We start from the raw sequence: 56,988 nt of genomic DNA on the forward strand, positions 1-56,988 counted from the left end.
AGCAAGGGCTGTGGGCCAAAAAGGCCACCTCGGCCGATGCCCTGGAAGATGCCCGTACCGCGCGTAATCAGGCGCAGGCTAATTTGCAGGCCTCGAAAGACAAACTGGCGCAATACCTGTCCGGTAATCGCCCGCAGGAAATCGAACAGGCCAACGCCAATCTGGCACAGGCCGAAGCGGCATTGGCGCAGGCCCAGTTGGATTTGCATGACACGACCTTAGTCTCCCCTTCTGTCGGCACGGTCATGACGCGGGCCGTGGAGCCGGGCACCATGCTGAGCGCTGGCAGCACGGTCTTTACCCTGTCGTTGACACGTCCGGTCTGGGTGCGCGCCTACATTAATGAAACCAGCCTGGGCAAGGCCGCGCCGGGTAGCGAAGTCTTGATCGAGACCGACAGCCGCCCTGGCAAACCGTATCACGGCAAGATTGGCTTTGTTTCGCCCACCGCAGAGTTCACCCCCAAAAGCGTAGAAACGCCGGACCTGCGTACCGATCTGGTCTATCGCTTGCGGATCATCGTCAACGATGCCGATGATGCCTTGCGCCAAGGGATGCCGGTTACCGTCCATTTCGCACAGCAGTAAGGAACAGTGATGGCACAGGCACATACCATCGAGCTGGTCGCGTTGGAAAAACGCTTTCCATCACTCGATAAACCGGCGGTGGCCAGCCTGACGACCACCTTGCGCAGTGGCGCAGTTACCGGGCTGGTTGGCCCCGATGGCGCGGGTAAAACCACCCTGCTGCGTATGCTGGCGGGCTTGATGCAGCCCAGCAGCGGCAAGCTGACCGTCGCCGGGCTGGATCCGATCGTACAGGATCGCCAATTGCACGCCATTCTCGGCTACATGCCGCAGAAGTTCGGGCTGTATGAAGATCTGACGGTGATGGAAAACCTCACGCTGTATGCCGATCTGCGCGGCGTAACGGGCGATCTGCGTAAGCAAACCTTTGAGCGGTTGCTGACGTTTACCGATCTGACCCGCTTTACCGAACGACTGGCAGGCAAGCTTTCCGGCGGTATGAAACAGAAGCTCGGGCTGGCCTGTACGCTGCTTGGTCAGCCCCAGGTGCTGCTGCTGGATGAACCCGGCGTCGGCGTCGATCCCATTTCACGCCGCGAATTGTGGCGGATGGTGCACGAGCTGGCCAACGACGGCATGTTGATCCTGTGGAGCACCTCCTATCTCGACGAAGCCGAACAGTGCCGCGAAGTGCTGCTGATGAACGAGGGCGAATTACTGTTCAGCGGCGCCCCACAGGATCTGACCCAGCGTATGGCCGGCCGTACCATTTTGATCGATACTCCAGCCGGTAGCCATCGGGCACTATTGCAGCGCGCGATCTGTTTGCCTGCGGTCAGCGACGGCGTGATCCAGGGGAAATATCTACGGCTGATCCTCAAACCGGGTGAAGATCATCAACAAGTATTGCGCGATCTGGATCTGCCTGATGCCGAATTGACCGAGGCCGATCCGCGTTTTGAAGATGCATTTATCGATCTGCTTGGCGGTGGCCCAAACAGCAAATCGGCCCTGGCCGAGATCATGCCGACGGTCACGGGCGACAGCTCGGAAACGGTGATCGAAGCGCAGGGATTGACCAAAAAATTCGGCGATTTTGCGGCCACCGATCACGTGGATTTCAAGGTACAGCGCGGCGAGATCTTTGGCCTGCTCGGCCCCAACGGCGCAGGTAAATCCACCACCTTCAAGATGATGTGCGGCCTGTTGGTTCCCAGCGATGGCAAAGCGCTGGTGCTGGGCATGGATTTGAAAACCAGTTCTGGCAAGGCACGCCAACATCTGGGCTATATGGCGCAGAAATTCTCGCTGTACGGCAACCTGACGGTGGCGCAGAACCTGAAGTTTTTCTCCGGCGTTTATGGGCTAAGCGGCAAGAGCCAACGCGATAAAATCGACGAGATGTCTCGCGCCTTCAACTTCGGCCCGATCCTCGACCAAACGCCGGATTCACTGCCGCTTGGTTTTAAACAGCGGCTGGCGCTGGCTTGTGCGCTGATGCACGAGCCGGATATTCTGTTTCTTGATGAACCCACCTCGGGAGTCGATCCCCTCACCCGGCGCGAATTCTGGTTGCACATCAATGGCATGGTGGATAAAGGGGTGACGGTGATGGTCACCACCCACTTTATGGATGAAGCGGAATATTGCGATCGCATCGGTCTGGTGTATCGCGGAAAAATCATCGCCGCCGGCACGCCAGACGATCTCAAACAGCAGATTGCCAATGAACAAAATCCTAATCCTTCAATGGAGCAGGCGTTTATCGAACTGGTGCAAGGCTACGATCGGGAGGAAACGGCATGAGCAGCGACAACGGCTTTTCCTGGCGGCGATTGCGGGCGCTATGCCTGAAAGAAACCCGACAGATCCTGCGCGATCCCAGCAGCGGGTTGATCGCCTTCGTGATCCCGCTGATGCTGCTGTTTATCTTCGGCTACGGCATCAACCTGGATTCCAGCAAGCTGCGGTTGGGGATCCTGATGGAGCAACAGAGCGCAGAGGCGCGCGATCTGGCCAATGCCTTTATCGGTTCTCCCTACATTGAGCCGACCGTCAGCGATAACCGTCAGCAACTGATCCAGAAGATGCAGGCTGGCAGCATTCGTGGCCTGGTGGTGATCCCTAGCGATTTTGCCGAGCATCTGGCACGGCCCAACGATCGCGCCCCCTTGCAGGTAATTACCGACGGCAGCGAGCCCAATACCGCCAACTTCGTGCAGGGCTATACCCAAGGGATCTGGCAAATCTGGCAGCAACAGCGCGCCACCGATCTGGGGCGTGAAGACAAGCCGCTGATTGAAGTTCAGATGCGCTACTGGTTTAACCCGGCGGCCATCAGCCAGCACTTTATTATTCCGGGGGCCATCACCATTATCATGACGGTGATCGGTGCCATTCTGACTTCGTTGGTGATCGCCCGTGAATGGGAACGCGGCACCATGGAGGCGCTGCTCTCCACGCAGGTAACGCGCAGCGAACTGCTGCTTTCCAAGCTGGTGCCCTATTATTTTCTGGGCATGATCGCCATGGTGCTCTGCATGGTGGTTTCAGTGTTTGTGCTCGGCGTGCCCTACCGAGGTTCCTTGCTGCTGCTGTTCGTGATCAGCAGCCTGTTCCTGGCCAGTACGCTCGGCATGGGGTTGCTGATCTCGACCATCACACGCAACCAGTTTAACGCTGCAATGGTGGCGCTGAACGCCGCCTTTTTGCCATCGATTATGCTATCCGGGTTTATCTTCCAGATCGACAGCATGCCCGCCGTGGTACGCGCGGTGACCTATATCATTCCGGCGCGCTATTTTGTCAGTACGCTGCAAACTTTATTCCTGGCGGGCAATATCGGCACCGTACTGGTGATTAACCTGCTGTTTTTGATCGCCTCGGCGGTGGTGTTTATCGGCCTGACGGCCTGGAAAACCCAGCGGCGGCTGGATTAAGGGGAAGCCATGTTTCACCGTCTCTGGACGTTGATCGTCAAAGAAATGCAGTCGTTGCTGCGCGATCCACAGACCCGCGCCATTCTGATTATGCCAGTGCTGTTGCAGGTGGTGCTGTTTCCGTTCGCGGCCACGCTGGAAGTCACCAACGCCACTATCGCGGTGTACAGCGAAGACAGCGGCCAGCACTCCATTGAGCTGACGCAACGCCTGGCCAAGGCCAAGGCCTTCTCCCACGTGCTGTTATTACGCAGCCCGCAGGAGATCAGAACCACCATTGATAACCAGAAAGCGCTGCTGCTGGTACGTTTCCCGGCCAACTTCTCACGGGATATTGCCAGCGGTAATACCGCGCCATTGCAATTGCTCCTCGATGGTCGTAACTCCAACAGCGCACAGATTGCTGCCAACTATGTGCAACAAATCGTGCAGGACTATCAAAATGAGCTGATTGGCCAGCGTACCAAACCCAACAACAGCGAATTGGTGGTGCGCAACTGGTATAACCCGAACCTGGATTACAAATGGTTCGTAGTGCCTTCGCTGATCGCCATGATCACCACCATCGGCGTATTGATCGTGACCTCGCTTTCCGTAGCGCGCGAACGCGAGCAAGGCACTCTAGAGCAGTTATTAGTTTCCCCGTTGACGACCTGGCAGATCTTTATCGGCAAAGCGGTCCCGGCCCTGATCATTGCCACGTTCCAGGCCTCGATCGTGCTGTTTATCGGTATCTTTGCCTATCAGATCCCGTTTGCCGGTTCGCTGCTGCTGTTCTACGGCACCATGCTGGTTTATGGGCTGTCATTGGTGGGCTTCGGGCTGCTGATTTCTTCGCTGTGCGCGACACAGCAGCAGGCGTTTATCGGGGTATTTGTGTTTATGATGCCGGCGATACTGCTTTCCGGCTATGTCTCACCGGTGGAGAATATGCCGGTTTGGTTACAGCATCTCACCTGGGCCAACCCTATCCGCCACTTCACCGATATCACCAAGCAGACCTACCTCAAGGATGCGGGTTTCAGCATTATCTGGCATAGCCTGTGGCCACTACTGGCGATCACCGCCACCACTGGCAGCGCCGCTTATGCCATGTTCCGGCGCAAGATTGCCTGAATTTCGGGCGTAAAAAAACCGACGGGTGTAGTCGGTTTTTTTACTTTCCGGCACTGAGTTGGTGGCTCTGACCAGAGTGGAACGATCCTCATCTGACGATTAAATAATAGGCCTCGAGCGTTTATTTTTCAACACATGGGTATTTTTTCTGTATAAATTATAGTCAAATTATATATAGTCAGCGAGTTAGCTCTGGTGATAGTTCTTCTTCGGCATCCCGCCCAGTGCGGTATGAACGATTTAAAGCCCTGGCTGAAAGACGGGTGGTGCCGATTTCAGTGCTCTGGCCGGAGAGGGGCGATCCTCACCTGACAATGAAGATAGCCGTTGTGACAGGCAGTGTAGGAGCGAACTTCGGCGTTCTCTCTCCACTTGTGGAGAAACGGATGGAAACTTTTATTGATAAAGTTCTCATCGTTCTGAAAGCGCTGGTTGCGCTGCTGGAACTGATCCGCCGGTTTATCGATAGATAACGGCTGAAACGTAGCTAAGGCCGGGGGATGACCACTCTCCGGCCTTTAATATTTATAGAACAACAGACCACATCTGCAATGGCATCAATGCAAATACAAAAGGCCCTGCAAGCAGAGCCTTTTGTCAGTATTTTCGGGTATTAACGGCGGTTGCCGAAGATACGCAACAGCATCAGGAACAGGTTGATAAAATCGAGATACAGCGTTAATGCACCGACGATGGCGTATTTACGGAAGCTGTCTTTATCATCAGCATTCAGTTGTTCGCCCATCGCTTTCAGCTTCTGGGTGTCATACGCCGTCAGGCCGACAAACACCAGCACACCGATATAAGTGATTGCCCACATCAGCGCCGGGCTTTTCAGCCAGATATTCACCAGCGAAGCCAGCACAATCCCGATCAGCCCCATAAACAGCATGCTGCCGAAACCGCTCAGATCGCGCTTGGTGGTGTAGCCGTACAGGCTCATGGCACCAAACATACCCGCAGTAACCACGAAGGTACTGGCGATTGAGCTATAGGTGTAAGCAATAAAGATGCTCGATAAAGTCAGCCCGGTCAGCGCCGAATACAGCATAAACAGCGCGGTTGCCATGGTGCCGCTCAGGCGGTTAACCATGCCGGAAATCACGAATACCAGGCCAAACTGCAGGATAATCAGCCCGAAGAAGGTGATCTGGCTAGAGAATATAAAATTGATGATTGCAGGCGTATGCGCTGCGTACCAGGAAACAAACGCCGTCAACAGCAAGCCACAGGTCATCCAGCCATACACCTGCGCCATATAAGCCTGAATGCCGCTGTTGGCACGTTCAACGATCGAACCATTACGTGGATATCGGTCCATGACGGTTACCTTTTACATGTGAACTAAGTTTCGGGGAAAATTATCCCCTGCCTACGATAAGCGTATCACATAAAACACCGCGCGAAACGGACAAAGGTATTGATTTATTTCCGCTGTTGAGGCGCGATTTACCAACGCTTGGCGGCTTGTTTATCGCTATCGCGAGCCTCTACCCAGCGTTCCCCCTGCCCTGTGGCCTCACGTTTCCAGAAGGGAGCCCGGGTTTTCAGGTAATCCATAATGAATTGTGCCGCCTCGAAGGCCATGCTGCGGTGGGCGCTGGTCACGCCGACAAACACAATTTCATCGCCAGGGAATAAGTCACCGATGCGATGGATCACCGTTGCCCGCTGCAATGGCCAGCGGCTACGCGCCTCTGCAACGATCTCTTCCAGGGCTTTTTCAGTCATGCCGGGATAATGCTCCAACGACAACGCACTGACGTCATCCCCCAGATTGTGATTGCGCACTTTGCCGGTAAAGGTCACCACCGCGCCATCATCATCGCACTCTGCCAGCCACTGGTATTCTTCACCAACGTTAAAGGTTGCCTGGCCAACGCGGATACGAGTATTTTCCACTGTTAACCTCCGGTTACCGGTGGAAAGAAAGCAACTTCATCGCCAGCGTGCAGTGGGTGCTCTGCGGCCACCAGCGATTGGTTTACCGCCGTCAGCAATTTACCGGATTCCAACGCCAGCGCCCAACGTTCGCCACGCTCACACAGCGATTTACGCAGCTCTTCCACCGTCAGGTACTGCGCAGGCAGGCTCAGCGCACTGGTGCCCACCAGTTCACGCACCTGGGCAAAAAACAGAATATTGATCATAATTCCACCTTAAAATCACCGGACTTACCGCCGCTTTTCGCCAGCAGCCGTACCGGGCCAATTACCATATCTTTCTGCACCGCTTTGCACATGTCGTAGATGGTTAACGCAGCGACCGAAGCCGCGGTCAGCGCTTCCATTTCCACCCCGGTTTTACCGGTCAAACGGCAGCAGGTTTCGATGCGCACGCGGTTAAACTCCGGTTGCGCTTCGAGCTGTACTTCCACTTTGCTCAGCATCAGCGGATGGCAAAGCGGGATCAGTTCCCAAGTGCGTTTCGCTGCCTGGATACCGGCAATACGTGCCGTGGCGAATACGTCACCTTTATGATGGCTGCCGTCGATAATCATCGCCAGCGTGGCCGCCTGCATTTCAACAAAGGCTTCGGCACGGGCTTCACGCACCGTCTCCGCTTTGGCCGAGACATCGACCATATGGGCTTCGCCGGCGGCATTGATGTGAGTAAGCTGCGTCATGAGTTATTTCTTTAAATGAGGTAAGAAGTTGCACGGGCGATGGCGCGCGTCCAACTGTTCTTCAATGATACGTTCCCAGGCGGTACGACAGGCGCGGGTAGAACCCGGCATGGCAAAGATCACCGTCTGATTGGCAATACCGGCCACGGCGCGTGACTGAATGGTCGCCGTACCGATCTCTTCGAACGACACCATGCGGAACAGTTCGCCGAACCCTTCCACCTCGCGGTCGAACAGCGGTAACAGCGCTTCTGGCGTATTGTCCCCGGAGGTAAAGCCGGTGCCGCCATTAATCAGCACCACTTGCACGTCGTCGCTGGCAATCCACGCGGAAACCTGTGCACGGATCTGATAGATATTGTCTTTGACCAGGGCGCGCGCCACCACCTGATGACCGGTTTCAAGCGCTGCCTCTTGCAGATATTGGCCGGAGGTATCTTCCGCTTCAGTGCGGCGATCCGAGACGGTCAGAATGGCAATCTTTGCCGCAATAAATTCACTGCTGATCTTGCTCATTGTGTGTTGTGCTCCTTTTGTCGTAACCCCCTCACCCTAACCCTCTCCCACAGGGAGAGGGAACCGATCGAGTTAAGGCTAGCCACCGATAAACGATAGGTTCTGGGTGAGGCCGCTATTGCCCTGATGCAGGAAGTGGGTCTGCTTTTTGGTTTGCAGCCCGCTTTGAATGCGCATTTTCAGCTGTTCCAATTGGTCGTCATCCGCCAGCAGATCGCGCAGGGTTATACCTTGCTCACCAAACAGGCACAGATGCAGATTGCCGATGGCGGAAACCCGCAGGCGGTTGCAGCTGGCACAGAAATCTTTTTCGTACGGCATGATCAGCCCAATCTCGCCCTGATAATCCGGGTGGCTGAATACCTGCGCCGGGCCATCGCTGCGGCCACGGATTTGGCGCTGCCAACCCTGCTGCTCTAATTGCAGACGGATCACTTCGCCAGAAACATGGTGCTTGCGGAACAGATCGCTGCCATCACCGGTTTCCATCAGTTCGATAAACCGCAGTTGGATTGGCCGATCCTTGATCCATTGCAGGAAGCTGCCCAGTTGCTGATGATTAACATCACGCATCAGTACGGCATTCACCTTCACCTTGCTGTATCCGGCGGTAAAGGCGGCATCGATCCCCTCCATCACCTGGCGGAACTTGTCCTGACCGGTAATGGCATGAAACTGGCGTGCATCAAGGCTGTCTACGCTGACGTTAATCGCCGTAAGGCCCGCATCGCGCCAACTGGCCACGTCACGTGCCAGGCGATAGCCGTTGGTGGTGACAGCCAGAGTACGGATTGCCGGGTTTTCACGCACGGCGGCAATGATATCGGTAAAATCGCGGCGTAAAGAAGGCTCACCGCCGGTCAGGCGTACCTTTTCGGTACCCAAATCGGCGAAGGCACGGCTGACGCGCCGGATCTCATCCAGAGAGAGGAAGGTCTTCGGGCTGCCGCTGGGTTTATAGCCATCCGGCAGACAGTAGGTGCAACGAAAGTTACACACGTCGGTGATCGACAGGCGCAAATAATAGAATTTGCGCTCAAAAGCATCAATGAGTTGCGGCACCTGTAACACCTTCCAAATACGGGAGATGCGAGCGTTTCCACTCTGCACCCTGGTGGCTGACATCGCCACGGCCAGGGTACCCTATCGCTCCAAAGAACAACGTAGGCACCAAGGCTAGGAGTTTTGATCCCCTCCCCACTACCTCAAGTAGCCGGGACGAAACCGTGGTTTTCCAGAGAATTCTAGCGCTAAACAACTGCGATAGCCAATGTGGATTTACGCTATATACCTGTGTATACAGCGATTTTTCATCCTCTCAGGTCTGGATAACCATAATAAACAACCGTTACGCCAACGAATTGACCAGAATCACGCAAATCGCACTCTTTATCGCGTTTTTGCGCCAAATCCGCTACTTTAAGCAGGCAGTCTACCTACCCTGAGTTAAGGAATTTTATGCGTAACCGTACCCTGGCCGATCTTGATCGGGTCGTGGCATTAGGCGGTGGTCACGGTCTTGGCCGTGTGATGTCTTCACTGTCGTCGTTGGGTTCTCGCCTGACCGGCATTGTCACCACTACCGATAACGGCGGTTCTACCGGCCGCATCCGTCGTTCCGAAGGCGGCATTGCCTGGGGTGACACCCGTAATTGCCTCAATCAGCTCATTACCGAGCCTAGCGTCGCCTCGGCGATGTTTGAATACCGTTTTAGCGGCAATGGGGAGCTGGCTGGGCATAACCTGGGAAATCTGATGCTGAAAGCCTTGGATCACCTGAGCGTACGCCCGTTGGAGGCAATCAATCTGGTACGTAGCCTGCTGAAGGTCGACGCAGCGCTGATCCCGATGTCTGAACAGCCGGTCGATCTGATGGCTCACGATCATGAAGGGCATCAGGTTTATGGCGAAGTGAATATCGATCAGTTAAAGATCATGCCGCAAGAACTGATGCTCTCGCCACCGGTACATGCTACCCGCGAAGCGGTTGAAGCGATCGCGCAGGCCGATCTGATCCTGATCGGGCCAGGCAGTTTTCTGACCAGCCTGATGCCACTGTTGCTACTGGAAGATCTGACTCAGGCCCTACGCCGCAGCAGCGCCAATATGGTGTACATCGGAAACCTGGGCCGTGAACTGAGCGTCGCCGCTGCTGCCCTGACGCTGCAAGATAAACTGGCGCTGATGGAAGAAAAGATCGGTCGCAAAATGATCGACGCGGTCATTGTCGGCCCAGCGGTGGATACCAGCGCCATACAGGATCGCATTGTGGTGCAACAGCCGCTGGAAGCCAGCGATATCCCGTACCGCCACGATCGCCAGCTATTACGCCAGGCGCTGGATACCGCGTTGGTGGAACTGGCTAGCCGCGATTAATCCTGGCCACGGAGCCAAGGGTTATCGCTAACGCTGTCGATGTAGAGATCTTCTACCTGCTTGCGCGCCCACGGCGTGCGGCGTAAAAACTTGAGGCTGGATTTGATGCTCGGATCGCTGCTGAAGCAGTTGATGCGAATACGCTCTGCCAGCCCGCTCCAGCCATATTGTGCCACTAGCTTGTTCAGCAGTTGCTCCAGCGTGATGCCGTGTAACGGGTCTTTGGATGGGGTCATGGCGGCTACTCATCTCAATACTTGGGGCGCACACCTTAATCAGCAAACGGGCGTACGGCAAGAAAATTTACCAGGATCATACCACTTAATGCTTGTCTGCTGCCCCTCACCCCAACCCTCTCCCGAATTACAATCCGAGCATGTCATAAGCGAGTGTTTAGGGAGAGGGAGCTAGCACTGAGCCGCAGTTAAGTGCGGGAGTGAAACTGTAGCACGCTCAGTCCCCTCTCCTTTTGGGAGAGGGCTAGGGTGAGGGGCATCACTGCACGTTATGAAAGCGCGATAAACTTCTCGCGCAACTGGTGGATCTCATCACGCACCGCCGCGGCCTGTTCAAACTCCAGATTCTGCGCATGTGAATACATCTGTGCCTCCAGCTCCTGGATTTTTTGCTCCAGCGCTTTGGGGGTAAGCAGCTTGTACTGCGCCGCATTCTCTGCCGCTTTGCCCTTCCCTTTGTTTTTACCGCGGCTGCTTGGCTGCCCAAGTTGCAGAATATCCGAAATCTTCTTGTTCAAGCCCTTCGGCACGATGCCGTTGGCTTCGTTATGCGCCTGCTGCTTGGCACGGCGACGTTCCGTTTCGCCGATCGCCTTGGCCATCGAATCGGTGATCCGATCGCCATACAGGATCGCCTTGCCGTTCAGGTTTCGTGCCGCTCGACCGATGGTCTGAATCAGCGAGCGTTCAGAACGCAGGAAGCCTTCTTTGTCTGCGTCCAGGATCGCCACCAGCGACACCTCAGGCATGTCCAGACCTTCCCTTAACAGGTTGATGCCCACCAGCACGTCAAACTCACCAAGGCGCAAATCGCGGATGATTTCGACACGTTCGACCGTATCGATATCCGAGTGCAGGTAACGCACCCGCTCGCCGTGTTCTTCCAGGTATTCCGTCAGGTCTTCTGCCATACGCTTGGTCAACGTGGTGACCAGCACGCGTTCGTTGATGGCAACGCGCTTGCGGATCTCGGAAAGCAGATCGTCCACCTGAGTAGTGACCGGGCGTACTTCAACGATCGGATCCAGCAAGCCGGTTGGGCGCACCACCTGATCGATAATATCGCCGCCGGATTTCTCCAGCTCATATTTGCCCGGCGTGGCAGAGACGTAGATGGTCTGCGGTGCCGCAGCGGCAAACTCTTCAAAGCGCATCGGCCGGTTATCCAGCGCCGAAGGCAGGCGGAAGCCGTACTCCACCAGCGTTTCTTTACGCGAGCGGTCACCTTTGAACATGCCGCCGATCTGCGGGATGGTAACGTGGGATTCATCCACCACCAGCAAGCCGTCTGCCGGCAGATAGTCGAAAAGGGTTGGCGGTGGTTCGCCCTCGCCGCGCCCGGAAAGATAGCGCGAGTAGTTTTCGATACCGGAGCAGTAACCCAGCTCGTTCATCATTTCCAGATCGAACTGGGTACGCTGGGTCAGCCGCTGTTCCTCCAGCAGCTTGTTGTTTTCCAGCAGCACCTTGCGCCGCTGAGCCAATTCCACCTTGATCTCTTCCATCGCCTGCACGATACGTTCACGCGGGGTGACGTAGTGGGATTTGGGGTAGATGGTAAAGCGCGGTACCACCTGCTCAATCTGGCCGGTGAGCGGATCGAACAGCGACAGGCGTTCGACCTCTTCATCGAACAGCTCAACGCGCAGCGCCAGCTCGTCCGATTCCGCCGGGAAAATGTCGATCACTTCGCCACGCACGCGGAAGGTGGCACGCTGGAAAGCCTGATCGTTGCGGGTATATTGCAGCTCGGCCAGACGGCGCAGGATCGAACGCTGATCGATGATCATGCCCTTGGTCAGGTGCAGCATCATTTTCAGGTACAGATCCGGATCGCCCAAGCCGTAGATCGCGGAAACCGAGGCAACTACCACCACGTCCCGCCGCTCTAGCAGTGCTTTGGTGGCAGACAGACGCATCTGCTCGATATGCTCGTTGATCGAGGCATCTTTCTCGATAAAGGTATCGGAGCTCGGCACATAGGCTTCTGGCTGGTAGTAATCGTAATAGGAGACAAAATATTCCACCGCATTCTCGGGAAAGAACTCTTTCATCTCGCCATACAGCTGCGCCGCCAACGTCTTGTTGGGTGCCAGCACCATGGTGGGCCGGTTGAGATCGGCGATCACATTGGCGATGGTAAAGGTTTTACCTGAGCCGGTTACCCCCAGCAGCGTTTGGTGCGCCAGGCCGTCTTCCAGACCCTCTTCCAGCTTTTGGATGGCTTGCGGCTGATCGCCGGCCGGTTTGAATTCGGAATGCAGTTTGAAATGTTTGCTCATATCCCCATCATCTTTCAGGTTTGCGGCCAGACGGTAGCGGCCTAATTATGGAAAGACCGGAAGATTTCCGCCAGTGCGTATGATACTGGATATAAAACCAGCTTCAAGCGGATTTATACTCTTCGCGTCCGTTAACGGGGCGCGAGCGCACCGGCAAGGTGACAATATCATGACATTTTTATTGTCAATCACCGTGTTATCCCCAGATTGCGTCACGAATTAACTTTTGGCTCTAAGCTGGCTGAAAAACCGCTGATCGGTGCGTTAGCGTTACCCGTTGGCTTGATTTTAATTAACTTACTGATATTAAACTAATTTAATAAAAAGACGAGAATGCGGACAACCTGCGCACAACCCGCGCCCGCTCTCTGTTCACACCGCTTTTCTAAGTATAATGCACAAGGTTATCCACAGGAATAGTGGATAACTCTCACTACCCCATGGGGGGCGGGAGTTGCGGAAAGAAGACTTTTCCCAATCAAACGTCAACGGAGCCGGTTTTTTAGTTATTTTTTTACAATAATATTGCTTTGGTTATGCCGATTAATGCTAAAAGCCGTGATAACGAAAATTCTCTTTTAGCTATTTTGCCCTTCAGGGGTTGCAAGTTGCGGCAACAAGCTTTAAGGCCTGCACCAACAGCTTGCCGTACCGCACGGTAACGGTGCAAAAAACGTCCATGTTAACTTCCATGCCTTGGCAAAGCCTGTGCACATTGGGCTCAAACCAGTTAACAAAACAATAACAAACCGTGTTATTCGTTGCGCAACGCCTGGTGGCCTGGGAATTGCATTCCTTATTCAGGGGCGTTGCTTTGGCTGGAGAACCGTCAAATTTTGGCCAAAATCGGCTGGAACCTGCTCGGCCATCATCAGCGAAAAAGCGTAACGCGTGCCGAAAAGTCCCCTTAGAGCCGTCAAATGAACAGTAACGGCCATTTTCAACGCTAAACGATTCTATTTGGCCTGGATCTCATTAAGTGTATTCAGAGCCCGCATTTGCCACACCCGGGAGAGACACCGCTTGCTGCGGTCAACGTTATCCATACGTGAATATCGGTCTTGAGGAGATGCCAAATGTTAAGCTTACAAGCGGTGAACCAATATTATGGGCAGCAGCATACGCTGTGGGATGTCAGCCTTGAATTACCCCGTGGGCAATGCACTCTGTTGCTTGGCCGTAATGGGGTGGGGAAAACCACGCTAATCAATTGCATCATGGGACACCTGCCGATCGTCAGCGGCAGTATGACCTGGCAGTTGGCGGATGAACCGCCGCAAAACCTGTTACCGCAGCCGGTAGAAAACCGGGCGCTACTGGGCATCTGCTATGTGCCACAAGGACGGCAAATATTTTCCCAACTGAGCGTAGAAGAGAACTTGCAGGTGGCGCTGTTGGCCGGGCGGGACAAGGCTCGCCGCATTCCCTCCATCATTTACAGCCTGTTCCCTCGGCTGCAAGCTATGCGCATGCACCGTGCCGGTGACCTGTGCCAAAGCGAGCAACAACAGTTGGCGATCGGTCGCGCGCTGGTGCTGGAACCGGAGTTGCTGATCCTGGATGAGCCAACCGCGGGTGTGTCACCTTCTCTGGCGACGGAGATTGGTCTGGTGCTGCGCAAACTGAATCAGGAGTTGGGCATGACTATTTTGCTGGTTGAACATCAGCTGCCCTTTGCTCGCCATCTGGCCGATCGCTTCTGTCTGATGGATAAGGGGCGTAACGTGGCCAATGGCACCCTGGGGCAGTTGGATGAGAGTCTGATTGATACCTATCTGACGGTGTGATTCTGGCCCCTCCGTGGGCCATCTGAACTACGGCTGCAACCTGGCCAGGTCAAGATACTGCCCCAAAGCCTGCTGCTCTGCCTGCGGCAAATGAGGGATCTCGCCCAGCAGGGGCGCAGGCAACAGGCGATTAAGGGTGGCCAAGTATTCTGGATGGCGTTTTCCTGGAGGAGTGACATCATTGGCGATCCAGCCTGCCAAGGTCAGACCCGCCTGTTGGATCGCCTGCGCCGTCAGCAAAGCATGATTGATGCAGCCCAGCTTAATGCCCACCACCAGGATCACCGGTAGTTGCTCCTGCTGTACCCAGTCGGCAAAGGTGTCATGCTCTGAAAGCGGAGTGAACCAACCGCCAGCGCCTTCGACCAACAGCCAGTCAGCACGTTGTTCAAGCTGACGTAAACCAGTGGAGAGCCGCTCCAACGAGATGGGTCGCCCTTCGGCCTGGCTGACGATATGCGGCGAGGTCGGCTCGGCAAAGGTGTAAGGGTTCACTTCGGCGTAATCCAGCGCCACACTGCTGTTGCTTTGCAGTGCCAGCGCATCGCTGTTGCGTAATCCCTCGGGGGTCATCTCACTGCCTGACGCCACCGGTTTATAACCTGCACAGCGCCATCCTGCCGCGCTGGCGGCCTGTAGCAAGGCGCTGCTGGCCACGGTTTTGCCCACTTCGGTGTCGGTTCCGGTCACAAACCAGCGCTTAATCACGATAAATCACTCCATAAGCCAGATGATAACTGAGAGGAAGCTGCCCGCCCCGGCAAGGATAGGCTGCCTGCAATGCGGCAAGCCTCTGACGGGAAAGCAAACCAGCCTCACGCCCGTGATGCAGATGGGTCGCGCCGATGCCCTTTAGCGATCGCATCAGCGTCATCACGTCGGGATAACTGAGCGTTTGCCACTCTGCCGTAAGTTGGTGCCGGTATGGATGACAAGCGGCGGCTATCTGAGTGAGCGGCAGAAAGTCATTCACATGACGCTCGCCATCCACTTGCTGCCAGGCATCACCTAGCTCACGTAAAGCACCTTCCGCCAGGGTTGAAAACAGGATCAGTCCGCCGGGCCGCGTCACCCGATACAGTTCAGCCAGCGCAGCAGGCAGATCGCCGCACCATTGCACCACCAGGCTGCTAAAGCAGATATCCACGGATGCGTTGGGTAACGGGATGTGCTCGATATCCCCCAGCAGATAGCGATCCGCTGCTTGCCGTTGGCGGGCAAAATCCAGCATGCCCGGAGCCAGATCCAGCGCGCTGACCTGCTTGCCCAGTTCACGCCAGCGACGGCTGAAATAACCGGTGCCACAGCCTGCATCCAATACCCGTTGGCCTGGGTGAGACAGCCCCATCCCCAGTAAGCGTTCACCAACCTCTCGTTGCAGCACCGCTGCGGCATCATAACTCGCTGCGGCCCGGCTGAAGGCGGCTGCCACGGCCTGCTTGTTGACCGTCTCAATGGCAGACGTCATACAGCACCTCCAGCAAACGATCGATATCTTGCGCCTGATGCGCGGCGGTGAGCGTAATGCGTAATCTCGCACCACCTGGCGGCACCGTCGGCGGACGGATAGCGCTGACCCACAACCCTTGCTCTCGCAGGCGTTGCGCCAAATCCAGCGCCTGCTGGTTATCCCCAACCAGCAACGGTTGAATTGCTGTATCCGACTCGGTTAGCGCCAACGGCAATCCCGCCACTCCGGCACGAAAATGCTGGATGTGCTGTTGCAGTTGACCGCGCAGTTCATCCCCTTGCTGGATGCAGCGTAACGCTGCCTGTAAGGCACAGGCTTGGGCAGGTGGCATTGCGGTGCTGTAGATCAGATGGCGGGCGAATTGCAGCAGGTATTCCGCCAGCGGTTCATCGCAGAGGATAGCCGCGCCGCTAACACCGAATGCCTTGCCAAAGGTCACGACCAGTACTTCCGGGCGCACTCCTTGCTGCCAGCAACTGCCACGCCCCTGCTCGCCACGGACGCCAATGCCGTGCGCATCATCCACCATCAACCAGGCACCGGCCTGCTGCGTTAACCGATGCAGTTCGGCCAACGGCGCGCTGTCCCCGTCCATGCTGAATACCCCTTCGGTGATCGCTAGCTGTTGGCCAGCGCACTCTTTTTGCAGCAAGGTGGCCAACGCCTGTGGCTGGTTGTGCCGAAAGCGGCGGAGTTGCGCCGGTGAGTGAGTGGCCGCTTCCAATAAGGAGGCGTGGCTGAGCTTATCCGCCAGAATGCGATCGTCGGCCTGCATCAGGGCGGCCAGCAATGCCTGATTGGCCGCATAGCCGGAGATAAACAACAACGCACGTGGGTAGCCAAGCCAGTCTGCCAGTTGTTGCTCAAGCTCATGATGCGCATGGCAAAAACCGGTGACGTGGCCGGAGCCGCCGCTGCCAACGCCATATCGCTGTGCCCCCTGCTGCCAAGCGGCGATCACCTCAGGATGCTGACTAATGCCCAGATAATCGTTACCGGAAAAATTCACATAGCGCTGGCCGTCGAGCTGCAAATGGCGGCCATTGCCACCTTGATTCACCTGCCGTTGGCGATAAGCGGCAGCCCCTCGCCGTGCCTCCAACGCCTGTTCGATCCGTTGCTGCCAGCTCATTACAGCGCCGCGTTGTAGAATTCGGCGGTATCGGCGTGCAACAAGCGCTCGGTCAGCACCTGCTGCTGTTGATTGTCACCCTGTTCGGTGGCGGTTTGCTGCGGATTGAGGCCGAGCTTGCGGAACAGTTGCAGGTCCTTGTCCTCTTCCGGGTTTGGCGTGGTCAACAACTTGCAGCCATAGAAGATAGAGTTGGCCCCGGCCATAAAGCACATCGCCTGAGTCTGCTCACTCATTTGTTCACGGCCCGCCGACAGGCGGACGTAGGACGTTGGCATCATGATGCGGGCAATGGCAATAGTGCGGATAAAGTCGAACGGATCGACGTCATCATTATCGGCCAGCGGCGTGCCTTTCACCTTCACCAACATATTGATCGGCACACTCTCCGGCGGCTTGGGTAAATTCGCCAGTTGCACCAGCAGCCCGGCACGGTCACGTACCGTTTCACCCAGCCCGACAATGCCACCGGAACAGACTTTGATCCCGGCGTTACGCACCTTATCCAACGTGTCAAGACGCTCTTGATAGCTGCGGGTGGTGATGATATTGCCGTAGAATTCCGGTGAGGTATCCAGGTTATGGTTGTAATAATCCAGCCCCGCCTCCGCCAGCCGTTCTGCCTGCGCACCATCCAACGTTCCCAACGTCATGCAGGTTTCCATCCCCATCGCCTTGACGCCCTTTACCATCTGTTGCAGGTAAGGCATATCGCGCTCGTGCGGATTTTTCCAGGCGGCCCCCATGCAGAAACGGCTGGAACCGGCCGCTTTGGCCTTGCGTGCCGATTCCAGCACTTGTTCCACCTGCATCAACCGTTCGGACTCCAGACCGGTTTTATAACGCGAGCTTTGCGGACAATACTTACAATCTTCCGGGCAGGCACCGGTTTTGATCGACAGTAGCGTGCTGACCTGCACCTGTTGCGGATCAAAATGTTGGCGGTGAGTGGTTTGGGCTTCGAACAGCAGTTCAAGTAAGGGTTTATCAAACAGGGCCTGGGCTTGCCCCACTGTCCAGCGAATGCGATCGGCCATTGACGGCGTCTCCAAAAGGGAAAAAAGTGTCGTCAGTGTAGAGTTTGCGATTATACTGTCAACCATTCTGTTAAAATTTGGTTTACGATTAATGTCTGTTTCTGCCTGCGATATTGAATTCGATCGACGCCATATCTGGCACCCTTATACCTCGATGACCCAGCCCCTGCCTTGCTATCCGGTGGTGTCCGCCAGCGGCGTCGAGTTGCAGCTGGATGATGGCCGCCAGTTGGTGGATGGTATGTCTTCCTGGTGGGCGGCGATCCATGGCTACAACCACCCGCAACTGAATCAGGCGGCCGTGCAGCAATTGGAGAAAATGTCGCACGTCATGTTCGGCGGCATTACTCATCCCGCCGCAATCGAACTGTGCCGCAAACTGGTAGCGATGACGCCGGAAGTTTTGCAGTGCGTATTCTTGGCAGATTCTGGCTCGGTGGCAGTAGAAGTGGCATTGAAGATGGCGCTGCAATATTGGCAGGCCCGTGGCGAACGGCGGCAGCGCATTCTGACCTTACGCCACGGCTATCATGGCGATACCTTTGGTGCGATGTCGGTCTGCGATCCAGACAACTCCATGCACAGTCTGTATCAGGGCTATCTGGCCACACACCTGTTTGCCACCGCGCCACAGTGCCGCTTTGACCAACCTTGGGATGAGCAAGACATTGCTCCGTTTGCCGAGTTGCTGGAACAACATGCGGGGGAAGTTGCCGCCGTGATCCTGGAGCCGGTGGTACAAGGAGCCGGTGGAATGCGCATCTATCACCCAACCTATCTGCAACGCGTGCGAGAACTGTGCGATCGCCACCAGATCCTGTTGATTGCCGACGAGATCGCCACCGGTTTTGGCCGCACCGGTAAACTGTTTGCCTGTGAACATGCCGATGTGGTGCCGGATATTCTTTGCCTGGGCAAGGCGCTGACCGGCGGCTATATGACCCTTTCCGCCACCCTGACCACGCGCCACATAGCGGAAACGATCAGCAACGGGGCCGCAGGCTGCTTTATGCATGGGCCAACCTTTATGGGTAACCCGCTGGCTTGTGCAGTAGCCTGCGCCAGCCTGAGCTTGCTGGAGGAAAACCATTGGCAACGGCAGGTAACTGCCATTGAAGCACAGCTCAAACAGCAACTTCTGCCGTTGGCGGCATTACCCAAGGTGGCAGACGTGCGGGTGCTTGGGGCGATTGGCGTAGTGGAGATGCATCAGCCAGCGGATGTGGCATTGCTGCAACGCGGATTTGTCGAACGCGGCGTATGGATCCGGCCCTTCGGTAAACTGATATACCTGATGCCGCCTTATATCATCACGCCAGAACAGCTTTCACGCCTGACGGCGGCGATCGCCGCTGCGGTGGAATAAGCCGTTTGAGGTTGTATTCTGGCGGCAAACCGATCTAGCTTAGGGTTCGCTATTTTAAACAACTGGGAGTCATTATGGCTTTTCGTTTGTACAGCAACGATCTGCAAGACGGCGCAAAAATGCCGGAACGGCAGGTATTTAACTGCATGGGCTACCACGGGGATAACCTTTCGCCTCACCTGGCCTGGGATGGCGCGCCTGCGGGTACCAAGAGTTTTGCCATCACGGTCTACGATCCCGATGCCCCTACCGGTTCCGGTTGGTGGCACTGGACGGTCGCCAACATTCCGGCAAGCGTACATGAGTTGCCGCAAGGGGCGGGTTCTGGCAAGCCGGGGCTGCCAGCGGGTGCGGTGCAAACCCGTACCGATTTTGGCAAGGCCGGTTACGGTGGCGCGGCTCCGCCGCAGGGTGAAAGCCATCGTTACCAGTTCACCGTTCACGCGCTAGACGTGGAAAGCATTCCCGTGGACGAAGAGGCGAGCGGCGCAATGCTCGGCTTTAACATCCATTTCCACAGCCTTGGCAATGCGACGCTGACGGTAAAATACAGCTGATGCTGAAGGGGCGAAGCACTTCGCCCCTCATTATCGCCAATTATTTGGCCAGCACGCTCACCCACATTGGGCCTTTGCCTACCGGGTAACGCGCCAAGTCCGTCAGCTCACCGCTGTGCTGATCGATCTGATATACGCCGATATGGCCGGATTTTTGCCCTGCCGAAATCACGAAGCGACCGCTGTGATCGATATTAAAACCACGTGGCTGTTCTTCGGTGGCATGGTGACCGACCACCGCAATCTTGCTGCCATCTTCCGCGACACTGAACACAGTCAGGATACTGGCTGTGCGATCGCTGGCATACAAGAAGCGGCCGTTTGGCGTCAGGTGAATATCTGCCGCCCAGCGGGTGCCGGTGAAATCGGCTGGCATCATGTCCAGGCTCTGCACCAGCGTATATTTGCCGCCGTTTTCTTCGATAGCGAACACGTCCACCGTGCCGTCCAGTTCATTGACACAATAAGCAAATTTATCGTTGCTATGGAAGGCCATATGACGCGGGCCTGCGCCGGTTGCTGTCGCGACGGCTTCCTGCCCGTGTGGCGTCAATTGGCCTTGTTGGCTCAGGTTAAACAGGCGGATGCGATCCTCTTTCAGGCACGGCACCAGCAGCAGTTGATTGGTAGGGTCAATATTGGCCGAATGCGGCGCGGTCAGGCCATCGATCTGCTGGATAGGTGCCAGCACTACGCCATCATGACCAATCGGGCTGATGCTGGCACAGTTGCCGCTATAAGAAGCGGAGAACAGGAAACGGCCCTGCAAATCGGTTGAGATATGGGTCGGGCTGCCCGGTAATGGTGCCATCCCTGCCTCATGCAACGTGCCATCGTCCGCGATACGGTAGCTGACAATGCCAAACGCCGGGCGTACCCCAACATACAGATGGGTCTTGTCCGGGTGGATCGCCATCGGCTGTACCTGCCCCGCTACCTCGACCGTTTGCAACAGCGCCAGCGCGCCCTGGTCATCTAACTGCCATACGTGGATCTGCTGGCTTTCCGGGCTGGCGACATAAACGATTTGCTTCATTTGCTCTCCTCAATGAGAAAGGGTAACCGGTTTCAGTTTGTTCTAGCTTACGCGACATTTATGACATGGCAACCCTGGGCTGCGCGGTTTTATCGAACGGTTATCCGGTGTACTATCGAGGTAATTTTCTTGCTAACTATAATGAGACCGCCATGAGCTACCGTGTTATTGCCCTCGATTTAGACGGCACCTTGCTAGACAACCAGAAACGTATCCTGCCGCAATCGCTGGCGGCCCTGGAAGAAGCCCGTGCCGCCGGGGTGAAGGTGGTGGTGGTTACCGGCCGCCATCACGTTGCTATCCATCCTTTCTATCAGGCGCTGGAAATCGATACGCCAGCCATTTGCTGTAACGGCACTTATCTGTATGACTTCCAGCAGAAAAAGGTGCTGGCATCCGATCCGCTGGCCAAAGAACAGGCCAGGCAAGTGCTGCAATTGCTCAAGCAGAACGCTATCCACGGCCTGATGTATGTGGACGACGCCATGCTGTATCAGGAAACCAGCGGTCATGTGATCCGTTCGCTGGCCTGGTCAGAGACTTTGCCTGCCGCCCAGCGCCCGACGCTGTTGCAGGTCAACAGCCTGATGCAAGCAGCAGATGATGCACAGGCCATCTGGAAATTTGCCACTTCACATAGCGATCTCCCGGCGCTGCGCAGCTTCGCCGAAATGGTAGAAAAAGAGCTGGGCCTGTCCTGTGAATGGTCGTGGCACGATCAGGTGGACATTGCCAAAGGCGGCAACAGCAAGGGCAAGCGCCTGCAACAGTGGGTGGAATCGCAGGGATTGAGTATGGATCAGGTGGTCGCCTTTGGTGACAACTACAACGATCTGAGCATGCTGGAAGCGGTTGGGCTGGGCGTCGCGATGGGTAATGCCGATAACGCGATCAAGGAACGTGCGGATCTGGTGATTGCCGATCACCTACAGCCGGGTATTGCCGAAGTTATTCGTTCCCGCGTGCTGAGCTGATAATCGCCCCTCACCCTAACCCTCTCCCACAGGGAGAGGGGACCGAATGTGCAAAAAATTAAACACCTGTAACCACCATCAGTTCCGTAGGAAAAGTGCCTCAGCGTGCCTTCAACAACTCCGCATCAGCTCCCTCTCCCAGTGGGAGAGGATTGAGGTGAGGTGCTATCACGGCTGATCGAAACACTCTTGACCTGAGCATACAGCCACTGGCCGGGCCTGATGGCCAAATCGTCACGCGCCCATGGGGTGATCCGCGCCCAGAGGGTGTTTTCCCCGACCATCAGTTTCACCTCAACCTGCCCCTCCACATCCAGACACTCCACCACCTTGGCGGGCAGAATATTGCGGATGCTGCTATTGGTCGGCGGTTGCAGCACCAGTGAGACGTCGGCAGCGTTAATACGAATACGCATCTGGCTGCCTACTGGCGCTTCAATACCCCCCACCCACAGCCGTTGATCGCCCAGTGCCAACGCGGTCATGGCATAACGCGGGTGGTGCTCAATCACGCTAACGCTCAGCACGCTGCTCTGATCTTCACGCTGTAGCCAAGGCCGCAGCGCGCTGCTGGCCCAGACTTCCTCCAAACCGCCAAACGCCCGTACCTGGCCATGATCCAGCACCATCACCTGCTCCGCCAGGCGCAAGATCTCGTCCATACTGTGGCTGACATAGAGGATGGGGATATTGACGTCCTGCGCCAGCCGTTCCAGATACGGCAACAGCTCACGCTTACGCGGCATATCGAGCGAGGCCAACGGTTCGTCCATCAGCAGCAATTCAGGCGCTGTCAGCAGTGCACGGCCAATCGCAACACGCTGTTTCTCACCGCCGGAAAGCGTGAGAGGCAGACGGTTAAGCAGCGGTGCAATCCCCAACAGTTCGACAATGCTGTCAAACTGGCCGCGCATACTGGCCGCCATACCGTATTGCAGGTTGCCACGCACACGATAATGGGGGAACAGACGCGCATCCTGGAAAACATAGCCGACCCGGCGTTTTTCCGGAGGCAAACAGACACCGCTGGCGGTATCCACCAGTGCACGACCGTTAAGCACAATACGCCCCTGCTGCACCAGCGTCAGTCCGCCGATGGCATTAATCAGCGAGGTTTTGCCAGCCCCGGAAAGGCCAAAGATCGCGGTAATGCCCTGTGCGGGTAGATTAGCCTGCACATTGAGGTTGAGATCGCCAAGCTGCTGGGAGAAATCCAGTTCTAACATCTATAGGCCCATACGCTTGCGGCCCCAGCGGGCCAGCCATTCGGAAACCATCAGGGCAGCCAGGGCCAGCACGATGGCAATCACGCACAGGCGCGCTGCTGCCGCTTCGGCGCCTGGCGTTTCAATCAGGGTGTACATTGCCAGCGGGATGGTGCGGGTTTCGCCGGGGATATTGGAAACAAAGGTGATGGTGGCACCAAACTCGCCCAAAGAGCGAGCAAAGGCCAGTACCACGCCAACGATCACGCCGGGTAGCGAAAGCGGTAAGGTGATGGTGAAAAACACCCGCCACGGATTAGCACCCAAGGTGCGGGCCGCCAATTCCAACCGGGTATCCACCGCTTCCAGCGACATGCGGATAGCACGCACCATCAGCGGGAATGCCACCACGGCCGAAGCCAAAGCAGCACCACGCCAGCTGAAACTGAAGCTGAAACCAAACCAGTTATACAGCCATTCGCCGATAAAACCGCGCCGCCCCATGGCGATCAACAGCAGATAGCCCACCACCACCGGCGGCAGGACTAACGGCAGATGGATAATGCTATCCAACAACGATTTACCGGGAAAATTGCAGCGCACCAGGATCCAGGCCATCAAAATACCCAGCGGCAAACTGCAGACTACCGCCAGGCTGGAGACTTTCAGGCTCAGTTCAACGGCCTGCCACTCATACTCACTTAATATCATTTACGCGGGGTGAATCCATAACGTTCGAAGATAGCCGCGGCTTGCGGACTCTTCAGATAATCGTAGAAAGCCGTCACGGCTGGCGTCTGGTGATCTTTAACAATCGCCATTGGGTATTCGACCGGTTTGTGGCTGTCTTCAGGGAAGATGGCGATCACTTTAACCTTGTCGCTGGCTACGGCATCGGAACCATACACGATGCCCAGCGGGGCTTCTTCACGCTCCACCATCGCCATGGCACTACGCACGTTGTTAGCACGCGCCAGTTGAGGTTCCAGCGTGGTCCAGGCCCCCAGATTCTGCAACGCTTCTTTGGCGTAGAGGCCAGCAGGCACATGATCCGGATCGCCGACGGACAGGCGGCCACCGTTAAGTAATTTTGCCCAATCGGTTTGCTTGTTGATAGTGATTTTATCTTGTTTGGCCGATTTGGCGGCGATCAGCACCAGTTCATTACCCAACAAGGTATAACGGGTGTCTTTCACCATTTGCTGCTTATCAATGGCATAATCCATCCATTGCTGATCGGCAGAGATAAACATATCTGCTGGCGCCCCTTGCTCGATCTGACGTGCCAGCGTAGAAGAGGAAGCGAAAGAGGAGACAACTTCTACATCTTTGCCTTTCTGGTATTCGGTGGCGATATCCTGCAACGCGTTGGTCAGCGAGGCCGCAGCAAACACGGTGATTTTCTCCGCCGCAGCAACCTGAGCCACCAGCCCCGAAGCCAATGCCACACCGCCAACCCATTTAATCCATTGCTGTTTCATTGTTTTCTCCGCAAGTTAACCATCATCACATCGTTATGTAAAAAATAATATAACGTAGCGCGAAAGATTGTCATGCGGTTTATCGGCAAAGCGGGAGATAACTTGAGAAATACCCGCCAAAACGACTCGGCGGGCATTTGGGATGGGGATTAGCTGCGGTTTTCTTTCGGATGGCCAACTTTGGAGAAGACGTTAAACACTTCACCCAAGCCATAAATCAAGCCCAGGATAATGGCCATTACTACCGGCACCATTACCACGGCAAACAACAGACTGGTCAACAATTCTAACATGGTAGCCTCACTTAACTGCTTTAAACCGCTGCGTAGGTCTCACTGTAAACCAAAACGCAGGTGAAAACGCGGTTATTTTACCGACTGAGGGAAATTTGTAACCGGCTAAACGTGCTCAGTTGGCGCTTTGCTGCAAATCGGCGACAATAACCTGACTTATTGCCTTATTAAGGATTAATCATGCAGGCCGAGATCCTCCTGACTCTAAAACTTCAAGAGAAGCTGTTCGCCGACCCACGCCGTATCTCGCTACTCAAGCAAGTGGTTCATACCGGCTCGATCAGCCAGGGGGCCAAACTGGCGGGGATCAGCTACAAGAGCGCTTGGGACGCCATCAACGAGATGAATCAGTTGGCCGAGCAGACGGTAGTCGAACGTGCAACCGGTGGCAAGGGTGGCGGTGGCGCACAGGTGACCCGCTATGGCCTGCGGCTGATCCAGCTTTACGATCTGCTGGGCCAAATCCAGCAAAAAGCCTTTGACGTGTTGCAGCAGGATAATCTGCCGTTGGACAGCCTGTTGGCCGCCATCGCCCGTTTCTCGTTGCAAACCAGCGCCCGCAACCAGTTTTTCGGTACCGTGATTGAACGCGATCACCAGCAGGTTCAACAGCATATCAGTCTGTTGCTTGCCGATGGCCACACCCGCCTGACCGCCGCCGTCACCCAGCAAAGCGCCGATCGGTTACAGTTGACTCCGGGCAAAGAAGTTTTGGCCTTGATTAAGGCGCCTTGGGTGAAGCTGAGCACCGATCCGGCCTCGAATGGCCTGGCAGATAACGCGCTAGCGGGAAGCGTAGCCAGCATTCAGCCTGGCAGCGAGCACAGCGAGGTTCTGGTGACGCTCAACGGCGGAGAGACACTGTGTGCCACCGTCAGCAATCAGGAACTGGCGCAGTTGAAACTGAGCGTGGGCACGGCAGTTCACGCCTTGTTCAACGCCGATCGAGTGATTGTCGCGACGTTGTGTTAAACGCAACGTCACGTTGCAGTATTGCCGATTGACATCTTTTCCTCTTGCTCCTATCTCTATACCCTATGGATTTCAAGCCGCAGCTAGGCGGCAAGCTCGTTCATCCCTAGGAGCTTACTTTTCGTAAGTGACTAGGGTGAACGAGTGCAGATAACAACGCTGCGGCTTGAAAGACGACGGGTATAAATAAAATAATTGCAGAATAGGGAACAGAGGATGTCGTCGTTGCACATTTCGCAAGGTTCATTTCGCTTAAGCGATACCCGCACGCTGGAGCTGGATCGGCTTGACATACAGTCCGGTGATAGCTGGGCATTCGTCGGGGCTAACGGCAGCGGGAAATCCGCTCTGGCCAGGGCGCTGGCGGGTGAACTGACATTACTGAAAGGCGAACGCCACAGTGATTTTCACCACGTGGTGCGGATTTCGTTCGAACAGTTGCAAAAGCTGGTCAGCGATGAATGGCAGCGCAACAATACCGACCTGCTCAGCCAGGACGAAGACGACACTGGACGCACCACGGCGGAAATCATTCAGGAAGAACTCAACGATCCCGCTCGCTGCGCGCAGTTAGCCGAGCAATTTGGCATCACTCCCCTGCTTACGCGCCGTTTCAAATATCTCTCTACCGGCGAGACACGCAAAACCCTGCTGTGTCGCGCCCTGATGGTTCAACCCGATTTGCTGATCCTCGACGAGCCGTTCGACGGGTTGGACGTCAATTCACGCGCTCAGCTCGCCACCCTACTGGGCGAACTTTCGCAACAGGGCTATACGCTGGTTCTGGTGCTCAACCGTTTTGATGAGATCCCAGGCTTCATTCAACAGGTTGGCGTGCTGGCCGATTGTACTCTCACCAGTCAAGGGCCCCGGGAACAGGTGATGGCCGAAGCGCTGGTCGCCCAACTGGCACACAGTGAAAACCTCAATGGCTTGACGCTGCCAGAAACCGAAGATCCCATCCAGGTCGTCCGGCTCCCGGTCGATCGGCCACTGATCGTATTACGTGATGGCGTGGTGAGCTACAACGATCGGCCCATCCTCAATCAGCTCAGTTGGCAAGTTAACCCCGGTGAGCACTGGCAGATCGTCGGCCCGAACGGGGCGGGAAAATCTACCCTGCTCAGCCTGATCACCGGCGATCATCCGCAAGGCTACAGCAACGATCTGACGCTATTCGGCCGCCGACGCGGCAGCGGTGAAACCATCTGGGATATCAAACGTCATATCGGTTACGTCAGCAGCAGCCTGCATCTCGACTACCGGGTGAGCTCCCGCGTGCGTAACGTGATCCTGTCCGGCTTCTTTGATTCGATCGGCATTTATCAGGCGGTTTCCGATCGTCAGCAGCAGTTGACCTCACAATGGCTGGCGCTACTCGGGCTTGGCGCTATGGGGGATGCCCCCTTCCATAGCCTTTCCTGGGGCCAGCAACGTCTGGCGCTGATCGCCCGGGCGTTGGTCAAGCACCCGGCATTGCTGATCCTCGATGAACCGTTGCAAGGATTGGATCCGCTGAACCGCCAGTTGGTAAGGCGCTTCGTTGATGTGCTGATCCAACAAGGCTCGACCCAGTTGCTGTTTGTTTCACATCATGCAGAAGATGCGCCGCAATGCATCACGCACCGTTTTTCCTTCATCCCCGAAGGCGATGGCTACCGCTATCAGCAAGACATACTGGCTTGATCAAATGTAGGGGGCTGCATGCGGCTCCCCTACTTGTGAATCTCGAGACATATCCGGCAACACTTACTCCACAACGCATCACATTTGGCCTTTTATCATAAAAGGGTAGAGAGACGTTTTTGGAGAGGGTATGTCCGCCGCGCTGATTATTATTGACCTGATTGAAGATCTGGCTGGCCCCAAGGGGCGGGCGAATCACTGCCGCGAGCAAATTGTTACGCGAGAGGTGATCGCACACGTCAACGCCGCAGCGGCCTACGCGCGGATACGTAAAATCCCGGTGATTTGGCTGCGCACCGGTTTTGCCGACGATTACCACGACATTCCCCGGCACTCCCCGCTGTTTAATCAGCTCAAACATATTGGCGCGCTGCGGCTAAGCAACGAAGGATGTCATTGGCTGGCCGGTCTGGAAGTAAAAACCGAGGATTTGCGTCTCGAAAAGAAAGGACTTAGCGCTTTTGCCGGTAACAATTTGTTAGCTTGGTTACAGCAGCACCGCTGTCATCACCTGCTACTGGGCGGCATCAGCACCCCACTGGCCATTGAGAGTACGGCCATACAGGCTCACGATGCAGGATTACAGGTAACCGTACTGCAAGATCTTTGCGCCGCCTCAACGGAAGAAATCCACCAGCAAAGTCTGGAAACCTTGCAAAATCTGGGGGAAGTTATGCGTTCTCAAGCATGGATGAAGGGGTAAGTCATTTCCGCACGATTAACTACTGTCCCGACCTTTGATTTCACCCTGTTGTGCTACTATCCGAATTAGTGCTCATTTAACCAGACATTAACACGCCGGGTTTCCGGCATTGGGCACCGTGTGTCTATTTTAAGGGATAGCTATTATGTGGGGCGTACTTTCGGCTTCGTTGTTCTTTTTGCCCTTTAACCGGCTGATTGCTGCGGTAGTATTGGCTGCCGCCGCCGCGATGGGGGTTTATCACCATATTCTGACGCCCGTCAGCCTGGGCTATCTGGCGGTTATCGCTCTCGCCATCTGGCTTCATCAACACTACCGCCAGCAGCGTAGCATCAAGCTAGTGCTGGAACTGTTCTTAGTCGCCAGTTCAATCGCCCTGTTTTACCACCAGATCCCCGGTTTCAATAACCAATTGATGGTCGATCAGGACAAAGTGGGCCCGCAGAGCTCGCTGTATTCCATGTATTACAACTTCGATAAAGCGCTGGTGCCTTTCCTGTTGTTAGCCTGCCTGCCAACACTGTTTAACGCTGGCCAGCCCGACAAGCGGGTTGGATCTAGCGCCTGGATCATCCTGGTGCTAGCCATTCCTGCGGTGCTGCTGTTGGCAGTTGCGCTCGGTGGCCTAAAAGTTGAGCTGCATCTGCCATCATGGATCCTGGCATTTATTATGGCCAACCTGTTTTTTGTTTCGATGGCCGAAGAAGCGCTATTCCGTGGTTATTTACAGCAACGTCTGCGCCAGTGGCTGGGTGCCTATCCGGCACTGATTATCACCGCTTTACTGTTTGGTGCCGCCCACTTTGCCGGTGGCACGTTGATGGTGGCGTTTGCCACACTGGCGGGCGTGATTTATGGCCTGGCTTGGATGTGGAGTGGCCGCCTGTGGGTGCCCATTGCCTTCCACTTTGGCTTAAATCTGGTCCACCTGCTGTTCTTTACCTATCCAGTTTACCAGTATTAATCACTCTCCAGGCCGGCAGTTCCTGCTGTCGGCCTGATTTTGTGTAATCGTTACCACTTAATCATCCCTGCTGCCTCATTTATCCCTGCAATAATATGGCCGAAATCCATGTAAGCGATTCCATTTTTCGCACTGGATCACCTTTTTATCGCCACAGGCATGCTATCTTCTAGCCATTATTTGCCAAAATGCTGATGCTAAAGTCGCTCAAGCAGCAAGTGAAAGCGATTACATTCAGTGAGATGAAGGAAGCGTTATGCCTGATTTTAATCCTATCGATCATCCACATCGCCGTTTTAATCCCCTGACCGGCCAGTGGGTGCTGGTCTCTCCGCACCGGGCCAAACGCCCGTGGCAAGGCCAGCAGGAGTCTCTCTCACAGGAAACCCTGCCGTCCCACGATCCCGACTGCTTCCTTTGCCCCGGCAATACGCGCGTAACCGGTGATACCAACCCTGACTATTCGGGAACCTACGTATTCACCAATGATTTTGCCGCCCTGATGCAAGATACCCCGCAGGCACCGGAAAGTGACGATCCGCTGATGCGTTGCCAGAGCGCACGTGGTACCAGCCGGGTTATCTGCTTCTCCCCGGATCATAGCAAAACGCTGTCACAACTAACGTTGCCCGCACTGGAACAGGTGATCGCTACCTGGCAGGAACAGACTGCCGATCTGGGGCGCAGCTACCCCTGGGTGCAGGTATTTGAAAATAAAGGGGCTGCGATGGGGTGTTCCAACCCTCACCCACACGGCCAGATATGGGCCAACAGCTTCTTGCCGAATGAAGCCGAGCGGGAAGATCGCCTGCAACAGGAGTATTTCAGCCAACATCAATCCGCCATGCTGGTGGACTACGCACGGCGCGAGCAGGCCGACGGCAGCCGGACGGTAGTGGAAACCGAGCACTGGTTGGCGGTCGTCCCTTACTGGGCCGCCTGGCCGTTCGAAACCCTGCTGCTGCCAAAAGCGCCGGTGCAACGCCTCACCGATCTCAGTGCCGCGCAAAGCCGCGATCTGGCCGTCGCGCTGAAGAAGTTGACCAGCCGCTATGACAACCTGTTCCAATGCTCTTTCCCTTATTCCATGGGCTGGCACGGCGCCCCCTTCAACCAGGCCGATAATCGCCACTGGCAGCTACATGCCCACTTCTACCCGCCGTTACTACGCAGTGCCACGGTGCGCAAATTTATGGTGGGCTATGAAATGCTGGCGGAAACCCAGCGCGATCTGACCGCTGAACAAGCCGCTGAACGCCTGCGCGCGGTCAGTGATATCCATTACCGCGAAGCCGGAGTGAAATAATGAGTCTGAAGCAACATACCCAAGCCCTGTTTACCGAACACTTTGGCTATGCGCCGACCCTGACGATCCAGGCCCCGGGCCGGGTTAATCTGATTGGCGAGCACACCGATTACAACGACGGCTTTGTCTTGCCTTGCGCGATTGATTACCAGACCGTGATTAGCGGGGCCCCACGTAGCGATCGCCAGATCCGCGTATTGGCTGCCGATTATGAAAACCAGCAGGATCAGTTCTCGCTGGATGAGCCGATCGTCAGCCATGCCAATCTGCGCTGGGCCGATTATGTGCGCGGCGTGGTGAAGCATTTGCAGACCCGTGATGCCAATTTTGGCGGCGCCGATCTGGTGATCAGTGGCAACGTCCCGCAGGGTGCTGGGCTTAGCTCTTCCGCCTCGTTAGAAGTGGCCGTCGGCCAGGCATTGCAGGCGCTCTACCAATTGCCGTTGGACGGCGTAGCGCTGGCGCTGAACGGTCAGGAAGCGGAAAACCAGTTTGTCGGCTGCAACTGCGGCATTATGGATCAGTTGATTTCTGCACTGGGGAAGAAAGATCACGCGCTGCTGATCGATTGCCGCTCGCTGGAAACGCGTGCAGTGCCGATGCCAGCCGATATTGCAGTGGTAATCATCAACTCCAACGTCAAACGTGGTCTGGTCGATAGCGAGTACAACACTCGCCGCAAGCAATGCGAGGCCGCGGCGCGCTTCTTCGGCGTCAAGGCGTTGCGGGATGTCAGCCCGGATCTGTTTTTCCCGATCCAACATGAACTGGATCCGATCGTCGCCAAACGTGCGCGCCATGTGATCACCGAAAACGATCGCACCTTGGCCGCTGCCGATGCCTTGGCCGCGGGCAACCTGAAGCTGATGGGCAAACTGATGGCGGAATCCCACGCTTCGATGCGTGATGATTTTGAAATTACCGTGCCCCCTATCGATACGCTGGTCGAGATTGTCAAAAACGTCATTGGCGATCGGGGCGGCGTGCGTATGACCGGCGGTGGCTTTGGTGGTTGCATCGTGGCCCTGATGCCACTGGATCTGGTGGAGCCCGTGCGCGCAGCGGTGGCGCAGGAATATCCACGGCAGACCAACGGCCTGCAAGAAACCTTCTACGTCTGTAAAGCCTCACAAGGATCCGGCCTATGCTGAGTGATAATTCCGCCGTTGCTCCGGACGGCCAACCTTTTAATCTCACCACCCTGCGTAATGCTGCGGGAACAACGGTCACCTTTATGGATTGGGGCGCGACCTGGCTTTCTGCCGTGCTGCCGCTGAAATCAGGGGAACGGCGTGAGCTGCTGCTGGGGTGCCAAACCCCACAGGATTACCTGCATCAAGGAGCCTATTTGGGTGCCACGGTCGGGCGTTATGCCAACCGTATTGCGCATGCCAGCTTACAAATCGATGGCAAGCCACGCCCGCTGATCGCTAATCAAGGGGAGCATCAACTGCACGGCGGACCGAACGGCTTCCATGCTCGCCGCTGGCAGATCGTGGAACAACATGAGCAGCAGGTGGTTTATCAGCTCCATTCGCCAGACGGCGACCAGGGTTTTCCCGGCAACCTCGATGTGACGCTCACCTACCGTCTCACCGCCGATCACCGGCTGGAAATTGAGTATCAGGCACAGACCGATCGTGCCTGCCCGGTTAACCTGACCAATCATGCCTATTTCAATCTGGATGGCGCAGATCGCGACGCTCGTCAACAGCGCTTGCAGCTGTTCGCCGACCGTTATTTGCCGGTAGGTAGCGATGGCATCCCTTGTGCTGATTTAACGGCGGTAGCAGGTAGCGGAATGGATTTTCGCCAACCGAAAACTCTGCAACAAGATTTATTGCGCGATCGAGATCAGCAACGGGTCAAAGGTTACGACCACGCTTACCTGCTGCATGAAACCTGCAACGGTTTGGCAAGCCCGGCGGCTCACCTGTGGTCCGCCGACGGCAAGGTCGGGATGACGGTGTACACCACCGCACCTGCGCTACAGCTTTATAGCGGAAATTTCCTGGGTGGCACGCCAGCACGCGGCGGGGGAACCTACCAGAATTACGCCGGGGTAGCGCTGGAAAGCGAATTCCTGCCGGACAGCCCGAATCATCCAGAATGGCCACAGCCGGACTGTTGGTTGCAGCCTGGCCAACAATACCTGAGCGCCACGCATTATCAGCTTATTCCTATGTAAGCCGCCACGCCCCTTATCATGCGGTAAGGGGCGTTTTTGTTATAATTGCTTACATTGCGCCCCTGGGTCGTTACCTTTCCTTATTGCCAACCCCGCACTAGAATCAGGCTACCGTGGTATACACAAGCCCGTGTGCGATATCACAATTTTCGGCCTACGGGCCGTTCAATAGCTGAAGGAACACCTAATGCGTCTGATAACTGCACTTCCATTACTGGCAGGTTTAATGCTGAGCACCAACCTGATGGCTGCCGACACCGCAGCAAAAACGCCGTCTCCGGCGCAGGCCGCTCAGCAAAAACGCATGACCGATTGTAATCAACAGGCTACCACCCAATCGCTGAAAGGTTCTGACCGCACCACCTTCATGAGTACCTGCCTGAAGGCCGAAGGCCACCATAGCGAGAAGGCCCTGACGCCGCAGCAGCAGAAAATGAAAGACTGTAATGCCGACGCCGCCAAAAAGAGCCTGAAAGGTGACGAACGTAAAACCTTTATGAGCAGCTGCCTGAAAAAGACCGCCTGAGTGCATTAACGCCGGGGCGCGAGTGAATAGCTCTCATTCGCCCCCAGCTACCAGCCTGAACGATTCAGCTCTTTCCTTCATCCCCTCTTACCTTGTGCTAAAAAATTGGCTATGGTTAACACCATACCCAGCAACGCTAAAGGTCATTCAATCCTGTTCAGGTATGCAAACGAGCAAGGTTATTCACGGGTATATTGATTGCCGTGATCAAAGTCGCAGATTATAATGATACTCGTTATCATTAAACCGTCAGATTATTAAGGAGTTAAGCTATGGCTGTAACTAAGCTGGTTCTGGTGCGCCACGGCGAAAGCCAGTGGAACAACGAAAACCGCTTCACCGGTTGGTATGATGTCGATCTGTCCGACAAAGGCCGTACCGAAGCAAAAGCCGCGGGCAAATTGTTGAAAGACGAAGGTTTCTCCTTCGACTTCGCTTACACCTCCGTACTGAAGCGTGCCATCCACACCCTGTGGAACATTCTGGACGAGTTGGATCAAGCCTGGCTGCCTACCGAAAAATCCTGGAAGTTGAACGAACGCCATTACGGTGCGCTGCAGGGGCTGAACAAGGCTGAAACCGCAGAAAAATACGGTGATGAGCAGGTCAAACAATGGCGTCGCGGCTTCGCGGTAACGCCACCGGAGCTGACCAAAGACGATGAGCGCTACCCTGGCCACGATCCGCGTTACTCAGCGCTGAGCGATAAAGAGCTGCCGCTGACTGAAAGTCTGGCTCTGACCATCGATCGCGTTATCCCTTACTGGGACGAAGAGATCCTGCCACGCATCAAGAGCGGTGAGCGCGTTATCGTCGCCGCTCACGGTAACTCCCTACGCGCGCTGGTGAAATATCTGGATAACCTGAGCGAAGACGAGATCCTCGAACTGAACATCCCAACCGGCGTGCCGTTGGTGTATGAGTTCGATGAGAACTTCAAGCCGATCAAACGTTACTATCTGGGTAATGCCGATGAGATCGCAGCCAAAGCTGCGGCAGTCGCCAACCAAGGTAAAGCGAAGTAATTTTCGTTGCTGAAAACAGCGTAGGGGCGCTGCATGCTGCGCCCGTCTTGCGGTGTCATCAATCTGAAAGCCCCTGGCATTGGCCGGGGGCTTTTTTATTACTCTTTGTTCCTGGCCGCTTCGATAGCCTGCAAACGTGCCTGCATCTCTGGATGAGTGCTTAACCACTCCGGCATATCCAGCGCCACGGTTGAGGTACTGGCCGCCTGTTGCAATGCACGATAGAGATCTTCCATCGCCAGTAACGAACGCCCCTGACGCCGCATTTCCGCGATTGCCCAGTCGTCCGCCTCGCGCTCCACGCTGCGGGAGAACTGCATTTCATGCACAAATGAGGCCGATTGCAACAAGGTGTCGCCGATGCCGCTCACGTCGCCGGTCATCCACATAAACGTCAACGCTACCAAGGATGAACGTACCACCATGCGCATGGGATGACGGTAAGCATGATGCCCCATTTCATGCAGCATCACGGCTGCCAGGCCATCGTCATTGGTCGCAAGCTTGACCAGATCGTCGGTGATCACCAGAGTGCCGTCGGTTAGCATAAACGCATTAGCCACATCTGGCACCGCCAGCAGTTTCAATTTGAGCGGCGTACGTTCGTGCCGCATCTGCTCCGGCATTACCTGTTGGAACAGCTTCTCTACCGCTTGCTGTTTCTCGGCAGGCAGTTGCGACGGTTCGAAGCCACCTTTCTGCAGTAGATCTAGCGTATGTTTACCCAGCCTTTGCTCAGCGGCGGTAGGAATACGCTCTGCAATTACGCTGCTTGCCCAGGGAAGCCCCACATAAACATAGGCCAACGTGAGCAAAATAGTCAGCAGCAGCGCCAGTATTACGCCGCGTTTATGGCGTTCTAGTCGGTGAACCAATCCCGGTGAACGGCGTTGATAAAACCACTGGCGAAACGGTGCATCATCGGCAGGCACAAAACGGCTACCATCGGGGAAGGTCAGGGTCAGCGGAATGCGGCCCAATGAATCGGAAACGGTGATCTGCGGCAGAGAGAAATAGCGATGCTCACCGTCATATTGCAGCGTTACCCCATCGCCCATCTCGTTTAATAACAGCCGAGCCACCTGTTGGGCGGCCCGGCCAGGGCACTGGTAGTGTCCTTCAAGGATCATCAGTCTTTACTCAAAAACTGGTGCCCAGGTCTAGCGCCTGCACGGCCTCTTCGGCGATTGCGTTGTTAGCCGTATCATGGTGAGCCTGTACGGACAGCAGCGACAGATCGCCTTCAACCTGCGTGGACTGTGCCATATAACGCGCATGACGTACATGTGCCACCGGTGCCGCAAGGCCCAGTGAGAACACGGTGATCAGGCTGTTGGTGATCAACAACATCATATAAGGCAACGTCTGCATGGTAGAACGCAGTTTAACTTCACCTTGCAAGGTGGTTCGGTTAAAGATGTAATTACGCTGTGCCACCACCATATAGCTGTTGGACACCATCAGGCCGATCAGCAGCACTAACATCATCATAAACAGGCTACCGATATGACTGGCCATCAGGCCTTGCATTGCAGCATCGGACATTCCGCCAAACAGCGCCATCTGGAATAGTGTGGCAAAGAACGAGCCAACCAGTACCAAAGCGATAGCCAGGAATGGTAAGAAGATCAGCAGACTGAACAGTGCGATCTTAATAAACTCGGCTTTCTTGAATTGGGCAACAAAGGGTGAATTGCCAAAACGCAGGTTGTTCACATACAGATCGTATTGCAGAGTCGCCAGGATACCATTGATTGCGGCCAACATTGGTACAAACAGGATGACCGTAATCACAGCCAACACAATCATCGCCGTTGGGCTACCCAGATTGCTGCCAATCAGACCTAATACGATCATAACGACATACAAACCAATCACTAACAGCAGTGGGCAGAACAGTAATACCCAGTATGCGCGTCCGGTTTGGCACAGGTAATTGAAGCGAACGCCACGATAGCTGGACATAATGGCGTTATAACGCCAACTGCGGATAATAATCCAAGGGATCAACGCAAAAAAGGCCAGCATAGCGACAATGCCAAGCAATGGGTTGATAAACAAGAGAATATAAAACAGGATCACGCCACCGATCACCAGCAGACGGCCCTTGAGAATTTGCATTGGCTGCGCGTGATAATCAAAGCGGTCGCCATTCAATTCGGTATTGCCATAAAAATAACGGCGACGACGTACCGTTGCCCAGGCTGAGTATATTCCTAAAGTAATGGCCGTCAGTAAGATGTTGACCAGCCAGATCGCGAAATATTCACCACCCGTTCCGCGAAAATGCATTTGATGCTGAGTATTATTTTGTGAACTGTTATTTTCCATTAACTATTCATCCTGAAATTAAAATCATCCGCCGCCATGCCATTATATTTAACATCTGGCATTGGGTTTCACATTGGGCTTGTAACAGAAAGCACGCCATCATAGTCATACCGCACGATAAGCGCAAATAGTGTTTTCATTGGTGGTGCAGCAGATGACCAAATAAGATTATGCTGAACAATATACCTTGCTCGCGCAATCCACACCCCTAAGGCAGCCTGCATTGAACTCTGTTAATAACAGCTTTTTATTGGGTGATGCAGAAATACCTAAAACCTTAAAAGTCATATTATTAGCCCCATACGTATTATATGGGGCTGCCAACCGAACTCACTAGCGGTTGCGACGTGCCTTCACCGCCGATGCCAGTTCACGCAGTACGATTTCGGTATCTTCCCAGCCAATACAGGCGTCGGTGACGCTTTTACCGTAAACCAGCGGTTCGCCGCTTTCCAGATTCTGATTGCCTTCCACCAGATGGCTTTCAATCATCACCCCGATAATGGCTTTTTCACCAGCACGCAGTTGCTGGCAAACGTCCGCATTCACTTCCAACTGCTTTTTAAACTGTTTGCTGCTGTTGGCGTGGCTGAAGTCGATCATCACCTGTGCCGGCAGGCCCGCTTTGGCCAGACCTTCTTTGACTTCTTTCACATGGGCCGCGCTGTAGTTCGGCTCTTTGCCGCCGCGCAGGATAATATGGCAGTCACCATTGCCGCTGGTGTTAACAATCGCGGAATGGCCCCATTTGGTGACAGACAGGAAGCAGTGCGGTGCGCCAGCGGCGTTGATGGCATCGATCGCGACCTTGATGGTGCCGTCGGTGCCGTTTTTGAAGCCCACCGGGCAGGACAGGCCAGAGGCCAATTCACGGTGTACCTGGGATTCCGTGGTACGTGCGCCAATCGCTCCCCAGCTCATCAAATCCGCCAGGTATTGCGGGGTGATCATATCCAGGAACTCGCCCGCAGCAGGTAAACCGCTGTCATTGATATCCAGCAACAGTTTACGCGCCAGGCGCAGGCCTTCGTTAATCTGGAAGCTGTTATCCATCTGCGGATCGTTGATCAGCCCTTTCCAGCCCACCGTGGTACGCGGCTTTTCGAAATAGACGCGCATCACCACTTCCAGCTCACCGTTAAGTTCCTGGCGCAGGCTCATCAGGCGCGCGGCATACTCTTTCGCGGCTTTGGTATCGTGAATAGAGCAAGGGCCGATTACCACTAACAGGCGATCGTCATTGCCGCGCAGGATGTTGTGGATCGATTGGCGAGCCTGTGACACCGTCTCAGCTGCCTGGACCGAGGCCGGAAACTTTTCCAACAGGGCCACCGGTGGCAGGAGTTCCTTGATTTCTTTAATGCGTAAGTCGTCGTTTTGGTAATTCATCACTTTTCCATTCGGTATCGGGTGTATCGCGCAGTGCGTAGGGTAGATTTTACCAATCTAGCCTGTGAGGCTGGCGCTGTAAATCACCTTTAGACCCTGTAATCGTTACCGGCAAATATTCAGCTCCTCGCCAAGGCAGCCTATAATGAGCTAAGTCACGGCCAAACTTATGTTTTGCCAGCCAACAAATTTTGCAATAAGGAAAAGTAATGTCTGGAGCTTCTCATGCTCATCAGCCTAAAGACGGCAACAGTAAGCGCCTACTAGCCGCATTTTTAGTCACCGTGGTGTTCATGATCGTCGAGGTGGTTGGCGGGTTGATTTCCGGTTCGCTGGCGCTGCTGGCAGATGCCGGGCATATGCTGACGGATGCCGCAGCATTACTTGTTGCCCTGATGGCGGTACACTTCTCGCAGCGGAAACCTAATGCCCGCCATACTTTTGGCTATTTGCGCCTGACCACCCTGGCCGCCTTTGTCAATGCCGCCGCGTTATTGCTGATCGTCATATTCATCCTCTGGGAGGCCGTACGGCGCTTCTTCGATCCACAGCCTGTGATGGGTACCCCAATGCTGGCGATCGCCGTAGCGGGCCTGCTGGCTAACCTGTTCGCCTTCTGGCTGCTGCATCGTGGCAGTGAAGAGAAAAATATCAACGTGCGGGCTGCTGCCCTGCATGTGCTCGGCGATCTGCTCGGTTCCGTAGGAGCGATTGCCGCAGCCATCATTATTCTCACTACAGGCTGGACTCCCATCGATCCTATACTCTCGGTGCTGGTTTCCTGCCTGGTGCTGCGCAGCGCCTGGCGTCTGCTTAAAGAGAGTTTTCATGAACTGCTGGAAGGGACACCGCAGGAGGTGGATATCAACAAACTGCAAAAGGACCTGTGCCTGAATATTGCAGAAGTGCGCAATATTCATCATGTACATGTCTGGCAGGTTGGTGAAAAAAAGCTAATGACGCTACATGCGCAAGTGATCCCACCCCACGATCATGACGGACTGTTACGCCGCATCCAGGCTTATTTGCTGGAGCATTACCAGATTGGCCATGCGACGATCCAGATGGAATATCAACATTGTGATACTCCAGACTGTGGCATTGCGAGTGACCACTCGCACACAGGTCATGTGGGACATCAGCATTGATGCCCCACTATCCCAACGAACTACCCACGGGCGCAGCATGCGGCGCCCCTACACAGTGCTACCTGACAACGGCTGGGAACGATTCTTCGCAGCACTGCGTATCCAGAGCCACGAGCCATTAAGCGCAATCAGTGTCAAGATGACATATTCCAGCGCCATGGCGTATACCCCCTGGTAAGCAAAAATCGCCACGCTGATCACGTCAATCACCACCCACAGCAGCCAGTTTTCGACGTACTTGCGCGTCATCAGGATCATGGCAACGATCGACAGCACCATCATGGCGGAATCCCAGAACGGGAAGGCATCCGGCTGCAACTCAGGCATCTGTACGTTAAGACCCACTGCCTGCATCACCGCCACCGCAATTTGCGTCAGGTAGGCAAATACCCGGTCGATATTAAACGTCATCAACGCAATACCGATCACGCATACGGCCCCCCATGCCAAGGCTTTCGGCAGCGGCAACCAGCGGATCTTCAGTTCGGCCTGATTATCCTGCGTCTGGCGGCTCCAGGCGTACCAGCCGTAAATATTGGCCACGAAGAAAAACAGCTGTAGCAACAGGCTAGCGTATAGCTGGATCTGGAAGAAGATCACCGCAAACAGCGTGACGTTAATCAGGCCAAACAGATAGTTGATGATTTTCTCTTTGCTGGCATACCAGATGCACAGCAAACCAAATAGCGTGCCAATAGCCTCAATCCACGACAGGTCATAACCCCCTGCACCAATCGGAATATGAACCAGGATATTGCTCGTGCTGAAAAAGCTCATTTTGCCAACCTTCTAACATGCCAAGCCTAAACTCAGGCGTTGCCTTTAACCTGCATTTTCAACTGTGCTGAAAAATCCAGCATGCGGTTGAGCGGAATAAGCGCCTGCTCACGCAGTGCACCATCAACAAAGATCTCATGCTGTGAACCACCTTGCTCCAACCCTTCGGCAATAGCCTTCAGGCCGTTCATCGCCATCCACGGGCAGTGGGCACAGCTGCGACAGGTTGCCCCCTCACCGGCGGTTGGCGCTTCAAACAATTCTTTATCCGGACAAGCCTGCTGCATCTTGTAGAAGATACCGCGATCGGTGGCCACGATCAGTTGCCGGTTGGGCAATGCTATCGCCGCCTGGACCAGTTGGCTGGTCGAACCGACGGCATCAGCCAGATCGACGATCGCCTGTGGCGACTCTGGATGCACCAGTATCGCGGCTTCGGGGTATAGGGCTTTCATGCGTACCAACGCCTGGGTTTTAAACTCGTCATGGACGATACAGGCCCCCTGCCAGCACAAGACGTCTGCTCCGGTCTGCTTTTGCACATAATTGCCCAAGTGGCGATCCGGTGCCCAGATGATTTTTTCCCCCAGGCTGTCAAGATGTTCAATCAGCTCAACGGCAATGCTGGAAGTGACCACCCAATCGGCTCGCGCTTTGACGGCGGCGGAGGTATTGGCGTAAACCACTACCGTTCGATCTGGATGGCTGTCACAGAACGCAGCGAACTCCGCCTCGGGACAACCAAGATCCAGCGAGCACTCGGCATTCAACGTTGGCATCAGCACCTGTTTTTCCGGGCTGAGGATTTTGGCCGTCTCCCCCATAAAACGCACGCCAGCAACCAGCAAAGTGGACGCAGGATGCTGGCTGCCAAAGCGCGCCATATCGAGTGAATCGGCAACGCAGCCGCCAGTCTCTTCGGCTAGCGCCTGGATCTCCGGATCGGTGTAGTAATGGGCGACCATCACGGCGTCACGCTGCTTGAGCAAAGTTTTGATCTTCTGCCGATAAAAAGCCTTCTCGGCAACGTCTAAAGGCACCGGTTTCGGCGGAAATGGATATATCGCCGCATTGACATCAAACATTTCACTCATCGCTGTCATCTCTATGCTAGGGTGTGGGCCTGCTTTTTAGGCTGTAGTTGCCGCTTGCCGAACCGCCTCGTTTTATATACTAAACAAAATACCTAAAATTCACTCGAATGTCGCTTAACATTTGTTGTTTTGGCTTTATTTGTTTATTGGATTGAAAATTAAGGTGCAAAAGAGGGAAAGACTGCTGACATTACCCAGGCTACGTACGTAGGGGCGCTGCATGCTGCGCCCGTCTGACGGATGAGCTAGCGAAATTAAGCGTTGAGGAATTCAAAGGCAAAGTTAGGTGGGCGTTTAGTTCAAGGAGCGGTGAGTCTGGCAGGATGACCGGCTGCCGCCGTTGTCTCGCAAACGAGACTCGAACCTGAGCGCAGGATCTCACCCGCACGACTGGTGCGATATGGTGTGCTGGAGTTTAGAATTTAGTACTGAGGGATATTTAAGATGGTGGGTCTGGCAGGATGACCGGCTGTCGCCGTTGTCTCGCAAGCGAGACTCGAACCTGAGCGCAGGATCTCACCCGCACGACTGGTGCGATATGTAATTTTATTGCTGGGATTTTATTGCTTGGAATTCTTTAAGATGGTGGGTCGTGCAGGATTCGAACCTGCGACCAATTGATTAAAAGTCAACTGCTCTACCAACTGAGCTAACAACCCACTGATGTGGTTTACTGCTGAACCGCGTTAGCAACGAGAGACACTCGACTGCATTTCTTTACCAATTCGTTAAGAATTGGTGGGTCGTGCAGGATTCGAACCTGCGACCAATTGATTAAAAGTCAACTGCTCTACCAACTGAGCTAACGACCCACTGACGTGGTTTACTTCTTTAATACGAGAGCAACGATATCTAACTCGATCGATGCAATTAATGGTGGGTCTGGCAGGATTAACGGCTATGCCGTTGTCTCGCGGCGCTCGGCTCGAACCTCTTACGGTTCTCATCCTCACGATTTGACTCACTGGTAAATCTTAAGAATGGTGGGTCGTGCAGGATTCGAACCTGCGACCAATTGATTAAAAGTCAACTGCTCTACCAACTGAGCTAACGACCCACTGTAGTGGTGGGTGATGACGGGCTCGAACCGCCGACCCCCTCCGTGTAAAGGAGATGCTCTACCAACTGAGCTAATCACCCACTATCGTGGTTACTACTTGAGAAATTGGTGGGTCGTGCAGGATTAGCGGCTATTGCCGTGGTCTCACTGCGTTCGGCTCGAACCTTTGACGGTTCTCATCCTTTTCGATTCCACTCTTTACCAACTCGTTAAGAATTGGTGGGTCGTGCAGGATTCGAACCTGCGACCAATTGATTAAAAGTCAACTGCTCTACCAACTGAGCTAACGACCCAATTTCCTAGCTGCTTTAACACTTTGCAAGTTGTCTTGGCAACGGCGGCATATATTACTAATTTATCTCGGCAGCGCAACCTAAATTTTGGTGCAATAGGTTCAACTGCTTGTTCTTCACGCGAATGAGCCCAGAATTCGGTCAAATTGACTAACTTCTGGGCTCAATTTTTTACTTACAAACTGGCTTCGCGTTTCTTGGCCTGCTTGGCCGCATCGCTGGTCGGGTACGATTTGATCACCTGCTGGTAAACGGCTTTGGCTTTATCAGCCTGACCTTTTTCCTGCATGATCACCCCAACTTTATACATTGCGTCCGGCGCCTTGGGTGATTTTGGGTAACTCTTGACCACCACTGCATAATAGTATGCCGCGTCTTCCTTCTTACCCTTGTTGTAGAACAACTGCCCCAGCCAATAGTTGGCATTAGGCAGGTAAGTGGATTTCGGATACTGCTTTATGAAAGCCTGAAAAGCGGGGATCGCCTGATCGTACTGCTTTTTTTCCAGCGCCAGTGAAACAGCGGCGTTATAGTCGCTGTTTTCATCGCCCGTACTAGCCGCAGCGGCTGTCGCACCCGCAGGAGCGCTGCCAGCGCCGTCAGAGGACGCCGCGGCGGCTGTACCACCTGCGGCCCCTGCTGCTGCGCCAGCGGAATTCTGTGCGCCACCCTGGCTAAGGCTATCCATCTGTTGATAGATCTGTTTCTGGCGTTCAACCACCTGATTCAACTGATACTGACTTTCCTGGATTTGCCCACGAAGCGTATCGATATCACGTTGGTTGTCAGAGAGTTGTTGCTGGAGTTGGTTCAAAAGCTGGCCCTGAGCATTACTGATACGCTCAAGTGATGTGACACGGTCTTCGACCGAGCCGGAGCCGACATTACTGATTGGCGCTTGGGCAGTAGCGGCCCATGGGACCGCTACGCCAACCAGTAACGCCAGACTCAACAGGTGATGTCTGAGGTTACTGTTCATGCGAATCTCTTAGTAAACCAGAACTGCACGACGGTTTTTAGCATAGGCTGCTTCGTCGTGGCCCAGTACTGCTGGCTTCTCTTTACCGTAAGAAACGATAGAGATCTGGTCAGCAGAAACGCCTTTGCCTTGCAGGTACATTTTAACTGCGTTAGCACGACGCTCACCCAGAGCGATGTTGTATTCTGGCGTGCCGCGCTCATCCGCGTGACCTTCAACAGTCACTTTGTAGGATGGGTTGTTACGCAGGAAAGCAGCATGCGCATCCAGCATCTGAGCGAACTCAGAGCTAACGTCATACTTGTCCAGGCCGAAGTAAACAATGTTGTTACGTTGCAGTTCTTGCATCTGCAGACGTGCTTGTTCTTCAGAAGACAGGTTGCTGCTGCCGTTTTCTGTACCAGTGCCAGCGCCCATACCGGATTGATCGTTATTCGCGCTTTTGTTAGAACTACAAGCCGCTACAGCCAGAACTGGCAGTGCCAGCAGAAGCCCTTTCAGCACTTTGTTCAGTTGCATTTCTTTGATCCTTTTATAGTTTTTGCCATACATATTTTACACATGCATCACAGATACGGCGACCAGGCAGGGAATTTGACCTGTCCATCGGTTGCCGGAAGACGCGCTTTGAAACGCCCATCAGTCGATACCAACTGCAGCACGGAGCCCATACCTTGCGTGGAGCTATAGATCACCATGGTGCCGTTTGGTGCGATACTAGGCGTTTCATCCAGGAACGTGTCCGTTAACATTTGAACGGCTCCCGATCCGAGATCTTGTTTGGCGATATGTTGAACCCCATTGTTGGAGCTCACCATCACCAGGAATTTGCCATCGAAACTCACATCGGAGTCCTGATTCTGGGCTCCTTCCCAGGTTAGGCGCTGTGGTGCGCCGCCGTTAGCGCCAACCTTATAAATCTGTGGGCGACCGCCCTGGTCAGAGGTATAAGCCAGAGATTGACCATCTGGGAACCAGCTTGGTTCGGTATTGTTGCTACGGCCATCGGTGATCTGGCTGATTTGGCCAGAGCCGAGGTTCATCACATACAGGTTCAGGCTGCCGGTTTTAGACAGCGCGAAAGCCAGGCGACTACCGTCTGGAGAGAACGCTGGAGCACCGTTGTGACGTGGGAATGAGGCAATCTGACGGATTGCACCGTTAGCCAACGTCTGCACAACCAGCGCTGATTTACCGCTCTCAAAGGTCACGTAGGCCAGCTTGCTGCCATCTGGCGACCAGGCTGGTGACATCAGTGGCTCTGGTGAGCGATGCACTGGCACCTGGTTGTAGCCATCGTAATCCGATACGCGCAGTTCGTACGGGAATTTCCCGCCGTTGGTCTGCACCACGTAGGCGATACGAGTACGGAATGCGCCCTTGATGCCGGTCAGCTTCTCAAATACGCCATCGCTGGCGGTATGAGCCGCATAACGCAGCCACTGTTTGGTCACTTTAAACTGGTTCTGTGCCAACACGGTACCAGGCGCACCTGAAGTATCCACCAGTTGGTAGGAAACCAGATAGCTGCCGTCGGCACCAGGCTGAACCTGACCAACCACTACGGCATCAATGCCCAGCGCAGTCCAGGCCGCAGGCGTAACTTCGGCCGCGGTAGTCGGCTGCTGCGGCATACGTGCCACATCAATCGGGTTGAATTTGCCGCTGTTACGTAGATCTGCACCTACGATCTGGCCAACATCTTCAGGAGGCGTGCCTGGACCCGCCCATTTAAATGGCACCACGCCAATCGGGCGAGCGGAGTCGACCCCTTGGGTGATTTCAATGCGAACTTCCGCATGCAGCACGGACGCCCACAGAACAATAAGACCTAACGCTACTCGAAATGCCTGCTTCATCTCATCTCCCTTATCCAGGCGGGATGCCTGCGATAATTTAGCAGAATTTTAACAAACCAACGCCAACAAAACTACCTATTCCCTGTTGGCTACCTTGGCACATCCATGCACTTTACTCGGTTAAAACAATCATTATTCGGGCTTAAATACTAGGGTAGCATTCTTAAAGTGCTCATAAACCGCCTGGCTCGGTGGCTTTGGTATTTTTGCCAATTTAGCTGCAGCTACAGCAGCTTGGCACAAAGCAGGATCGCCACCAATAGCCCTAACATCAACTAAGAATCCATCTGGTGCCAATTTGATACTCAAATCGCAAGTTTTGCCAATAAACGAGCTCGGATCAAAGAATTTGCTCTGAATAGCCGCCTTAATTTGCTCTTGATAACCTGCAATATCCGCACCACTTGCCCCCGCAGTCTTGGCATTACCCTGCCCTGCTGGTTTACCATCGCCTTTGGCTTTGCCTGCTCCCCCACCTTTCGGCGCGTTTTTACCATCAGCCAAATCACCAAACAGATTATCTACGTCGGCTGACTGCTTGGCAGCTTCAGCGGCCTTCTTCTTGGCATCTGCGGCTTTCTTGGCGGCGGCAGCCTTCTCGGCAGCAGCGGCTTTTTTCGCTTCCTCTGCTGCGGCCTTCTTCTCGGCATCAGCAGCGGCTTTCTTCTCTGCAGCCTCAGCAGCTTTTTGTTCAGCTGCCGCTGCGGCTTCTTTCTTCGCCTCTTCCGCCTGCTTCTTGGCAGCGGCAGCGGCGGCAGCTTCTTTCTTGGCTTGCGCCTCGGCTTTCTGCTGTGCGTCTGCCTGCGCCTTGGCTATTTTATCCGCCTCGGCTTTGGCTTTCGCCGCAGCCTGTTCGGCTGCCTTATGTTGTTCTTTGGCCTTCGCCGCGGCGGTTTCTGCCGCTTTCTGCTGTTCAGCGGCCTGTTGCTGCTGCTCGGCGGCTTTCTTCTGCTGTTCGGCCTGTGCCTTGGCGTCCTGCGCGGCTTTTTCCTGCGCGGCCAAACGCTCTTGTTCCAATTCTTTCAGGCGCTGCTGTTCCGCCGCCTGCTTCTGCTGCAGCTCTTCAGCCTGCTGCTCCGCCTTCTTCTGGCGCTGCTTTTCTGCACGCTGTGCATCGCTGCTCTGTTGCTGCTGGCGATTGTACTGCTCAACCACCGCACCGGGATCAACCATCACGGCCCCAACTACGGAACCATCACCGCCGCCGCCTGCACTACTCATTTCAGTATTTTCGTACAGCGAACCCCAGATCAACAGGGCAATCAATAGAATGTGCAGAACCACCGAAACAATAACGGAACGGTTCAGCTTATCATTTTGCTCAGTTGCCTTTACCAAAATAGAATCCCAAAAACTGCTGCTTAAACGGGGTCCCTGCGCCACAGGGCAGGAACCGGGTTGCCACTGACCTTACGGTTAGATTGGCTGGGTCATCAACCCTACGGAAGCGACACCCGCCTGATGCAGAATATTCAATGCCTTGATAATCTCATCGTACGGGACTTCCTTGGCCCCACCGATCAAAAACACCGTCTTCGGATTAGCTGCCAGACGCGACTTGGCTTCGGCCGCCACCTGCTCAGGCGGCAACAGCTCCATACGGTTGTGATCCACCACCAGGGTGTACTGACCTACGCCGGAAACCTCCAGGATCACCGGTGGATTATCGTCGCTGGACACCGTTTTAGAATCGGTGGCATCAGGCAAATCAACCTCAACGCTCTGGGTGATGATGGGTGCGGTTGCCATAAAGATCAGCAACAGCACCAACAAGACGTCCAGCAGCGGAACAATGTTGATTTCCGACTTCAGCTCACGCTTGTTACGACCACGAACTCTCGCCATGCTACCTCCTACTTCTTATTTGCTGTCGCTGGAGAAGGCCTGACGATGCAGAATAGCGGTGAACTCTTCCATAAAGTTGTCGTAATTCTGCTCAAGCTTGTTAACACGCTGGTTAAGGCGGTTATAGGCCATAACGGCAGGGATCGCGGCAAACAGACCGATGGCTGTAGCGATCAACGCTTCGGCGATACCCGGTGCAACCATCTGTAAGGTGGCTTGTTTCACTGCGCCCAGGGCGATAAAGGCGTGCATAATCCCCCACACGGTACCAAACAGGCCGATATACGGGCTGATGGAACCCACGGTGCCGAGAAACGGAATATGGTTTTCCAGCGTTTCCAGCTCGCGGTTCATCGAGATACGCATCGCACGCGTAGCCCCTTCGATCACCGACTCTGGCGCATGGCTGTTGGCACGATGCAAGCGGGCAAACTCTTTGAAACCGGAATGGAAAATCTGCTCTGACCCAGTCAGGCTATCGCGACGTGCCTGGCTTTCCTGATACAGACGAGAAAGCTCGATACCAGACCAGAATTTGTCTTCGAAGGCTTCGGCGTCACGAGTGGCCGCATTGAGAATGCGCGTCCGCTGGATGATGATCGCCCAAGAAGCCACTGAGAAGCATATCAAAATCAGCATGATAAACTTGACCAGCAGGCTTGCCTTCAAGAATAGATCTAGGATGTTCATGTCAGTCACTGCTTAAACTCCGCGACAATAGACTTAGGAAGCGCTATCGGCTTCATTTGGTGTGGATCAATGCATGCAATCAATACATCGGCCTGACTCAACAGAGTACCGTCAGAATTAACAATGCGTTGAGCAAACGTAAGAGATGCCCCGCGTATCGAGGTGATATTGCTCTGCACTTCCAGCAGGTCGTCAAGACGTGCAGGGAGCAGGTAATCCACCGTCATACGCCGGACAGCGAAAGCGACATGGTCTTCACTGAGCAGCTGCTGTTGATGAAAGTTGTGCTGACGCAGCATCTCAGTGCGCGCTCTTTCATAAAAGGCGACGTAACGGGCGTGGTAAACCACACCACCGGCATCGGTATCTTCGTAGTAGACACGAACCGGCCATCGAAACAACTTATTACTCACTCGACTTCCCAGCAAGACAATTTGACGATAGCTACTATACGCAAGACGGATCGGGTTGGGAATGGGTTACTAGATGGGAATGAAAATAATTATGGGCCTGAACGGCCCATAATCAGGGGGATGCGTAATAGATTATAAAGAAACGTAAAGTAATCCTGCGGCCAGGATCACAATTGCAGGTAATGGCGCGAAAAATGCACGCCAAAACGTGCTTTGAGGCCGGAAGCCGACACCGTGAACGATGCCCGCACACACCGCCCAGATCAGCAAGATACCTTGCCAAATCTCTATCGAGCTAGTGTGTGCAGCAAAGCGGCTAGGATCCCAAAAGATACATCCCGCTAAAATCACCGCCAGCACCAATGAAAGGGCCCGAACCGGACCCTTGTCGGTGATGGCGTACAGCTTGTCAGCCAGTGACGAACTCATCACTTACCGTCTTGCTGCGCTTTTGAATCTTCACTGTGCTCAAGCGCCAGCGCCGTGATGATACCGAAGGCACAGGCAAGAAGCGTTCCGAGGATCCAGGCAAAATACCACATGGTTTAGCTCCTTTTGCTTAGTACAGCGAATGCTTATTTTTTTCGATGAAGTTCTTATCCAGGCGACCAAACATTTTGTAGTACGCCCAAGCGGTGTACGCCAAAACGATTGGCACGAAGATAATCGCAACAACGGTCATCACCTGCAGTGTGAACATGCTGGAAGTCGCATCCCACATAGTCAGGCTGACGTTAGGCACGGTACTTGATGGCATAACGAACGGGAACATGGTTACCCCAGCCGTCAAGATTACACAGGCAATCGTCAGTGATGAAGTCAGGAACGCCATCGCCGCTTTGTCCAAACGGGCAAACAGGATGGTGAACAGTGGCAGAACCACGCCCAACGCCGGCAGTGCCCACAGGATTGGATACTTGTTGTAGTTGATCAACCAGGCACCCGCCTGATGAGCCACTTCTTTACGCAGCGGGTTGGATTGCGCCGCCGTATCCAGTGCAGAGGTCACCACGAAACCGTCGATGCCGTTCACCAGCCAGATACCCGCCAACAGGAAGCATACGCCCATCACCAGCGCAGAAATCTGCGCCGCTGCGCGTGAACGCAGGTGGATTTCGGCAGTAGTACGCATCTGCAGGTAGGTTGCCCCCTGAGTCACCAGCATGGTCAGGCTGACAATACCGGCCAGCAAACCAAACGGGTTCAACAGTTGGAAGAAGTTGCCGGTGTAGAACAGGCGCAGATATTCATCGATATGGAACGGTACGCCCTGCAACAGGTTACCGAACGCAACACCGAATACCACCGCAGGCACGAAGCTACCGATAAAGATGCCCCAGTCCCACATGTTACGCCAGCGGCTGTTCTCCAGCTTCGAACGGTAGTCAAAACCGACCGGGCGGAAGAACAAGGAAGCCAGCACCAGGATCATGGCCACATAGAAACCAGAGAACGCGGCGGCATAAACCATCGGCCAGGCGGCGAACAGCGCACCACCGGCGGTGATTAGCCACACCTGGTTACCGTCCCAGTGCGGGGCGATGGCGTTGATTATTACCCGACGCTCGGTATCGGTTTTACCGATGATGCGCATCAGAATACCGACACCCATATCGAAACCGTCGGTGACGGCGAAACCGATCAGCAGGACGCCAACCAGGAGCCACCAGATAAATCGCAGTACTTCATAATCAAACATATCTTGGACTCCTGTTTAGCGCGCTTCCTGCACGGCGGCAGTCGGTTGTTCAAAATGATAGCGGCCAGTTTTCAGGCTGCTTGGACCCAGACGTGCAAACTTGAACATCAGGTACATTTCAGCCACCAGGAACAGGGTGTACAAGCCGCAAATCAGCCCCATCGAGAACAGAATGTCGCCTGCGGTCAGCGAAGAGGTCGCGACTGCGGTTGGCAGCACCTCACCTATCGCCCACGGCTGGCGGCCATACTCTGCCACGAACCAGCCCGCTTCTACTGCAATCCAAGGTAATGGCAGACCGTACAACGCGGCACGCAGCAGCCATTTCTTCTGACCGATACGCCCACGCACGACGCTCAGGAACGACATACCGATAATAAACAGCATCAGCACACCACAAGCCACCATGATACGGAAGGCGAAGTACAGTGGAGCAACGCGCGGAATAGAATCTTTGGTTGCCTGCTGGATCTGCGCTTCCGTGGCGTCGGTGACGTTTTCGGTATAGCGCTTGAGCAGCATGCCGTAGCCCAGATCCTGCTTGGTATCGTTGAATGCACTACGCACTGCCGGATCGGTATTGCCGCCACGCAGCTCTTCCAGCAACTGGTAAGCCTTCATACCGTTACGGATACGTACCTGATGTTGTGCCATCAGATCGCGCAGACCGATAACCGGAGTGTCGATGGAACGAGTAGCGATCAGGCCAAGTGCCCAAGGAATTTGAATCGCGAAGGAGTTCTCCATTTTCTCCTGGTTCGGAATACCGAACAGGGTAAATGCGGCCGGAGCCGGTTGAGTTTCCCATTCCGCTTCAATGGCAGCCAGTTTGGTTTTCTGCACGTCCCCCATTTCGTAACCGGATTCATCACCCAGCACGATAACGGAAAGGATCGCAGCCATACCGAAGCTGGCAGCAATGGCGAACGAACGCTTGGCAAAGGCGATGTCACGCCCTTTCAGCAGATAGTAAGCGCTGATGCCCAGCACGAACATCGCGCCGGTGGTGTAACCAGAGGCCACGGTGTGAACAAACTTCACCTGTGCGACCGGGTTCAGAACCAGCTCAGAGAAGCTGAGCATCTCCATACGCATGGTTTCGAAGTTGAAGTCGGAGGCGATTGGGTTTTGCATCCAGCCGTTAGCGACCAGGATCCACAACGCAGACAGGTTTGAGCCGAGGGCGACAAACCAGGTAACGGTCATGTGTTGGATCTTGCTCAGGCGGTCCCAGCCGAAGAAGAACAGACCAACCAGCGTCGATTCCAGGAAGAACGCCATCAGACCTTCGATAGCCAGAGGGGCCCCGAAGATGTCACCAACGTAGTGAGAGAAGTACGACCAGTTGGTCCCGAACTGGAACTCCATGGTCAACCCGGTGGCCACACCCAGAGCAAAGTTGATTGCAAACAACTTGCCCCAGAATTTGGTCATATCTTTATAAATTTGTTTGCCGGACAGCACATATACCGTTTCCATAATCGCCAGCAAAAACGCCATACCCAGCGTTAATGGGACAAATAGGAAGTGGTACATCGCCGTTAAAGCAAACTGTAAGCGCGACAGTTCGACAATATCAAACATCTTGACTCCTTGCTCCTCGCAGGAAGACTCCGACTTGCGGTTATCGGTATTACTCCCGAAAGAGTAGCCGGTAACGCCCCGCAGTGAATGCCCTTAAACACAACAAAATTTGATCCAGCCTCTCCGCTTTCAACCGTACATTCAGTGCCAGACCACCAGGGGCAGGAGCAAAACGCACCAATGAAAACCGACAGCGGGTAACAAATGCAACAAGATCAACCATCCGTAATTACACAATGGCATGATACTCGCCAAAGCCCACACAATAAATAGGTATTTGCGTGACACAGGTTGGACTTTTGGCTACAGGTCAAAAATCAGCCTAAATAGGTAGCTAGGCCTATATTGATCCAGGACAATTTAAGCATATTTGCATATTATTTCCATATCGATTGTCGCTTTTCCGCTAATTTCCATAGCGTCATGTTAAGTAATTTCTCAATTGTTTTTTATTGGTATTTTTGTGTTAAATAAATGTGATTTAAAAGAACCCCCATTGTATTAATTAAGTCATTAATTGCGTCTTGTATTAACTTTTTATTTTCAATGGCGATTGCAGTGAGTTGACTCACAAATCTGCTTTTTGCTAAGTAATCATAGACCATGTTGCGAGGTTGATCGCATAACCTGCAAACACTGTGAGGACAGTTGGCAACTTGCACACCAAGAGATTGAAAAAAATAATTCCTTGTCAGTGACTTATACAAAAAAAGCCGCCCATAGGGCGGCCAAACATGTCGAGATTTTATTATTTGCTATACGGTATTAACGATTCAGGATCGCCTTCACTGCATCACCGATATCAGCCAGGCTGCGTACGGTTTTCACTCCTGCCGCTTCCAGAGCCGCGAACTTCTCATCCGCAGTCCCTTTGCCGCCGGCAATAATGGCGCCAGCATGGCCCATACGTTTGCCTTTAGGCGCGGTAACGCCAGCGATATAACCCACTACCGGCTTGGTGACGTGCTCTTTGATATAAGCTGCCGCTTCTTCTTCCGCGCTGCCGCCAATCTCACCGATCATCACAATAGCTTCAGTCTGTGGATCTTCCTGGAACAATTTCAGGATATCGATAAAGTTGGAACCCGGGATCGGATCACCACCGATACCCACGCAGGTAGACTGCCCCAGACCGGCGTCAGTGGTTTGTTTTACCGCTTCATAGGTCAGAGTACCTGAACGGGAAACGATGCCCACTTTGCCTGGCAGGTGGATATGGCCAGGCATGATGCCGATTTTGCATTCGCCCGGGGTGATCACACCTGGGCAGTTCGGGCCGATCATACGCACGCCAGCTTCATCCAGCTTCACTTTCACAGTCAGCATATCCAGGGTTGGGATGCCTTCGGTGATGGTGATGATCAGTTTGATGCCTGCATCGATGGCTTCCAGAATGGAGTCTTTGCAGAATGGCGCAGGTACGTAGATTACAGACGCGGTAGCGCCGGTCGCTTCTACGGCTTCACGCACGGTGTTGAACACCGGCAGGCCCAGATGCTGAGTGCCACCTTTGCCCGGGGTCACGCCGCCGACCATTTTGGTGCCGTAAGCGATAGCTTGTTCGGAGTGGAAGGTACCCTGGCTACCGGTGAAACCCTGGCAAATTACTTTGGTGTTCTTATCGATTAAAATGGACATTATTTACCCTCCACTGCCGCAACAACTTGCTGAGCCGCATCAGTCAGGCTGGTCGCAGCAATGATATTCAAACCGCTGTCCGCCAGTTTCTTGGCGCCCAGTTCGGCGTTGTTCCCTTCCAGACGCACGACCACCGGGACGTTCACGCCCACTTCGGCTACCGCGCCAATGATACCGTCGGCGATCAGGTCGCAACGGACGATACCACCGAAGATGTTGACCAGAACCGCTTTCACCTTGTCGTCAGACAGGATGATTTTAAAGGCTTCGGTTACGCGTTCTTTGGTTGCGCCACCGCCCACGTCCAGGAAGTTGGCAGGTTCGCCACCGTGCAGTTTCACGATGTCCATGGTACCCATGGCCAGACCGGCACCGTTCACCATGCAACCGATGTTGCCGTCGAGAGCAACATAGTTCAGCTCCCACTGAGCCGCACGGGATTCACGTTCGTCTTCCTGAGAAGGGTCACGCATTTCACGCAGTTCAGACTGGCGGAACAGGGCGTTACCATCGGCACCCAGCTTACCATCCAGGCAGATCAGATCGCCCTGCTTGGTCACTACCAGCGGGTTGATCTCAACCATTGCCAAGTCGCGTTCCAGGAAAAGCGTCGCCAGACCCATGAAGATCTTGGCAAACTGGCCGACTTGCTTACCGGTCAGACCCAGTTTGAACGCCAGCTCACGACCTTGGTAAGGCTGTGGGCCTGCCAGTGGATCGATGGTCATTTTGTGGATCAGTTCCGGAGTTTCTTCCGCAACTTTCTCAATTTCAACGCCACCTTCGGTGGATGCCATAAACACCACGCGACGGCTGGCACGGTCAACCACCGCCCCCAGATACAGCTCTTTATCGATATCGGTGGCCGCTTCTACCAGGATCTGGTGAACCGGCTGACCCAGCGCATCTGTCTGGTAGGTCACCAGGCGTTTACCCAGCCAGGCTTCGGCGAATGCACGGATATCTTCTTTGCTGTTAACGACTTTAACGCCACCAGCTTTACCACGGCCGCCAGCATGAACCTGACATTTTACCACCCACGGGCCGGAGCCGATTTTAGATGCGGCTTCTTCTGCTTCGCGCGGAGTGGTACAGGCGTAACCGGTTGGTGCTGGCATGCCATACCGAGCAAACAGCTGTTTTGCCTGATATTCGTGTAAATTCATGATGTTCTATCCATTCAGGTCTGAAAGTTTCAGCCGGGTCATTTTTGCGGGTTCCCGCATGACTTGTCGGCCACATAGCACAGGGTGTGGGCGCGGCAACACCGCGCCCTTGCAGGGATTAAACGTCCAGCAGCAGACGAGCCGGGTCTTCCAGCATGTCTTTCACCGTCACCAGATAACTCACCGACTCTTTGCCATCGATCAGACGATGATCGTAAGACAGAGCCAGATACATCATCGGCTGGATCACCACCTGACCATTGACCGCCATTGGGCGATCCTTGATGGCGTGCATACCCAGGATGGCGCTCTGCGGTGGGTTGATGATCGGGGTAGACATCAGTGAACCGAAGACACCGCCGTTGGTAATGGTGAAGTTACCGCCGGTCAGTTCTTCCACGGTCAATTTGCCGTCACGGCCCTTGATCGCCAGCTCTTTGATTTTCTTCTCGATGTCAGCCATGCTCATGGAATCGACGTCACGCAGTACCGGAGTTACCAGGCCGCGCGGAGTCGATACCGCAATGCTGATATCGAAGTAGTTGTGGTAAACCACGTCGCTACCGTCGATGGAGGCGTTCACTTCCGGGAAGCGTTTCAGCGCTTCGACTACCGCTTTGATGTAGAAGGACATAAAGCCCAGACGGACACCGTGGCGTTTTTCGAAGGCTTCACCGTACTGCTTGCGCAGATCCATGATCGGCTGCATGTTGATTTCGTTGAAGGTGGTCAGCATCGCGGTGCTGTTCTTCGCTTCCAACAGGCGCTCGGCCACGCGTTTGCGCAGGCGGGTCATCGGTACACGTTTTTCGCTACGGCCACTCAGGGCAGGCTGTGGCGCAGCAGCAGGCGCTGCCGCCGGTGCTGCTTTCTTGCTGGCAGCCAGGTGTGCTTCAACGTCTTCACGAGTGATACGGCCACCCACGCCGCTGCCTTTGATGGCTGCAGCATCGAGGTCGTGTTCGCCGATTAGGCGGCGGATCGCCGGGCTGAGTGCATCGTTGCTCTCTTCTCCCAGGCTGGCGGTCGCACGCTGTGCCGGAGTGGCCTCAGCGCTCTGCGCCTTCACTTCGGTCGGTTTGCCAGAGCTGTCGCCCTGACGGATGCGCCCGAGGAGCTGGCGTGAAGTCACGGTTGCCCCTTCGTCTTCCAGGATCGCTTCCAGCACGCCGGCTTCACTGGCTGGCACTTCCAACACCACTTTATCGGTTTCGATTTCAACCAGTACTTCGTCACGTTGGACGGTATCACCCGGTTTTTTATGCCAGGTGGCGACGGTTGCATCGGCAACGGATTCAGGGAGGTCAGGAACCAGAATATCTACGCTACTCATTAGCTTTCCTTTAAATTTTTATTCAATATTCAGCGCGTCATTCACCAGAGCCTGTTGCTGCTTCTGGTGTACGGACATATAACCCACCGCCGGAGAGGCAGAGGCTGGACGTCCTGCGTAACGTAAAGAGGCCCCAAACGGGATCACTTCACGGAAGTTGTGTTGGCTGCAATACCAGGCGCCCTGGTTCAGCGGCTCTTCCTGACACCAGACGAAATCATGCACGTGGGCATACTGCTCCAATACCGCTTGAACGGCCTGATGCGGGAACGGATACAGCTGCTCGATACGTACGATGGCCACGTCTTTCTGGTCGTTCTTGCGGCGTTGCTCCAGCAGATCGTAATAAACCTTACCAGAACAGAGCACTACGCGTTTTACCGCTTTGGCATCCAGCTCGTCAACTTCACCAATTGCCGGTTGGAAGGTGCCGTTTGCCAACTCTTCCAGAGAAGAGATTGCCAGCGGGTGGCGCAGCAAGGATTTCGGTGACATCACCACCAGCGGACGGCGCATACCGCGCAACGCCTGACGGCGCAGCATGTGGTAAACCTGTGCCGGAGTGGACGGGATACACACCTGCATGTTCTGTTCTGCACACAGCTGCAGGTAACGTTCCAGACGCGCAGAGGAGTGCTCTGGGCCCTGGCCTTCGTAACCGTGCGGCAGCAGCATGACCAAGCCACACATACGACCCCATTTCTGCTCACCAGAACTGATGAACTGATCAATCACCACCTGAGCACCGTTGGCGAAGTCACCAAACTGCGCTTCCCAGATGGTCAGGGTGCGCGGTTCTGCGGTGGCGTAGCCGTATTCAAATGCCAGAACGGCTTCTTCAGACAGCACCGAGTCCCAGACTTTGAATTCGCCCTGACCGCTGTGGATGTTGGCCAGCGGGACATAGACAGAACCATTTTTCTGGTTGTGCACCACCGCATGACGGTGGAAGAAGGTGCCACGGCCAGCATCTTCACCGGAGATACGGATCGGAATGCCTTCATCTGCCATGGTGGCGTAAGCCAGAGTTTCTGCTGCGCCCCAGTCGAACGGTTTGTTGCCTGCCGCCATCTCGGCGCGATCGCCGTAGATTTTCGCTACGCGCGACTGCATTTCAATCGCTTCAGGCACGGTACTGATACGACGAGCCAGTTCCTGCAGACGCTTCATCTCAACCTTGCTTGGGTACTCTTCGTCCCACTCATGGTTCAGGTATGGCGACCAGGTAAAGGAGTGCAGGTTCATCGGACGCCACTCTTCAACCACGCAGTCACCGCGATCGAGAGCATCGCGATACAGGTTGACCATTTCCGTGGCATCTTCCAGGCTGGCAACCTTCTGTTCGGTCAGCACGTCAGCGTAG

The 56,988-nt window shown here is 54.7% G+C and carries 57 protein-coding genes, 5 tRNA genes and 1 riboswitch (2 of these 63 running past the window's edge); of the genes, 20 read left to right on the forward strand and 42 right to left on the reverse strand.

Features of this window, described 5'->3' with window-relative positions:
- The 5 genes from hlyD to dinQ form a co-directional block, all read left to right on the forward strand.
- A protein-coding gene (gene hlyD, locus U869_RS0112890) for a secretion protein HlyD (protein ID WP_025120202.1) crosses the window boundary here: on the forward strand, positions 1–587 show its 3' portion. 400 nt of this gene lie to the left of the window's left edge; 587 of the gene's 987 nt are visible here — the last part of the coding sequence; its start codon lies beyond the left edge, outside the window; the stop codon is at positions 585–587.
- 9 nt (positions 588–596) lie between these two features.
- Positions 597–2,333, forward strand: a complete 1,737-nt coding sequence (locus U869_RS0112895) for an ATP-binding cassette domain-containing protein (RefSeq protein ID WP_029987377.1) — start codon at positions 597–599, stop codon at positions 2,331–2,333.
- Positions 2,330–3,466 carry an ABC transporter permease gene (locus tag U869_RS0112900; protein ID WP_025120204.1) on the forward strand — a complete coding sequence of 379 codons (1,137 nt, stop codon included), beginning with the start codon at positions 2,330–2,332 and terminating at the stop codon, positions 3,464–3,466. The genes U869_RS0112895 and U869_RS0112900 overlap by 4 nt, the downstream gene beginning before the upstream one ends.
- 9 nt (positions 3,467–3,475) lie before the next feature.
- Positions 3,476–4,582 (forward strand): ABC transporter permease, encoded by a 1,107-nt coding sequence (locus U869_RS0112905; protein WP_025120205.1) that lies wholly within the window; start codon positions 3,476–3,478, stop codon positions 4,580–4,582.
- 224 nt (positions 4,583–4,806) lie between these two features.
- Positions 4,807–5,055 (forward strand): damage-inducible type I toxin DinQ, encoded by a 249-nt coding sequence (gene dinQ, locus U869_RS32205; RefSeq protein WP_157834734.1) that lies wholly within the window; start codon positions 4,807–4,809, stop codon positions 5,053–5,055.
- Positions 5,056–5,195: 140 nt separating this feature from the next.
- Here the strand turns inward: dinQ and U869_RS0112915 are convergent, their stop codons facing one another.
- From U869_RS0112915 to moaA, 6 genes are all read right to left on the reverse strand, one after another.
- On the reverse strand, positions 5,196–5,903 hold the full coding sequence (locus tag U869_RS0112915; RefSeq protein ID WP_025120206.1) for a Bax inhibitor-1/YccA family protein: 708 nt from the start codon (positions 5,901–5,903) through the stop codon (positions 5,196–5,198).
- Positions 5,904–6,031: 128 nt separating this feature from the next.
- Positions 6,032–6,484 (reverse strand): molybdopterin synthase catalytic subunit MoaE, encoded by a 453-nt coding sequence (gene moaE, locus U869_RS0112920; RefSeq protein ID WP_025120207.1) that lies wholly within the window; start codon positions 6,482–6,484, stop codon positions 6,032–6,034.
- Positions 6,485–6,486: 2 nt separating this feature from the next.
- Positions 6,487–6,732, reverse strand: a complete 246-nt coding sequence (moaD, locus tag U869_RS0112925) for a molybdopterin synthase sulfur carrier subunit (protein WP_025120208.1) — start codon at positions 6,730–6,732, stop codon at positions 6,487–6,489.
- Complete coding sequence (moaC, locus tag U869_RS0112930; RefSeq protein ID WP_021180397.1) at positions 6,729–7,208, reverse strand: cyclic pyranopterin monophosphate synthase MoaC; 480 nt, start codon at positions 7,206–7,208, stop codon at positions 6,729–6,731. Before moaC ends, moaD begins: the two co-directional genes overlap by 4 nt.
- A gap of 3 nt (positions 7,209–7,211) precedes the next feature.
- A complete protein-coding gene (gene moaB, locus U869_RS0112935) occupies positions 7,212–7,724 on the reverse strand; it encodes a molybdenum cofactor biosynthesis protein B (protein ID WP_025120209.1) in 513 nt (170 codons plus the stop codon).
- Between the two features lie 78 nt (positions 7,725–7,802).
- Complete coding sequence (gene moaA, locus U869_RS0112940; protein ID WP_025120210.1) at positions 7,803–8,786, reverse strand: GTP 3',8-cyclase MoaA; 984 nt, start codon at positions 8,784–8,786, stop codon at positions 7,803–7,805.
- A riboswitch (molybdenum cofactor riboswitch) is annotated at positions 8,777–8,919 on the reverse strand. Its footprint overlaps the gene before it by 10 nt.
- A gap of 263 nt (positions 8,920–9,182) precedes the next feature.
- On the opposite strand from moaA, the gene yvcK reads away from it, so the two are divergent.
- Positions 9,183–10,100, forward strand: coding sequence for a uridine diphosphate-N-acetylglucosamine-binding protein YvcK (gene yvcK / locus U869_RS0112945; RefSeq protein ID WP_025120211.1), 918 nt, complete (start codon positions 9,183–9,185; stop codon positions 10,098–10,100).
- On the opposite strand, the gene U869_RS0112950 is transcribed toward yvcK, so the two are convergent.
- Both U869_RS0112950 and uvrB read right to left on the reverse strand, forming a co-directional pair.
- Positions 10,097–10,336, reverse strand: coding sequence for a VF530 family DNA-binding protein (locus U869_RS0112950; RefSeq protein ID WP_025120212.1), 240 nt, complete (start codon positions 10,334–10,336; stop codon positions 10,097–10,099). The two genes, yvcK and U869_RS0112950, sit on opposite strands and share 4 nt — an antisense overlap.
- Before the next feature lie 269 nt (positions 10,337–10,605).
- Entirely contained in the window at positions 10,606–12,618 is a 2,013-nt protein-coding gene (uvrB, locus tag U869_RS0112955; protein WP_025120213.1) for an excinuclease ABC subunit UvrB, read from the reverse strand.
- 1,076 nt (positions 12,619–13,694) lie between these two features.
- Between uvrB and U869_RS0112960 the strand changes: the two genes are divergently transcribed.
- Positions 13,695–14,405, forward strand: a complete 711-nt coding sequence (locus U869_RS0112960; RefSeq protein WP_025120214.1) for an ABC transporter ATP-binding protein — start codon at positions 13,695–13,697, stop codon at positions 14,403–14,405.
- Positions 14,406–14,432: 27 nt separating this feature from the next.
- Here U869_RS0112960 and bioD read toward each other — a convergent pair whose 3' ends face one another.
- The 4 genes from bioD to bioB are packed head-to-tail and all read right to left on the reverse strand — an operon-like array spanning position 14,433 to position 18,045.
- A complete protein-coding gene (gene bioD, locus U869_RS0112965; RefSeq protein ID WP_025120215.1) occupies positions 14,433–15,113 on the reverse strand; it encodes a dethiobiotin synthase in 681 nt (226 codons plus the stop codon).
- Positions 15,106–15,873, reverse strand: coding sequence for a malonyl-ACP O-methyltransferase BioC (bioC, locus tag U869_RS0112970; protein ID WP_025120216.1), 768 nt, complete (start codon positions 15,871–15,873; stop codon positions 15,106–15,108). The genes bioD and bioC overlap by 8 nt, the downstream gene beginning before the upstream one ends.
- Entirely contained in the window at positions 15,857–17,008 is a 1,152-nt protein-coding gene (bioF, locus tag U869_RS0112975) for an 8-amino-7-oxononanoate synthase (RefSeq protein ID WP_025120217.1), read from the reverse strand. Before bioF ends, bioC begins: the two co-directional genes overlap by 17 nt.
- A complete protein-coding gene (gene bioB, locus U869_RS0112980; RefSeq protein ID WP_025120218.1) occupies positions 17,008–18,045 on the reverse strand; it encodes a biotin synthase BioB in 1,038 nt (345 codons plus the stop codon). Before bioB ends, bioF begins: the two co-directional genes overlap by 1 nt.
- A 91-nt stretch (positions 18,046–18,136) precedes the next feature.
- Here bioB and bioA point away from each other — a divergent pair, with 91 nt between their 5' ends.
- Positions 18,137–19,411 carry an adenosylmethionine--8-amino-7-oxononanoate transaminase gene (gene bioA / locus U869_RS0112985; RefSeq protein ID WP_025120219.1) on the forward strand — a complete coding sequence of 425 codons (1,275 nt, stop codon included), beginning with the start codon at positions 18,137–18,139 and terminating at the stop codon, positions 19,409–19,411.
- Positions 19,412–19,485: 74 nt separating this feature from the next.
- Positions 19,486–19,968 carry a kinase inhibitor gene (locus U869_RS0112990; RefSeq protein ID WP_025120220.1) on the forward strand — a complete coding sequence of 161 codons (483 nt, stop codon included), beginning with the start codon at positions 19,486–19,488 and terminating at the stop codon, positions 19,966–19,968.
- Positions 19,969–20,008: 40 nt separating this feature from the next.
- On the opposite strand, the gene pgl is transcribed toward U869_RS0112990, so the two are convergent.
- Positions 20,009–21,004 carry a 6-phosphogluconolactonase gene (gene pgl, locus U869_RS0112995; RefSeq protein ID WP_025120221.1) on the reverse strand — a complete coding sequence of 332 codons (996 nt, stop codon included), beginning with the start codon at positions 21,002–21,004 and terminating at the stop codon, positions 20,009–20,011.
- Between the two features lie 152 nt (positions 21,005–21,156).
- Between pgl and U869_RS0113000 the strand changes: the two genes are divergently transcribed.
- Positions 21,157–21,978 carry a pyridoxal phosphatase gene (locus U869_RS0113000; protein WP_025120222.1) on the forward strand — a complete coding sequence of 274 codons (822 nt, stop codon included), beginning with the start codon at positions 21,157–21,159 and terminating at the stop codon, positions 21,976–21,978.
- A 125-nt stretch (positions 21,979–22,103) separates the two neighbouring features.
- On the opposite strand, the gene modC is transcribed toward U869_RS0113000, so the two are convergent.
- From modC to U869_RS30655, 4 genes are all read right to left on the reverse strand, one after another.
- The gene (modC, locus tag U869_RS0113005; RefSeq protein WP_025120223.1) at positions 22,104–23,204 is read right to left on the reverse strand and encodes a molybdenum ABC transporter ATP-binding protein ModC; all 1,101 of its coding nucleotides are present in this window, start codon (positions 23,202–23,204) and stop codon (positions 22,104–22,106) included.
- On the reverse strand, positions 23,205–23,894 hold the full coding sequence (modB, locus tag U869_RS0113010) for a molybdate ABC transporter permease subunit (RefSeq protein ID WP_025120224.1): 690 nt from the start codon (positions 23,892–23,894) through the stop codon (positions 23,205–23,207).
- Positions 23,891–24,664, reverse strand: coding sequence for a molybdate ABC transporter substrate-binding protein (gene modA, locus U869_RS0113015; protein ID WP_025120225.1), 774 nt, complete (start codon positions 24,662–24,664; stop codon positions 23,891–23,893). Before modA ends, modB begins: the two co-directional genes overlap by 4 nt.
- A gap of 149 nt (positions 24,665–24,813) precedes the next feature.
- Positions 24,814–24,957, reverse strand: coding sequence for an AcrZ family multidrug efflux pump-associated protein (locus U869_RS30655; protein WP_025120226.1), 144 nt, complete (start codon positions 24,955–24,957; stop codon positions 24,814–24,816).
- A 180-nt stretch (positions 24,958–25,137) separates the two neighbouring features.
- On the opposite strand from U869_RS30655, the gene modE reads away from it, so the two are divergent.
- The 9 genes from modE to gpmA all read left to right on the forward strand — a co-directional run bounded on the left by modE (position 25,138) and on the right by gpmA (position 34,327).
- Positions 25,138–25,929 carry a molybdenum-dependent transcriptional regulator gene (modE, locus tag U869_RS0113025; RefSeq protein WP_025120227.1) on the forward strand — a complete coding sequence of 264 codons (792 nt, stop codon included), beginning with the start codon at positions 25,138–25,140 and terminating at the stop codon, positions 25,927–25,929.
- Positions 25,930–26,145: 216 nt separating this feature from the next.
- Positions 26,146–27,615 (forward strand): molybdate ABC transporter ATP-binding protein ModF, encoded by a 1,470-nt coding sequence (gene modF, locus U869_RS0113030; protein ID WP_025120228.1) that lies wholly within the window; start codon positions 26,146–26,148, stop codon positions 27,613–27,615.
- Positions 27,616–27,745: 130 nt separating this feature from the next.
- Positions 27,746–28,318, forward strand: a complete 573-nt coding sequence (locus U869_RS0113035; protein WP_025120229.1) for a cysteine hydrolase family protein — start codon at positions 27,746–27,748, stop codon at positions 28,316–28,318.
- A 145-nt stretch (positions 28,319–28,463) separates the two neighbouring features.
- The gene (locus U869_RS0113040; protein ID WP_025120230.1) at positions 28,464–29,282 is read left to right on the forward strand and encodes a CPBP family intramembrane glutamic endopeptidase; all 819 of its coding nucleotides are present in this window, start codon (positions 28,464–28,466) and stop codon (positions 29,280–29,282) included.
- Between the two features lie 256 nt (positions 29,283–29,538).
- The gene (gene galT, locus U869_RS0113045) at positions 29,539–30,588 is read left to right on the forward strand and encodes a galactose-1-phosphate uridylyltransferase (protein WP_025120231.1); all 1,050 of its coding nucleotides are present in this window, start codon (positions 29,539–29,541) and stop codon (positions 30,586–30,588) included.
- The gene (gene galK, locus U869_RS0113050; protein WP_025120232.1) at positions 30,588–31,739 is read left to right on the forward strand and encodes a galactokinase; all 1,152 of its coding nucleotides are present in this window, start codon (positions 30,588–30,590) and stop codon (positions 31,737–31,739) included. The genes galT and galK overlap by 1 nt, the downstream gene beginning before the upstream one ends.
- Positions 31,733–32,776, forward strand: a complete 1,044-nt coding sequence (gene galM, locus U869_RS0113055) for a galactose-1-epimerase (RefSeq protein WP_025120233.1) — start codon at positions 31,733–31,735, stop codon at positions 32,774–32,776. The genes galK and galM overlap by 7 nt, the downstream gene beginning before the upstream one ends.
- A 187-nt stretch (positions 32,777–32,963) precedes the next feature.
- Positions 32,964–33,302: a PsiF family protein gene (locus U869_RS0113060; protein ID WP_025120234.1), complete on the forward strand. Its 339-nt coding sequence runs from the start codon at positions 32,964–32,966 to the stop codon at positions 33,300–33,302.
- A 272-nt stretch (positions 33,303–33,574) separates the two neighbouring features.
- Positions 33,575–34,327: a 2,3-diphosphoglycerate-dependent phosphoglycerate mutase gene (gene gpmA, locus U869_RS0113065; protein ID WP_025120235.1), complete on the forward strand. Its 753-nt coding sequence runs from the start codon at positions 33,575–33,577 to the stop codon at positions 34,325–34,327.
- Between the two features lie 98 nt (positions 34,328–34,425).
- Here the strand turns inward: gpmA and U869_RS0113070 are convergent, their stop codons facing one another.
- From U869_RS0113070 to aroG, 3 genes are all read right to left on the reverse strand, one after another.
- Positions 34,426–35,457 (reverse strand): M48 family metallopeptidase, encoded by a 1,032-nt coding sequence (locus tag U869_RS0113070; RefSeq protein WP_025120236.1) that lies wholly within the window; start codon positions 35,455–35,457, stop codon positions 34,426–34,428.
- Between the two features lie 10 nt (positions 35,458–35,467).
- A complete protein-coding gene (locus U869_RS0113075; protein WP_025120237.1) occupies positions 35,468–36,658 on the reverse strand; it encodes a YjgN family protein in 1,191 nt (396 codons plus the stop codon).
- A 333-nt stretch (positions 36,659–36,991) separates the two neighbouring features.
- Positions 36,992–38,047 carry a 3-deoxy-7-phosphoheptulonate synthase AroG gene (gene aroG, locus U869_RS0113080; protein WP_025120238.1) on the reverse strand — a complete coding sequence of 352 codons (1,056 nt, stop codon included), beginning with the start codon at positions 38,045–38,047 and terminating at the stop codon, positions 36,992–36,994.
- 209 nt (positions 38,048–38,256) lie between these two features.
- Between aroG and zitB the strand changes: the two genes are divergently transcribed.
- A complete protein-coding gene (gene zitB / locus U869_RS0113085) occupies positions 38,257–39,195 on the forward strand; it encodes a CDF family zinc transporter ZitB (RefSeq protein WP_025120239.1) in 939 nt (312 codons plus the stop codon).
- A gap of 48 nt (positions 39,196–39,243) precedes the next feature.
- Here the strand turns inward: zitB and pnuC are convergent, their stop codons facing one another.
- The 22 genes from pnuC to sucA all read right to left on the reverse strand — a co-directional run.
- Entirely contained in the window at positions 39,244–39,972 is a 729-nt protein-coding gene (gene pnuC / locus U869_RS0113090) for a nicotinamide riboside transporter PnuC (RefSeq protein WP_025120240.1), read from the reverse strand.
- Positions 39,973–40,004: 32 nt separating this feature from the next.
- Positions 40,005–41,066 carry a quinolinate synthase NadA gene (gene nadA, locus U869_RS0113095; RefSeq protein WP_025120241.1) on the reverse strand — a complete coding sequence of 354 codons (1,062 nt, stop codon included), beginning with the start codon at positions 41,064–41,066 and terminating at the stop codon, positions 40,005–40,007.
- Between the two features lie 583 nt (positions 41,067–41,649).
- Positions 41,650–41,725 (reverse strand) — tRNA-Lys (locus tag U869_RS0113100).
- A gap of 77 nt (positions 41,726–41,802) precedes the next feature.
- Positions 41,803–41,878: transfer RNA gene (locus U869_RS0113105), tRNA-Lys, on the reverse strand.
- Positions 41,879–42,047: 169 nt separating this feature from the next.
- A tRNA-Lys gene (locus U869_RS0113110) sits at positions 42,048–42,123 on the reverse strand.
- A gap of 7 nt (positions 42,124–42,130) precedes the next feature.
- Positions 42,131–42,206 (reverse strand) — tRNA-Val (locus U869_RS0113115).
- Positions 42,207–42,343: 137 nt separating this feature from the next.
- A tRNA-Lys gene (locus tag U869_RS0113120) sits at positions 42,344–42,419 on the reverse strand.
- Between the two features lie 175 nt (positions 42,420–42,594).
- A complete protein-coding gene (cpoB, locus tag U869_RS0113125; RefSeq protein ID WP_025120242.1) occupies positions 42,595–43,398 on the reverse strand; it encodes a cell division protein CpoB in 804 nt (267 codons plus the stop codon).
- Between the two features lie 9 nt (positions 43,399–43,407).
- Positions 43,408–43,917 (reverse strand): peptidoglycan-associated lipoprotein Pal, encoded by a 510-nt coding sequence (pal, locus tag U869_RS0113130; RefSeq protein ID WP_021805257.1) that lies wholly within the window; start codon positions 43,915–43,917, stop codon positions 43,408–43,410.
- A 47-nt stretch (positions 43,918–43,964) separates the two neighbouring features.
- The gene (gene tolB / locus U869_RS0113135) at positions 43,965–45,257 is read right to left on the reverse strand and encodes a Tol-Pal system beta propeller repeat protein TolB (RefSeq protein WP_025120243.1); all 1,293 of its coding nucleotides are present in this window, start codon (positions 45,255–45,257) and stop codon (positions 43,965–43,967) included.
- Positions 45,258–45,389: 132 nt separating this feature from the next.
- Entirely contained in the window at positions 45,390–46,595 is a 1,206-nt protein-coding gene (gene tolA / locus U869_RS0113140; protein WP_025120244.1) for a cell envelope integrity protein TolA, read from the reverse strand.
- Positions 46,596–46,673: 78 nt separating this feature from the next.
- On the reverse strand, positions 46,674–47,102 hold the full coding sequence (tolR, locus tag U869_RS0113145) for a colicin uptake protein TolR (protein WP_021805261.1): 429 nt from the start codon (positions 47,100–47,102) through the stop codon (positions 46,674–46,676).
- Positions 47,103–47,117: 15 nt separating this feature from the next.
- Positions 47,118–47,801, reverse strand: coding sequence for a Tol-Pal system protein TolQ (tolQ, locus tag U869_RS0113150; protein ID WP_024483139.1), 684 nt, complete (start codon positions 47,799–47,801; stop codon positions 47,118–47,120).
- Positions 47,798–48,205, reverse strand: a complete 408-nt coding sequence (gene ybgC / locus U869_RS0113155; RefSeq protein WP_025120245.1) for a tol-pal system-associated acyl-CoA thioesterase — start codon at positions 48,203–48,205, stop codon at positions 47,798–47,800. The genes tolQ and ybgC overlap by 4 nt, the downstream gene beginning before the upstream one ends.
- A 132-nt stretch (positions 48,206–48,337) precedes the next feature.
- Positions 48,338–48,634 carry a cyd operon protein YbgE gene (gene ybgE, locus U869_RS0113160; RefSeq protein WP_025120246.1) on the reverse strand — a complete coding sequence of 99 codons (297 nt, stop codon included), beginning with the start codon at positions 48,632–48,634 and terminating at the stop codon, positions 48,338–48,340.
- Positions 48,634–48,747 carry a cytochrome bd-I oxidase subunit CydX gene (gene cydX, locus U869_RS30660; protein ID WP_021805265.1) on the reverse strand — a complete coding sequence of 38 codons (114 nt, stop codon included), beginning with the start codon at positions 48,745–48,747 and terminating at the stop codon, positions 48,634–48,636. Before cydX ends, ybgE begins: the two co-directional genes overlap by 1 nt.
- A 17-nt stretch (positions 48,748–48,764) precedes the next feature.
- Positions 48,765–49,904, reverse strand: a complete 1,140-nt coding sequence (gene cydB / locus U869_RS0113170; RefSeq protein WP_025120247.1) for a cytochrome d ubiquinol oxidase subunit II — start codon at positions 49,902–49,904, stop codon at positions 48,765–48,767.
- 15 nt (positions 49,905–49,919) lie between these two features.
- Positions 49,920–51,488, reverse strand: a complete 1,569-nt coding sequence (cydA, locus tag U869_RS0113175; RefSeq protein ID WP_025120248.1) for a cytochrome ubiquinol oxidase subunit I — start codon at positions 51,486–51,488, stop codon at positions 49,920–49,922.
- A gap of 765 nt (positions 51,489–52,253) precedes the next feature.
- A complete protein-coding gene (sucD, locus tag U869_RS0113180) occupies positions 52,254–53,126 on the reverse strand; it encodes a succinate--CoA ligase subunit alpha (protein ID WP_024483143.1) in 873 nt (290 codons plus the stop codon).
- On the reverse strand, positions 53,126–54,292 hold the full coding sequence (gene sucC / locus U869_RS0113185) for an ADP-forming succinate--CoA ligase subunit beta (protein ID WP_004949756.1): 1,167 nt from the start codon (positions 54,290–54,292) through the stop codon (positions 53,126–53,128). Before sucC ends, sucD begins: the two co-directional genes overlap by 1 nt.
- Positions 54,293–54,410: 118 nt before the next feature.
- Complete coding sequence (odhB, locus tag U869_RS0113190; protein WP_025120249.1) at positions 54,411–55,625, reverse strand: 2-oxoglutarate dehydrogenase complex dihydrolipoyllysine-residue succinyltransferase; 1,215 nt, start codon at positions 55,623–55,625, stop codon at positions 54,411–54,413.
- An 18-nt stretch (positions 55,626–55,643) separates the two neighbouring features.
- Positions 55,644–56,988: the end of a 2-oxoglutarate dehydrogenase E1 component gene (gene sucA, locus U869_RS0113195; protein WP_025120250.1), read on the reverse strand. 1,463 nt of this gene lie beyond the right edge of the window; only the last 1,345 of its 2,808 coding nucleotides appear in the window; its start codon lies off the right edge, out of view — the gene reads right to left on this strand; it ends in the stop codon at positions 55,644–55,646.

It is taken from the genome of Serratia sp. H1w (assembly GCF_000633355.1).
Lineage (GTDB): Bacteria > Pseudomonadota > Gammaproteobacteria > Enterobacterales > Enterobacteriaceae > Chania.

What these genes read in the sequence shown, in the direction of transcription:
- U869_RS0112895 (WP_029987377.1), top strand. Translation starts at nt 597, where the DNA reads ATGGCACAGGCACATACCATCGAGCTGGTCGCGTTGGAAAAACGCTTT.
- U869_RS0112900 (WP_025120204.1), top strand. Translation starts at nt 2,330, where the DNA reads ATGAGCAGCGACAACGGCTTTTCCTGGCGGCGATTGCGGGCGCTATGC.
- U869_RS0112905 (WP_025120205.1), top strand. Translation starts at nt 3,476, where the DNA reads ATGTTTCACCGTCTCTGGACGTTGATCGTCAAAGAAATGCAGTCGTTG.
- U869_RS0112915 (WP_025120206.1), bottom strand. Translation starts at nt 5,903, where the DNA reads ATGGACCGATATCCACGTAATGGTTCGATCGTTGAACGTGCCAACAGC.
- moaD (WP_025120208.1), bottom strand. Translation starts at nt 6,732, where the DNA reads ATGATCAATATTCTGTTTTTTGCCCAGGTGCGTGAACTGGTGGGCACC.
- moaC (WP_021180397.1), bottom strand. Translation starts at nt 7,208, where the DNA reads ATGACGCAGCTTACTCACATCAATGCCGCCGGCGAAGCCCATATGGTC.
- moaB (WP_025120209.1), bottom strand. Translation starts at nt 7,724, where the DNA reads ATGAGCAAGATCAGCAGTGAATTTATTGCGGCAAAGATTGCCATTCTG.
- yvcK (WP_025120211.1), top strand. Translation starts at nt 9,183, where the DNA reads ATGCGTAACCGTACCCTGGCCGATCTTGATCGGGTCGTGGCATTAGGC.
- U869_RS0112950 (WP_025120212.1), bottom strand. Translation starts at nt 10,336, where the DNA reads ATGACCCCATCCAAAGACCCGTTACACGGCATCACGCTGGAGCAACTG.
- uvrB (WP_025120213.1), bottom strand. Translation starts at nt 12,618, where the DNA reads ATGAGCAAACATTTCAAACTGCATTCCGAATTCAAACCGGCCGGCGAT.
- U869_RS0112960 (WP_025120214.1), top strand. Translation starts at nt 13,695, where the DNA reads ATGTTAAGCTTACAAGCGGTGAACCAATATTATGGGCAGCAGCATACG.
- bioC (WP_025120216.1), bottom strand. Translation starts at nt 15,873, where the DNA reads ATGACGTCTGCCATTGAGACGGTCAACAAGCAGGCCGTGGCAGCCGCC.
- bioF (WP_025120217.1), bottom strand. Translation starts at nt 17,008, where the DNA reads ATGAGCTGGCAGCAACGGATCGAACAGGCGTTGGAGGCACGGCGAGGG.
- bioB (WP_025120218.1), bottom strand. Translation starts at nt 18,045, where the DNA reads ATGGCCGATCGCATTCGCTGGACAGTGGGGCAAGCCCAGGCCCTGTTT.
- bioA (WP_025120219.1), top strand. Translation starts at nt 18,137, where the DNA reads ATGTCTGTTTCTGCCTGCGATATTGAATTCGATCGACGCCATATCTGG.
- U869_RS0112990 (WP_025120220.1), top strand. Translation starts at nt 19,486, where the DNA reads ATGGCTTTTCGTTTGTACAGCAACGATCTGCAAGACGGCGCAAAAATG.
- pgl (WP_025120221.1), bottom strand. Translation starts at nt 21,004, where the DNA reads ATGAAGCAAATCGTTTATGTCGCCAGCCCGGAAAGCCAGCAGATCCAC.
- U869_RS0113000 (WP_025120222.1), top strand. Translation starts at nt 21,157, where the DNA reads ATGAGCTACCGTGTTATTGCCCTCGATTTAGACGGCACCTTGCTAGAC.
- modC (WP_025120223.1), bottom strand. Translation starts at nt 23,204, where the DNA reads ATGTTAGAACTGGATTTCTCCCAGCAGCTTGGCGATCTCAACCTCAAT.
- modB (WP_025120224.1), bottom strand. Translation starts at nt 23,894, where the DNA reads ATGATATTAAGTGAGTATGAGTGGCAGGCCGTTGAACTGAGCCTGAAA.
- modA (WP_025120225.1), bottom strand. Translation starts at nt 24,664, where the DNA reads ATGAAACAGCAATGGATTAAATGGGTTGGCGGTGTGGCATTGGCTTCG.
- U869_RS30655 (WP_025120226.1), bottom strand. Translation starts at nt 24,957, where the DNA reads ATGTTAGAATTGTTGACCAGTCTGTTGTTTGCCGTGGTAATGGTGCCG.
- modE (WP_025120227.1), top strand. Translation starts at nt 25,138, where the DNA reads ATGCAGGCCGAGATCCTCCTGACTCTAAAACTTCAAGAGAAGCTGTTC.
- modF (WP_025120228.1), top strand. Translation starts at nt 26,146, where the DNA reads ATGTCGTCGTTGCACATTTCGCAAGGTTCATTTCGCTTAAGCGATACC.
- U869_RS0113035 (WP_025120229.1), top strand. Translation starts at nt 27,746, where the DNA reads ATGTCCGCCGCGCTGATTATTATTGACCTGATTGAAGATCTGGCTGGC.
- U869_RS0113040 (WP_025120230.1), top strand. Translation starts at nt 28,464, where the DNA reads ATGTGGGGCGTACTTTCGGCTTCGTTGTTCTTTTTGCCCTTTAACCGG.
- galT (WP_025120231.1), top strand. Translation starts at nt 29,539, where the DNA reads ATGCCTGATTTTAATCCTATCGATCATCCACATCGCCGTTTTAATCCC.
- galK (WP_025120232.1), top strand. Translation starts at nt 30,588, where the DNA reads ATGAGTCTGAAGCAACATACCCAAGCCCTGTTTACCGAACACTTTGGC.
- galM (WP_025120233.1), top strand. Translation starts at nt 31,733, where the DNA reads ATGCTGAGTGATAATTCCGCCGTTGCTCCGGACGGCCAACCTTTTAAT.
- U869_RS0113060 (WP_025120234.1), top strand. Translation starts at nt 32,964, where the DNA reads ATGCGTCTGATAACTGCACTTCCATTACTGGCAGGTTTAATGCTGAGC.
- gpmA (WP_025120235.1), top strand. Translation starts at nt 33,575, where the DNA reads ATGGCTGTAACTAAGCTGGTTCTGGTGCGCCACGGCGAAAGCCAGTGG.
- U869_RS0113070 (WP_025120236.1), bottom strand. Translation starts at nt 35,457, where the DNA reads ATGATCCTTGAAGGACACTACCAGTGCCCTGGCCGGGCCGCCCAACAG.
- U869_RS0113075 (WP_025120237.1), bottom strand. Translation starts at nt 36,658, where the DNA reads ATGGAAAATAACAGTTCACAAAATAATACTCAGCATCAAATGCATTTT.
- aroG (WP_025120238.1), bottom strand. Translation starts at nt 38,047, where the DNA reads ATGAATTACCAAAACGACGACTTACGCATTAAAGAAATCAAGGAACTC.
- zitB (WP_025120239.1), top strand. Translation starts at nt 38,257, where the DNA reads ATGTCTGGAGCTTCTCATGCTCATCAGCCTAAAGACGGCAACAGTAAG.
- pnuC (WP_025120240.1), bottom strand. Translation starts at nt 39,972, where the DNA reads ATGAGCTTTTTCAGCACGAGCAATATCCTGGTTCATATTCCGATTGGT.
- nadA (WP_025120241.1), bottom strand. Translation starts at nt 41,066, where the DNA reads ATGAGTGAAATGTTTGATGTCAATGCGGCGATATATCCATTTCCGCCG.
- cpoB (WP_025120242.1), bottom strand. Translation starts at nt 43,398, where the DNA reads ATGAACAGTAACCTCAGACATCACCTGTTGAGTCTGGCGTTACTGGTT.
- pal (WP_021805257.1), bottom strand. Translation starts at nt 43,917, where the DNA reads ATGCAACTGAACAAAGTGCTGAAAGGGCTTCTGCTGGCACTGCCAGTT.
- tolB (WP_025120243.1), bottom strand. Translation starts at nt 45,257, where the DNA reads ATGAAGCAGGCATTTCGAGTAGCGTTAGGTCTTATTGTTCTGTGGGCG.
- tolR (WP_021805261.1), bottom strand. Translation starts at nt 47,102, where the DNA reads ATGGCGAGAGTTCGTGGTCGTAACAAGCGTGAGCTGAAGTCGGAAATC.
- ybgE (WP_025120246.1), bottom strand. Translation starts at nt 48,634, where the DNA reads ATGAGTTCGTCACTGGCTGACAAGCTGTACGCCATCACCGACAAGGGT.
- cydX (WP_021805265.1), bottom strand. Translation starts at nt 48,747, where the DNA reads ATGTGGTATTTTGCCTGGATCCTCGGAACGCTTCTTGCCTGTGCCTTC.
- cydB (WP_025120247.1), bottom strand. Translation starts at nt 49,904, where the DNA reads ATGTTTGATTATGAAGTACTGCGATTTATCTGGTGGCTCCTGGTTGGC.
- cydA (WP_025120248.1), bottom strand. Translation starts at nt 51,488, where the DNA reads ATGTTTGATATTGTCGAACTGTCGCGCTTACAGTTTGCTTTAACGGCG.
- sucD (WP_024483143.1), bottom strand. Translation starts at nt 53,126, where the DNA reads ATGTCCATTTTAATCGATAAGAACACCAAAGTAATTTGCCAGGGTTTC.
- sucC (WP_004949756.1), bottom strand. Translation starts at nt 54,292, where the DNA reads ATGAATTTACACGAATATCAGGCAAAACAGCTGTTTGCTCGGTATGGC.
- odhB (WP_025120249.1), bottom strand. Translation starts at nt 55,625, where the DNA reads ATGAGTAGCGTAGATATTCTGGTTCCTGACCTCCCTGAATCCGTTGCC.